The organism is Staphylococcus sp. GW821-FHT11H10 (assembly GCF_058807855.1).
In genome coordinates this window covers 1-56,189 of the sequence record NZ_JBXARC010000013.1, presented here as the reverse complement: position 1 = coordinate 56,189, position 56,189 = coordinate 1, and the positions used below count along the sequence as shown (strand labels likewise).

Annotated in this window: 53 protein-coding genes; 12 read left to right on the top strand and 41 right to left on the bottom strand. The window is 32.0% G+C overall.

Annotated elements, in window-relative coordinates:
* Nucleotides 1-81: 81 nt before the first annotated feature.
* The 5 genes from AC1RRU_RS08380 to AC1RRU_RS08360 form a co-directional block, all read right to left on the bottom strand.
* Nucleotides 82-570, bottom strand: a complete 489-nt coding sequence (locus tag AC1RRU_RS08380) for a cupin domain-containing protein (RefSeq protein WP_016930911.1) — start codon at nt 568-570, stop codon at nt 82-84.
* Nucleotides 570-1,286 carry a YebC/PmpR family DNA-binding transcriptional regulator gene (locus AC1RRU_RS08375; protein WP_011276485.1) on the bottom strand — a complete coding sequence of 239 codons (717 nt, stop codon included), beginning with the start codon at nt 1,284-1,286 and terminating at the stop codon, nt 570-572. The genes AC1RRU_RS08380 and AC1RRU_RS08375 overlap by 1 nt, the downstream gene beginning before the upstream one ends.
* A gap of 155 nt (nt 1,287-1,441) precedes the next feature.
* Nucleotides 1,442-1,801 carry a transcriptional regulator, SarA/Rot family gene (locus tag AC1RRU_RS08370; RefSeq protein WP_011276486.1) on the bottom strand — a complete coding sequence of 120 codons (360 nt, stop codon included), beginning with the start codon at nt 1,799-1,801 and terminating at the stop codon, nt 1,442-1,444.
* 148 nt (nt 1,802-1,949) lie between these two features.
* The gene (locus tag AC1RRU_RS08365; protein WP_493196561.1) at nt 1,950-4,097 is read right to left on the bottom strand and encodes a helix-turn-helix transcriptional regulator; all 2,148 of its coding nucleotides are present in this window, start codon (nt 4,095-4,097) and stop codon (nt 1,950-1,952) included.
* Nucleotides 4,098-4,418: 321 nt separating this feature from the next.
* Nucleotides 4,419-5,048, bottom strand: coding sequence for a Bax inhibitor-1/YccA family protein (locus AC1RRU_RS08360; RefSeq protein ID WP_370444505.1), 630 nt, complete (start codon nt 5,046-5,048; stop codon nt 4,419-4,421).
* Nucleotides 5,049-5,576: 528 nt separating this feature from the next.
* On the opposite strand from AC1RRU_RS08360, the gene AC1RRU_RS08355 reads away from it, so the two are divergent.
* The gene (locus tag AC1RRU_RS08355) at nt 5,577-6,395 is read left to right on the top strand and encodes a LysM peptidoglycan-binding domain-containing protein (RefSeq protein WP_037570563.1); all 819 of its coding nucleotides are present in this window, start codon (nt 5,577-5,579) and stop codon (nt 6,393-6,395) included.
* 325 nt (nt 6,396-6,720) lie between these two features.
* Here AC1RRU_RS08355 and AC1RRU_RS08350 read toward each other — a convergent pair whose 3' ends face one another.
* The 7 genes from AC1RRU_RS08350 to AC1RRU_RS08320 form a co-directional block, all read right to left on the bottom strand.
* Entirely contained in the window at nt 6,721-7,725 is a 1,005-nt protein-coding gene (locus AC1RRU_RS08350; protein ID WP_011276490.1) for an inorganic phosphate transporter, read from the bottom strand.
* A gap of 14 nt (nt 7,726-7,739) precedes the next feature.
* Nucleotides 7,740-8,357: a DUF47 domain-containing protein gene (locus AC1RRU_RS08345; protein WP_011276491.1), complete on the bottom strand. Its 618-nt coding sequence runs from the start codon at nt 8,355-8,357 to the stop codon at nt 7,740-7,742.
* A 275-nt stretch (nt 8,358-8,632) separates the two neighbouring features.
* Entirely contained in the window at nt 8,633-10,522 is a 1,890-nt protein-coding gene (locus AC1RRU_RS08340) for an ABC transporter permease (protein WP_011276492.1), read from the bottom strand.
* On the bottom strand, nt 10,512-11,273 hold the full coding sequence (locus tag AC1RRU_RS08335; protein WP_011276493.1) for an ABC transporter ATP-binding protein: 762 nt from the start codon (nt 11,271-11,273) through the stop codon (nt 10,512-10,514). Before AC1RRU_RS08335 ends, AC1RRU_RS08340 begins: the two co-directional genes overlap by 11 nt.
* A 137-nt stretch (nt 11,274-11,410) precedes the next feature.
* Nucleotides 11,411-12,445, bottom strand: a complete 1,035-nt coding sequence (locus AC1RRU_RS08330) for a HAMP domain-containing histidine kinase (protein WP_011276494.1) — start codon at nt 12,443-12,445, stop codon at nt 11,411-11,413.
* On the bottom strand, nt 12,438-13,112 hold the full coding sequence (gene graR, locus AC1RRU_RS08325) for a response regulator transcription factor GraR/ApsR (RefSeq protein ID WP_016930908.1): 675 nt from the start codon (nt 13,110-13,112) through the stop codon (nt 12,438-12,440). The genes AC1RRU_RS08330 and graR overlap by 8 nt, the downstream gene beginning before the upstream one ends.
* 14 nt (nt 13,113-13,126) lie before the next feature.
* Nucleotides 13,127-14,050 carry an NAD(P)H-binding protein gene (locus AC1RRU_RS08320; RefSeq protein ID WP_493196560.1) on the bottom strand — a complete coding sequence of 308 codons (924 nt, stop codon included), beginning with the start codon at nt 14,048-14,050 and terminating at the stop codon, nt 13,127-13,129.
* A 110-nt stretch (nt 14,051-14,160) separates the two neighbouring features.
* Between AC1RRU_RS08320 and AC1RRU_RS08315 the strand changes: the two genes are divergently transcribed.
* A complete protein-coding gene (locus AC1RRU_RS08315; RefSeq protein ID WP_011276497.1) occupies nt 14,161-14,667 on the top strand; it encodes a GNAT family N-acetyltransferase in 507 nt (168 codons plus the stop codon).
* A gap of 236 nt (nt 14,668-14,903) precedes the next feature.
* Here AC1RRU_RS08315 and AC1RRU_RS08310 read toward each other — a convergent pair whose 3' ends face one another.
* The 14 genes from AC1RRU_RS08310 to AC1RRU_RS08245 all read right to left on the bottom strand — a co-directional run bounded on the left by AC1RRU_RS08310 (nt 14,904) and on the right by AC1RRU_RS08245 (nt 31,849).
* Nucleotides 14,904-15,950 carry an alpha/beta hydrolase gene (locus AC1RRU_RS08310; RefSeq protein ID WP_011276498.1) on the bottom strand — a complete coding sequence of 349 codons (1,047 nt, stop codon included), beginning with the start codon at nt 15,948-15,950 and terminating at the stop codon, nt 14,904-14,906.
* Nucleotides 15,951-16,084: 134 nt separating this feature from the next.
* On the bottom strand, nt 16,085-17,152 hold the full coding sequence (locus AC1RRU_RS08305) for a YkvI family membrane protein (RefSeq protein ID WP_011276500.1): 1,068 nt from the start codon (nt 17,150-17,152) through the stop codon (nt 16,085-16,087).
* Between the two features lie 403 nt (nt 17,153-17,555).
* Nucleotides 17,556-18,056, bottom strand: coding sequence for a hypothetical protein (locus tag AC1RRU_RS08300; protein WP_011276501.1), 501 nt, complete (start codon nt 18,054-18,056; stop codon nt 17,556-17,558).
* A 144-nt stretch (nt 18,057-18,200) separates the two neighbouring features.
* Nucleotides 18,201-18,581, bottom strand: a complete 381-nt coding sequence (gene dhaM, locus AC1RRU_RS08295; RefSeq protein WP_016930907.1) for a dihydroxyacetone kinase phosphoryl donor subunit DhaM — start codon at nt 18,579-18,581, stop codon at nt 18,201-18,203.
* The gene (gene dhaL, locus AC1RRU_RS08290; protein ID WP_011276503.1) at nt 18,578-19,159 is read right to left on the bottom strand and encodes a dihydroxyacetone kinase subunit DhaL; all 582 of its coding nucleotides are present in this window, start codon (nt 19,157-19,159) and stop codon (nt 18,578-18,580) included. Before dhaL ends, dhaM begins: the two co-directional genes overlap by 4 nt.
* 33 nt (nt 19,160-19,192) lie before the next feature.
* The gene (gene dhaK, locus AC1RRU_RS08285; RefSeq protein ID WP_011276504.1) at nt 19,193-20,155 is read right to left on the bottom strand and encodes a dihydroxyacetone kinase subunit DhaK; all 963 of its coding nucleotides are present in this window, start codon (nt 20,153-20,155) and stop codon (nt 19,193-19,195) included.
* A 275-nt stretch (nt 20,156-20,430) separates the two neighbouring features.
* The gene (locus tag AC1RRU_RS08280; RefSeq protein WP_016930906.1) at nt 20,431-21,447 is read right to left on the bottom strand and encodes a FecCD family ABC transporter permease; all 1,017 of its coding nucleotides are present in this window, start codon (nt 21,445-21,447) and stop codon (nt 20,431-20,433) included.
* Entirely contained in the window at nt 21,444-22,448 is a 1,005-nt protein-coding gene (locus tag AC1RRU_RS08275; protein ID WP_016930905.1) for a FecCD family ABC transporter permease, read from the bottom strand. Before AC1RRU_RS08275 ends, AC1RRU_RS08280 begins: the two co-directional genes overlap by 4 nt.
* Before the next feature lie 34 nt (nt 22,449-22,482).
* Nucleotides 22,483-23,280 (bottom strand): ABC transporter ATP-binding protein, encoded by a 798-nt coding sequence (locus AC1RRU_RS08270; RefSeq protein WP_011276507.1) that lies wholly within the window; start codon nt 23,278-23,280, stop codon nt 22,483-22,485.
* A 207-nt stretch (nt 23,281-23,487) separates the two neighbouring features.
* A complete protein-coding gene (locus tag AC1RRU_RS08265) occupies nt 23,488-24,321 on the bottom strand; it encodes a YitT family protein (protein ID WP_016930904.1) in 834 nt (277 codons plus the stop codon).
* A gap of 490 nt (nt 24,322-24,811) precedes the next feature.
* Nucleotides 24,812-26,044: a NupC/NupG family nucleoside CNT transporter gene (locus AC1RRU_RS08260; RefSeq protein ID WP_016930903.1), complete on the bottom strand. Its 1,233-nt coding sequence runs from the start codon at nt 26,042-26,044 to the stop codon at nt 24,812-24,814.
* A gap of 220 nt (nt 26,045-26,264) precedes the next feature.
* Nucleotides 26,265-28,433: a bifunctional glycosyltransferase/CDP-glycerol:glycerophosphate glycerophosphotransferase gene (locus AC1RRU_RS08255; RefSeq protein ID WP_016930902.1), complete on the bottom strand. Its 2,169-nt coding sequence runs from the start codon at nt 28,431-28,433 to the stop codon at nt 26,265-26,267.
* Between the two features lie 20 nt (nt 28,434-28,453).
* Nucleotides 28,454-29,953, bottom strand: a complete 1,500-nt coding sequence (locus tag AC1RRU_RS08250) for a glycosyltransferase (RefSeq protein ID WP_016930901.1) — start codon at nt 29,951-29,953, stop codon at nt 28,454-28,456.
* Nucleotides 29,954-30,121: 168 nt separating this feature from the next.
* Nucleotides 30,122-31,849, bottom strand: a complete 1,728-nt coding sequence (locus AC1RRU_RS08245; protein ID WP_016930900.1) for an ABC transporter ATP-binding protein — start codon at nt 31,847-31,849, stop codon at nt 30,122-30,124.
* 140 nt (nt 31,850-31,989) lie between these two features.
* Between AC1RRU_RS08245 and pbp4 the strand changes: the two genes are divergently transcribed.
* Complete coding sequence (pbp4, locus tag AC1RRU_RS08240; RefSeq protein WP_016930899.1) at nt 31,990-33,282, top strand: penicillin-binding protein PBP4; 1,293 nt, start codon at nt 31,990-31,992, stop codon at nt 33,280-33,282.
* A 274-nt stretch (nt 33,283-33,556) separates the two neighbouring features.
* Here the strand turns inward: pbp4 and tagD are convergent, their stop codons facing one another.
* The 4 genes from tagD to AC1RRU_RS08220 all read right to left on the bottom strand — a co-directional run bounded on the left by tagD (nt 33,557) and on the right by AC1RRU_RS08220 (nt 37,127).
* Nucleotides 33,557-33,955, bottom strand: a complete 399-nt coding sequence (gene tagD, locus AC1RRU_RS08235; protein ID WP_016930898.1) for a glycerol-3-phosphate cytidylyltransferase — start codon at nt 33,953-33,955, stop codon at nt 33,557-33,559.
* Between the two features lie 99 nt (nt 33,956-34,054).
* Nucleotides 34,055-35,119 (bottom strand): glycosyltransferase family 2 protein, encoded by a 1,065-nt coding sequence (locus tag AC1RRU_RS08230; RefSeq protein ID WP_049426490.1) that lies wholly within the window; start codon nt 35,117-35,119, stop codon nt 34,055-34,057.
* Nucleotides 35,116-36,204 carry a teichoic acid glycerol-phosphate primase TarB gene (gene tarB, locus AC1RRU_RS08225; protein WP_049426489.1) on the bottom strand — a complete coding sequence of 363 codons (1,089 nt, stop codon included), beginning with the start codon at nt 36,202-36,204 and terminating at the stop codon, nt 35,116-35,118. Before tarB ends, AC1RRU_RS08230 begins: the two co-directional genes overlap by 4 nt.
* Nucleotides 36,205-36,314: 110 nt before the next feature.
* Nucleotides 36,315-37,127: an ABC transporter permease gene (locus AC1RRU_RS08220; RefSeq protein WP_049426488.1), complete on the bottom strand. Its 813-nt coding sequence runs from the start codon at nt 37,125-37,127 to the stop codon at nt 36,315-36,317.
* Between the two features lie 324 nt (nt 37,128-37,451).
* Between AC1RRU_RS08220 and tagH the strand changes: the two genes are divergently transcribed.
* Nucleotides 37,452-38,246, top strand: a complete 795-nt coding sequence (tagH, locus tag AC1RRU_RS08215; RefSeq protein ID WP_049426487.1) for a teichoic acids export ABC transporter ATP-binding subunit TagH — start codon at nt 37,452-37,454, stop codon at nt 38,244-38,246.
* A gap of 94 nt (nt 38,247-38,340) precedes the next feature.
* Here tagH and tarA read toward each other — a convergent pair whose 3' ends face one another.
* Entirely contained in the window at nt 38,341-39,105 is a 765-nt protein-coding gene (gene tarA / locus AC1RRU_RS08210; RefSeq protein ID WP_011276520.1) for an N-acetylglucosaminyldiphosphoundecaprenol N-acetyl-beta-D-mannosaminyltransferase TarA, read from the bottom strand.
* 220 nt (nt 39,106-39,325) lie between these two features.
* On the opposite strand from tarA, the gene AC1RRU_RS08205 reads away from it, so the two are divergent.
* Nucleotides 39,326-40,069 (top strand): M50 family metallopeptidase, encoded by a 744-nt coding sequence (locus AC1RRU_RS08205; RefSeq protein ID WP_048667962.1) that lies wholly within the window; start codon nt 39,326-39,328, stop codon nt 40,067-40,069.
* 70 nt (nt 40,070-40,139) lie between these two features.
* Here the strand turns inward: AC1RRU_RS08205 and AC1RRU_RS08200 are convergent, their stop codons facing one another.
* Both AC1RRU_RS08200 and AC1RRU_RS08195 read right to left on the bottom strand, forming a co-directional pair.
* Nucleotides 40,140-40,787 carry a metal-dependent transcriptional regulator gene (locus tag AC1RRU_RS08200; protein ID WP_011276522.1) on the bottom strand — a complete coding sequence of 216 codons (648 nt, stop codon included), beginning with the start codon at nt 40,785-40,787 and terminating at the stop codon, nt 40,140-40,142.
* A gap of 172 nt (nt 40,788-40,959) precedes the next feature.
* Complete coding sequence (locus AC1RRU_RS08195; RefSeq protein ID WP_011276523.1) at nt 40,960-43,002, bottom strand: cation:proton antiporter; 2,043 nt, start codon at nt 43,000-43,002, stop codon at nt 40,960-40,962.
* Between the two features lie 379 nt (nt 43,003-43,381).
* On the opposite strand from AC1RRU_RS08195, the gene AC1RRU_RS08190 reads away from it, so the two are divergent.
* Nucleotides 43,382-44,623 (top strand): ArgE/DapE family deacylase, encoded by a 1,242-nt coding sequence (locus tag AC1RRU_RS08190; RefSeq protein WP_011276525.1) that lies wholly within the window; start codon nt 43,382-43,384, stop codon nt 44,621-44,623.
* Between the two features lie 98 nt (nt 44,624-44,721).
* The gene (locus AC1RRU_RS08185; RefSeq protein WP_011276526.1) at nt 44,722-44,961 is read left to right on the top strand and encodes a DUF3923 family protein; all 240 of its coding nucleotides are present in this window, start codon (nt 44,722-44,724) and stop codon (nt 44,959-44,961) included.
* Nucleotides 44,962-45,820: 859 nt separating this feature from the next.
* Here AC1RRU_RS08185 and AC1RRU_RS08180 read toward each other — a convergent pair.
* Genes AC1RRU_RS08180 through AC1RRU_RS08145 form a run of 8 tightly spaced genes read right to left on the bottom strand, consistent with a single transcriptional unit; the run spans nt 45,821 to nt 52,325 of the window.
* The gene (locus AC1RRU_RS08180) at nt 45,821-46,336 is read right to left on the bottom strand and encodes a Na+/H+ antiporter subunit G (RefSeq protein WP_011276528.1); all 516 of its coding nucleotides are present in this window, start codon (nt 46,334-46,336) and stop codon (nt 45,821-45,823) included.
* The gene (gene mnhF2 / locus AC1RRU_RS08175; protein WP_011276529.1) at nt 46,311-46,613 is read right to left on the bottom strand and encodes a Na+/H+ antiporter Mnh2 subunit F; all 303 of its coding nucleotides are present in this window, start codon (nt 46,611-46,613) and stop codon (nt 46,311-46,313) included. The genes AC1RRU_RS08180 and mnhF2 overlap by 26 nt, the downstream gene beginning before the upstream one ends.
* The gene (gene mnhE2, locus AC1RRU_RS08170; RefSeq protein WP_011276530.1) at nt 46,610-47,092 is read right to left on the bottom strand and encodes a Na+/H+ antiporter Mnh2 subunit E; all 483 of its coding nucleotides are present in this window, start codon (nt 47,090-47,092) and stop codon (nt 46,610-46,612) included. Before mnhE2 ends, mnhF2 begins: the two co-directional genes overlap by 4 nt.
* Entirely contained in the window at nt 47,089-48,588 is a 1,500-nt protein-coding gene (gene mnhD2, locus AC1RRU_RS08165; protein WP_011276531.1) for a Na+/H+ antiporter Mnh2 subunit D, read from the bottom strand. Before mnhD2 ends, mnhE2 begins: the two co-directional genes overlap by 4 nt.
* Nucleotides 48,578-48,928: a Na+/H+ antiporter Mnh2 subunit C gene (mnhC2, locus tag AC1RRU_RS08160; RefSeq protein ID WP_011276532.1), complete on the bottom strand. Its 351-nt coding sequence runs from the start codon at nt 48,926-48,928 to the stop codon at nt 48,578-48,580. The genes mnhD2 and mnhC2 overlap by 11 nt, the downstream gene beginning before the upstream one ends.
* Nucleotides 48,925-49,350, bottom strand: a complete 426-nt coding sequence (mnhB2, locus tag AC1RRU_RS08155) for a Na+/H+ antiporter Mnh2 subunit B (RefSeq protein WP_011276533.1) — start codon at nt 49,348-49,350, stop codon at nt 48,925-48,927. Before mnhB2 ends, mnhC2 begins: the two co-directional genes overlap by 4 nt.
* The gene (locus AC1RRU_RS08150) at nt 49,337-51,739 is read right to left on the bottom strand and encodes a DUF4040 family protein (RefSeq protein WP_011276534.1); all 2,403 of its coding nucleotides are present in this window, start codon (nt 51,737-51,739) and stop codon (nt 49,337-49,339) included. The genes mnhB2 and AC1RRU_RS08150 overlap by 14 nt, the downstream gene beginning before the upstream one ends.
* Nucleotides 51,740-51,767: 28 nt before the next feature.
* Nucleotides 51,768-52,325, bottom strand: a complete 558-nt coding sequence (locus AC1RRU_RS08145; protein WP_011276535.1) for a tyrosine-type recombinase/integrase — start codon at nt 52,323-52,325, stop codon at nt 51,768-51,770.
* A gap of 142 nt (nt 52,326-52,467) precedes the next feature.
* Between AC1RRU_RS08145 and sroA the strand changes: the two genes are divergently transcribed.
* The 5 genes from sroA to sarA all read left to right on the top strand — a co-directional run bounded on the left by sroA (nt 52,468) and on the right by sarA (nt 55,932).
* A complete protein-coding gene (gene sroA / locus AC1RRU_RS08140) occupies nt 52,468-52,674 on the top strand; it encodes a sigS mRNA-stabilizing protein SroA (RefSeq protein WP_011276536.1) in 207 nt (68 codons plus the stop codon).
* A gap of 34 nt (nt 52,675-52,708) precedes the next feature.
* The gene (locus AC1RRU_RS08135) at nt 52,709-52,930 is read left to right on the top strand and encodes a DUF2922 domain-containing protein (protein ID WP_049426484.1); all 222 of its coding nucleotides are present in this window, start codon (nt 52,709-52,711) and stop codon (nt 52,928-52,930) included.
* 301 nt (nt 52,931-53,231) lie between these two features.
* Nucleotides 53,232-54,158, top strand: coding sequence for a DMT family transporter (locus tag AC1RRU_RS08130; RefSeq protein ID WP_011276538.1), 927 nt, complete (start codon nt 53,232-53,234; stop codon nt 54,156-54,158).
* Nucleotides 54,159-54,307: 149 nt separating this feature from the next.
* Complete coding sequence (locus tag AC1RRU_RS08125; protein ID WP_037538111.1) at nt 54,308-55,234, top strand: efflux RND transporter periplasmic adaptor subunit; 927 nt, start codon at nt 54,308-54,310, stop codon at nt 55,232-55,234.
* 323 nt (nt 55,235-55,557) lie between these two features.
* Nucleotides 55,558-55,932, top strand: a complete 375-nt coding sequence (sarA, locus tag AC1RRU_RS08120) for a global transcriptional regulator SarA (protein WP_011276540.1) — start codon at nt 55,558-55,560, stop codon at nt 55,930-55,932.
* Nucleotides 55,933-56,189 lie beyond the last annotated feature (257 nt).

The window sequence follows — 56,189 nt, the reverse complement described above, 5'->3', positions numbered from 1 at the left end:
ATAAAGAAGCCAGTAAATGAATTTGTTAAAACTCATTTACTGGCTATTTCTCTAGGGTTTATGTCCCAGACTCTTTTTAGTCTATTGGTCTATGTTTAATAAGGCATATTGTTTAATAATTGCCTCGTGTTGAGGATACATACTGTACAACTCATCTTGTGTGAATAATTCAAAATGATTAAAATCAAATGCTGGTTGGCACATACATCCAACCAAACTATAGCCTTTTCTGTCTGTTAAACTCGATGCAAAAATAGTACCTTTAGGCACTAAATACTGCAATACGTCTCCATTTTCAATTGAAGCGCCTAATTGTACTGATTGATAGTTCCCCTGAGGTGTAATCATATGAATGGTCAAAGATTCACCTGCATGATAATACCATACTTCATCCGCATCGATACGATGAAAATGAGAAATATCACCAGTATTTAACAAGAAGTATATACTACTGAATGGTGCACGTTGTGCCTCATTTGTTGTTTCTCGAATTGTTTCTTTATAATAGCCACCTTCTGGATGAGGTGTTAGATCAAGTTGTTTAATCCAATAATCTGCATTTTTCTTCATTATTTTAAATCCACATTATGGAAAACATTTTGAACATCTTCAAGGTCTTCGAGTGCATCAATTAATTTCTCAAATGTTGCTTGGTCATCCTCTGATAATTCAATATCAGTTTGAGGTAACATTTCAAACTCAGCAACTTTAAATTCTTCTACACCTGTTTGACGTAATGCATCTTGTACATGAGCAAATTGGTCTGGTTCGGCATAAACGATTGTAAGATCTCCATCTTCAATTACATCTCTAACATCAACATCTTGTTCCATTAATGCCTCTAAAATGTCATCAGCTGATTTACCTTCAATGCCGAAAGTAGCCGTGTGATCAAACATGTAAGCTACAGAACCTGATACACCCATATTTCCGCCATTTTTACCGAAAGCAGCTCTCACATCTGAAGCCGTACGGTTTACATTATTAGTTAATGCATCTACGATAAGCATTGAACCACTTGGTCCAAAGCCTTCGTAACGTAGGTGGTCATAATTTTCATCACCAGCACCTTTAGCTTTGTCAATTGCTCTATCAATAATATGATTAGGTACTGAATACGTCTTCGCTCTTTCAAGTACTAATCTTAATGCTTGGTTAGATTCAGGATCTGGTTCACCAGATTTGGCTGCTACATATATTTCTTTACCAAATTTCGCATATATTCTACTTGTATTTTTATCTTTTTGGGCCTTTTTCTCTTTAATATTATTCCATTTACGTCCCATAATGTCATCTCACTTTCATACTCAATAATCCTTATTATATAGCATTAATAAAGCATTGTCTAAAAAGGAAATAAACGCATTGTACGAAGTAAAAATAAGCATAAAAAAAATACTGACAGAATGTCTTTGTCAGTATTCTCGTTCAACATATTAAATTAAATATCTAAGAATTCTTCAACATCATTGAATAAAGCATCGAATTTTTTAACATTCTTCTCATCCATATAGATAAAAATTTTTCTCTCATCTTCAGTTGATCGAACCTTACTTAGTCTTTCTTTTTCTATAAGTCGTCGAATTGAGACTAATAATTTAGTTCTACTTAGCTCTAACTCACTAATTGCTATTTTTAGAAATTTTTGCATTAACATTTGATCTTTAGCAATATGTTCATGAGCAAGTTTGAGCAAAGCCAAATCATTTAATGTCAACTTATATTGTTTATCTATGTACTCTGACAATGCTTTATATTGTTTATAGAATTCTAGTAATTTATTTAATTTGTCATTATTCAATGATTTTTGCACCTCCAAATATAAGCAGACAACTTAATTACTATTATCCTTTATATTTTTAGGTATGTCCTATAACTTTGTTTAGAAATTTTTGTCGAATTTACTAACAATGTTAAATATAGTTGTGCACAACACAATTGAGTAGATTTTATTTTTTTAAAACTTTAACGATATACAACGCATTGTAATTAAGTTTAATTTGAAGGGGTGCATTATTAAAGTTATGTTCTATCATTTGAAATGTTGGATGGATTAAATAATCTAGTTTTCTTAAAAATCGTTTTGACCATTTATGTTTTTTTCTAATACTCTGAGAAATAAGATGATTAATATTACCGTTATAGTCATCGATGAGTTGAATTTGAACTAAATAGGTATCTTTTAATACATCATCTGCAAAATCAATAAATATATCTGTCTGATCATAATTGACTTGCAATGATTCACTTTCTAAAACACGCCAATCGTAAATTAGAACAGTATATTGGTCTTCATCGTCAATTAAGATGTAATTTTCATTAAATAATTTGGGTTTCATACTAATTTCAATGAGTTGCTCTAAAATCGCTCCTAATATCGACTTAAAACCGTTTTCATCGAATATGTGAAGTGCATTAAACAAATTACCACTATGCTTGAAGTTAAAGCCAATTCCGTTAAAATATGACGCTGTTCTCACAAATGTCTCAATTAATAAAGGTGCACTATTATTCAAATCATTATATTTACTATTTAAAAATTTGTGGTTTTCAAAATTTAAAAATATTATTTTCTGATCTTCTAGATCAAATTGCTTTAATATTTGTCTAATATTTTGATATCGTAATATATTTTTCACCAGTAAATGTTCATTCTGTTCAATTAAGTAAGGCATTTTTAGTTGTGCATTATCAATATATAAAAATTCAAAATTAATGCGTTTGATTTGTGATTCTAATGTTTTAAACAATACAGGGTCGTTTAGCAGCTTACTTATTTCTAACCCAAATGAAAATTGTTGCGTTTTATGCTGTATTTTTAAAATGATTCGATAAATGGATTTCAAATTTACTTCATCTAAATCAAATACAAGACCTAATTTATGATTACCACTCGTAGGAAGTTGATGTTCTCTGAAGTAGTTTGTTACATCCTCAAAATTAGACTCTAAAAAATCCGTTAACGTTAAATCTTCCAGTCTAAATACTACATTTAATTCATTAATAATGATGTATTCAAACAATCGTTGTCTTTCATACTTTGTCATTTGATCTTTAATATCACGCATATCTACATTTAGATAAAACTTCAATGTTGAGTGTTCGTAATACAAAGGTCGTGCAAAATCTTGAAAAAATAATAATCTTATTTCTTCTATAGTATTAATTTGAATCACTAAATAATACGGATTCACAGTAGAACCAATTATTGAATCTGCGTAGATTATATGTTCATCGTGTTGGTTATAATATTTTTGTTTAATCTTGATTAATTGATTAATGTAGTCAATATTTCCTTCGATTATATTTTCATAATCCATATCAATAGATTTTTCATATCTATCACAGTATCGGTACTCGTTGGGAGTCATGTCAACATAATTTTTAAACGTTTTAGAATAACTTGAAGCACTGCTAAATCCTACTTTTTCGCTTATTAAACTTATCGTGTATTCCGTTGTTAATAGCCATTCAAATGAATTTGCAATTTTTAAAGTATCTACATATGTCTTGAAACCCATATTTAGCAATTGATTAAACTGTGCCGAAAGATTAGATTTAGAAGTAAATAATTTCGATGCTATACCCGTTAGCGTTAATTTCTTAGTTATATTTTGATTAATATATTCTAATATTTCGCTTAATTCACCGTAAAAAGAGAAGTTATATTGATGATTTGCGATTGATTTCTCAATGGCCCCTTCTTTTCCGATAATATCAACAACAGAAGTAATATATGTAGTATCTTCAGAAACTGAGTCTGCGTTTAAATGGTTTAGGGCAAGTTGCAATAATGCGCGTTTAATGGAGTTAATGGACTTAACTAGATTAGTTGAGTATTTATAATTGAAGAAATCAAAATGGCGATCTCTAAACCAATCACTAGCGATATAAAGCATGATGGTTTTTTTATTTTTTAGAATTGAAAAAATATCTGTATTATTAATAACGTAAATGTCATTTTCGACGTTAACAGTTTTAGTAAAGTGCTGAAGTATAAGCTGACCTTCTATCGGAAACAACAGAATAATACCGTCTTGGCAACGTGTCATTTTGTATTCATTCTTAGTCAATATATGAATATTGGTATTAGACATTGATTAACCTCTTTCTAATTCATGATAGTCTTTCTAAATGTTGTACTAATTTCCTTTTGTCTCTTAGCACTATCATAGTGATTAAATGTAAATTTACTACAACATGATAAACAAATCAAAAATACAATTTTTTATAAATTAATTTCTTATTATTATTAATTTAAGTTATGAATTTGTTAAAAAAATGTCCCGTTATTGCCTCAAAATTCAATCATGTATATAGTAATACGATCAATCATACAATTACTAAACAAAATAAAATCATTGAATGCAACACGTAGACATCTCAAATGTATAGTTTCTCATTATATTCGTTCTTATTTAATTTTTAAAGCGATTTGCAAGTCTTAATACATCTTTTATAATATTCAATAAATTAATAAATAGATTAAAACCCATTTCCCGTGGTGAAAAATTCCCCCGCTTCATACGATTAAAATCATACAATGTATATAATAGGAAAAGTATTAAACCTACAACTGTAATAACAGTGTGATATATAGGATTATCAATGAACATGCCAATTAATCCAGCAATAATTAACGCAATTAATGTTACAAATAAATATTTACCAATACTAGAGGCATCATTAATAATAAAATAGCCTAAAATACCGAATACTATAAATGCACCAATTGCTAATAAGACATTTTTATAAAAAACCTCTGGTCCTAAATTCTGCATATAAGTGGTAAAAGTAGCATATGATAAAAGACCTACAATTATGGCGTAAATATGCGAAATAACCAAACCATACTTACGCGCACGTTGAATAAATAATGTTGCCAAAATAAGTACTAATAATGCTATAGATAAAGGACGTCTCCATTCCATAGGTAAGTATTGTCCGAAGTAACATCCAATTCCAAATATAATCCAATAATACATAAAAAATAGCCATACCTTGGCGTAATCACGCGTTCTATCTTTATCTCGATGTTTTGTCTTCATGTGATGTGTGTTGTTATACGACTGAAACATACAATGAATCTCTCCTTATCAGATATCACTTTTTCAACATGATTGTATCGCATTCTAACTACTTTTCAAAAAATAAATCATTAACAAATGATATGTTTTCTACAATTACATTTACATTAGTTATTAATACTAGACCGCAAAATATGCACTACAATTAAATTTAACACAACCTTAAAGCCTATTGTTGAGCCATTTTGAGCTTAAACCTTTCCACTCATATCATCTTTATTTTAATAGAAATATTACAAATCACTTAATTTTTTTATTAAAATAAACATTCAAATATTTGATGAAGACTATCATATCAATAGATTAGACGTTTTTACATAATCAGTGACAAATATTAACAATATTACAAGATAATAACAACGCCCAAATTGTGTCTCTTTTTTGATAGTATGAATACGTGATATATGTAAATGAATATATAAGATAAATTAATAGTTTAGGAATTTATTAATTATAAATAAAATCAATTTTCTCAAGGAGGACATTTAGTTGAAAAAGTTAGCAGTCGCAGCTTCTGTCGCAACCGGAGCAGTTGCAGTATTATCTAATCACAATGCTGAAGCATCAACTCAACATACTGTAAAATCCGGCGAGTCGCTTTGGAGCATCGCTAGTAAATATAATACATCTGTAGATAGTATTAAGAAGAGCAACAATCTTTCAAACAATATGATTTTCCCTGGTCAAGTTATTTCTATTGGGGGCAGCAGTAATAACTCTAACAATGCCAGTTCAAATGCAACAACTTCTTCATCAACATATACTGTAAAAGCTGGCGATTCTTTATATGCAATTGCTAGTAAAAATGGTGTAACTGTCAATGCATTAATGAAAGCCAATAATTTATCAGGTTACTTAATTACACCAAATCAAAAATTAAAAATACCTAATGGTTCAACTACAACACCTAGTAAAACAAATCCTAGTACAAACAATAATGTAGGCGGAAGTGGCGGTTATTCTAGTCCAACATTTAGTCACCAAAACCTATATACTGCTGGTCAATGTACATGGTACGTATTCGACCGACGTTCTCAAGCTGGTAAACCAATTAGTACTTATTGGTCAGATGCAAAATATTGGGCAGGTAATGCAGCAGCAGATGGTTATACAGTAGATCATAACGCAACTGTAGGTTCGATTATGCAAACAACTACTGGCTACTATGGACACGTAGCTTATGTTGAACGTGTTAATGCTGATGGTAGTATCTTAATTTCAGAAATGAATTATGCTAACGGACCATATAACACTAATACTAGAACAATTCCTGCATCTGTAGTTTCAAGCTACAACTTCATTCACTAAGAAATTAAATATAGAGTATAAGAGCAGCTAATTAAGTTAAATTGGATTGCTCTTTTTTCTGCATTAAAAATAATACTATTTAATAAATCATCCCACTGTTTTAACTTAAATTCAAAGAAGGTTTAAACTATTATGTCTCATTTCATATCTAACAAAGAAGGGAGTGGGACAGAATTCTTTTAAAATTCGTCGTCCCACCCCCGCAAGGATGACTAGAACTGAGAAAAGCTTGATTTAAGCGCCTTCTCAGTTCAGTCAGCTACTGCGAATTTGCTAAATAGCATTATTATATTATTTATGTCCCAGATTGTTCCTTAATATTTTATTATAAGAAAATGTTCATAACCCAGAATATCAATGCTGCTAAAAGCGCAGAAATTGGTAATGTAATAACCCATGTAATAATCATACGTTGTGCAGTGTTCCATTTAACACCTTTAGCTCTGTTAGAAGCACCTACACCAAGAATTGATGATGATACAACGTGTGTCGTAGATAATGGGAAGTGTAATGATGAAGCTACAAATATTGTTAATGCTGATGATAAGTCAGCAGCAGCACCATTTGCTGGGCGAATTTTCATAATGTTTCCGCCTACTGTTTTAATAATTTTCCATCCACCAATTGCAGTACCTAGACCCATTGCAGTTGCACAGGCAACTTTTACCCATAATGCCGGCTCAACGTTTGTAGGATCTTGAATATTAGCAACGATTAAAGCTAATGTAATGATACCCATTGATTTTTGTGCATCGTTCGTACCATGTGAGAATGATTGTAATGCTGCTGTAAATACTTGGAAGAATCGGAAATTACGATTCGCTCGAGTAAGGTTAGCATTTTTAAAGACAATTTTAACAATTGTGTACATAATGAATCCGACACAAAATGCAATAATTGGTGAAATGATTAAAACAATAATAATCTTAGTAAAACCTTGATAGTGAAGTACACCAAATCCTTGTGCTGCAATCGCTGCACCAGCGATTGAACCTATTAATGCGTGAGATGATGAACTTGGAATACCATAAAACCATGTTAATAAATTCCAAATGATTGCTGCTAAAATAGCGGCTAATACAACTACTAACCCATTATGTAACTTAAATGGATCAACAATGTCTTTTGTGATTGTACCGGCAACACCAGTAAATGTTAAAGCACCGATAAAGTTCATAATTGCCGCTAAAAATATTGCAGTTCTAGGCGTCAAGGCACGTGTCGATACTGCTGTAGCAATCGCGTTGGCTGTATCATGGAATCCATTGATAAAGTCAAAGATTAAAGAAAATATAACGATAGCTATAGTGATAATTAATACATATTCCATAAATTAAAACTCCCTTAGCTATTTTTCATAATAATCGTTTCGAAATTATTTGCTACAACTTGACATTTATCTGCGATTTCTTCCATGCTTTCATAAATATCTTTTATTTTAATTAGTGTGATTGGATCTGTTTCACTGTTGAAAATGTGTTTAATAGATTGACGTAAAATGCCATCACAATTTGTTTCAAACTCTTTAATATTAATAGAATGAATGCGCATGTGAGATAACTTCTTCTCAACTAATAAACCAACAGCTAATTTCATTTCCGCTACTGCTTTTTGAATATTTTCTACGAATTCTGCCATGTATTCATCTGTATATTCAATTGAATACATTTCAAACATTGCTGATGTTTCTTCCATTGCGTCAAGCACGTCATCGATTGCATTGCATAAAGATAAAATGTCTTCACGTTCAATCGGTGTGATAAATGTTTGATTTAAATCCGTAATCACTTGATGCATTAATTCGTCACCATGTGACTCATAAGTCTTGATATTGTCAGAATAAGCTTTTAAATCTAAGTGCGTATTGAAATCCATTTTCCCGAATTCAACTGCAGCACGGTCCAAATTAAATACCATTTCCTCTAATTGAACCATGAACTTATCCTTTTTCTTAGTAAACATTATAAAGCCTCCATTATAGCGATCGTTTCCAATCACATTTGTAAATTTTTATTATTGTAAGACAACTTTAGATAAAGAATACATTTACAATAAGAACATTTCAAAAGTCTATTTTCTGACTATTTGTAAATTTTATGTAAATATAATGTTTTACTGTTATTCACGTAATACTCCATTACTGAATTTGTCCCTATTTGAAAATATCACAAAATTTACATAACCACAATTACATTTACAAATTCTTTACAAATACGAAATATTAGATAAACATTGGCTTAAATTGAGTGATTGATAGTTCTTTTAGAGTGATTATAGGCGATAACTGCAAAAATACTATAAATGATTGTATAAATACCCATTACAACGAAAATAGGAACTTTATTATCAAAGCCTATAACCTTCATAAAGACCACTGCCGCAAAGTAAGAATGTAGTAAGGCAATAATTAGTGGTATACTAAAATTAAATGCCACTTTAAGTTTTAACCCTTTAGCCATGTCTTTTTGAATAAAACCTAATTTACGTAATACAGAATAACTTTCTAACTCATCTTCTGTTTCATCAATTTGTTTAATGTAAATAATACACCCTGTAGCGATTAAAAATGCAATTCCTAAAAATGATGTTACAAATAATAATATTCCAGTCAAACTTGATACTTCACTCACCACTTCACTACGCGTTTGAACATTACCATCAAGATCCTTTGTTATACTCTCAAGTTTTGGTATATCTCTGTTATGTTTTAAATCAAAAGCATATTGTGAAACGATGTATTTATTTTTCGCATGTGCTTTCAAATAGTTATAATCTGTATCATTTAAAACTAAAGTAGGACCTCCTAAGTCAATACTCTGTTTAAAATAAATTTTATCCATCACTTTATTCAATTTAATATTTACATGATGCTTTTTAGTTCCTATAGAAGCTGTACCATGCGGTGTATGTTTCGATAAATCATGAATTAACCCTTCAGGCATAATTAAATTAGCCTCACCCTTCTCTATAGAAACATTAGGGAAATATTTTTCACTCGTTACAGTAATCGCGTATGGTTGCACCTGATTTTTATCAAATAAATGATCTTTGTATAGTTGAGAATAAACAACTTGTTTAAAATCGTAATGGTAAGGAATATGATGTCGATTTAATTCAAAACCTAATTCATTAGCTACTTTCTCTTCTTTAAGTGTAACCTCATGAGGAGATTCTAATAGAATTTCATTTGTTAAAGAACCTCTACTAATCGCAGCGAAACACAGTACAGATACAGTTATTGCTGAAATGATTGCCATTACAGTTAATGAAAATGCATTTTTTCTAATTCGAAACATGAGTGATGATGTAAAAATAACATCATTTACAGAAACATTACCACCTTTAAGGTATCTAATCGTCTTTAAAATGAGAGAAATCGTACTTCGAAAGAAAAAGTAAGTTCCTAAAACAGTAAGAATTAGAATAACAAACGGTAGTATCACATCATCTACAATCTCGACAAAACGCGTCGATAAATAATAACCTGTTAATATCAATACAATACCTAAAACACCTAATATAACTTCACCTAATGTTAGTGTAATATGACTATCTTCTTTACTGTCTTGAGAGGCCATTAAACTTTTAATTGAAGATTTGCTTAAATAAATAGACGCTTGAATAATGATAAGTATATAAGCAATGACAAGTATAAAGAATGTTTGCGCAATCGCTTGAAAACTAAAAGTGATTGATACAGAAGTATGTATACCTAATAATTTTAAAACAATCATTAATAGTATTTTTGATCCTAAAATACCGATAATCATACCTAATAACGCGGTTATAATAAAAATAAATAATTGTTCAAGCATTAGCATATAAATAATACTCTTTTTACCTAAACCAATCGTTTGCAATAATCCGAATTCATAGCTACGTCGTTTAATAAACAACATATTCGTATACATAATAAATACAACAATAATGATAAATAAAAAATAACTTCCCACTTGTGTTCCTTGTTGTATCATTGACAACGATTGATGCACATTTAAATGATGCACATACTTAATTGTTATAAAACTAAAAAACAACACGATACTTAATACAAGTGAAAAGATGTAAATCGCGTAATGAATTATATTCTGTTGAAAGTTCTTCCATATAATTTGACTAAAACTCATACATCATGCCACCTAATATACTTTGCGCACGTAGGATCTCTTTGTGAAAGACATTTTTATCATCTTCACCTTGATAAATTTCAGTAAATACCTGCCCGTCTTTTAACATAATCACACGCTCTGAGAAGCTTGCTGCCAAAGGATCATGCGTTACCATTACTATCGTTGCGTTATAAAGTTCATTGATTTTTTGAAAACGTTGTAATAAATCGCGAGTATTTTTAGAATCAAGTGCCCCTGTTGGCTCATCCGCGAAAATAATCTTAGGATACGTAATAAATGCACGCGCTGCGGATGTTCTTTGTCGCTGTCCACCAGAAATGTCTGATGGATATTTATCACTAATTTCAAAAATATTTAAAGCCTGCGTAATACGTTGATAGCGTTCATTCATTTCTTTTTTATCTAACTTTTGAACTGATAAAGGTAACATGATGTTTTCTTTAACTGTTAACGTATGTAATAAATTATATTCTTGAAAAATAAAACCAATATCTTTTTTTCTAATTTCAGACAACGCTTTATTAGATAATTTCTCTAATTGTTGACCATCTAAAATAATAGAACCATGTGTTAAATAGTCAATTGAACTTAACACGTTTAATAACGTTGTCTTGCCTGATCCCGATGGCCCCATGATAGCTACAAACTCTCCCGCTTCAATTGACAGATCTATATCTTTTAAAACTTCTTGTTCAGTTTGTTTATTTCCATAAGTTTTGGCAATTTGCTTTGCCTGTAATATTGCCACGGTTTTGTTCACCTCGCCATTCATTTTATCTACATGTGCGTTTACTATAGAAATATCGCACTACTTTAATCAGTTTAATTATAAAAGTTATCGCTTTTGATGAAATGAAGATGGAGTAACAAATCTAAGTTTTAAGGTTACATTGTTGTCACTTGGGTCATACGGGCCATCAATTCATTCTGTTTTGGAAAAGTTAATACAAAAGTAGTCCCTTGTCCTACTGTAGATTCTACTCGAACATTAATACCTAATTGATCTTTTACACTGTTAACCAGATATAGCCCTATTCCTGAAGAAGTTGTTTCATTACGATTCACAGTCGAAGTGAAACCACGCTCAAATATACGTGGTAAATCTTTGTGACTGATACCTCTACCAAAATCTTTAATTTCCAATGTTACATGACCATCATTTGTATAAGAACGAATAATAATATCTTGTCCTTGAGAATATTTTAATGAGTTAGATAAAATTTGGCGAATCATCATGCGACACCATTTCACATCCGTGTATACATCTAAGTTTGTTTCTAAATCCAAATCATAGCCTATACCTTTGGCTTGGCTAATGTGACGTGTTAATTGGACCTCATCAATCACAAGACGCTTCAGTGATGTCTCTTCAAAATACATGTCTCTATTTTTAGACTCTAAACGCGTTAAATAAAGTTGCTTATCTAACAACTCATTAATACGTGCCCATTCATACAATAATGACTTTTTACGTTTCCCCTCTTCTTCTTGATCGATTAACAACTTCATCGCTGTCACAGGTGTTTTAATATCATGAACAAATTCTGTTAGAGATTGTTCTGTCGATTGTATGTGTAATTGTTGTTCAACAACACGTTCCTTTTGACTCGTTAATTTGCGATAAAGATAATTAACAACTTCCTTTTGAAACGGATCTTCTGCTAAATCTTTATGCTTAATTTCTTCAATTTCTTTATTATTATATAAATGTTGATATAGCTTTACTTCTTTTAAAAAAGTAAAAATTAAAAACATCGCTGTAAGACCGAGATTTAACGTTACTATAAATCCTATACTCTCGATGGAAATATCATAATCAATGTAAGCCATACCTAATAAAATCAGATGTAGAAACACAATCCAAAAAATCCAGTTACTTCGCGTTTTGAGGAATAACCAAAACCATTTCAAGTTACTCATGTGCCATGTAACCTTTACCTACTTTAGTTTCGATCTGTGTATCCATACCGATATCAGACAATTTTTTACGCAAACGGTTAACGTTAACAGTTAACGTATTATCACTTACAAACGCTTCATCATCCCATAGCGCAGTAATTAAGGTATCTCTAGTAACAATTTGATTTTGCTTTTGAATTAACATTTCTAAAATAATCATTTCAGTCTTCGATAAATAGATAACTGAATCACCTTTTTGAATACTATCTTTTGATAAATCCACAAGTGCATCTTGCCAATTCAATGTTCTCTTTTCTTCTGCTCCAAATTCATAAACACGTCGATAAATAGCTTGCAATTTAGCTATTAAGACGCTTGTATGGAATGGTTTTTGCATATAATCATCGGCTCCCAATTCCATGCTCATGACTTGGTCCATTGGATTATCACGTGATGATAAGAATAAGATGGGAACATTAGATACTTGCCTAATCTTTCTACACCAATAAAATCCATCGTATTTAGGTAATTGAACATCCATAATAACAATTTCAGGATTTGTTTCTTCATAAATATCCATTACTGCACTAAAATCATCTATACCTGTCACAAAGAAATCCCAATGTTCTAATTCTTTTTTCAGTTCTTGGAAGAGTGTTTGATCATCTTCTACTAATAATACTTGCATCACTTTATCACCTATTATTTTGTATATTTCATTTTTTCCCCTGATTGAACCCGTCCGTTAAAATGTTTAATTCGGCAATCAATTTCAAACCCTCGCATAATCAAACCTTGTAATGGTGCTTGAACGAAGTAGTAAATTGGCCATAGTAATTTCGGAATATAATCATATAAATGAACAATGACTAATCTTGTACCTTTAATTTGCCTAAATTCTAATTTACCTTGTTTCTTTTGATTAGATTTTATCATTGAACCTGAAATCAAGTGTAATGTTATAAGTCCCGAGTCGTCTTCAACTTTTTCCATAATTAATAATGGTTTAGACTTTTTTCGTGCATAAACAATGTATCTATCATTATCTTGATATGTGTGCATGAATGTACCACGTGTATCATTAAGCCATTTCATAAAGTAGTCTACTAGATAGGATAATGTCCATTTCCTAGGTAATATCATTCGCATCGCTGTTCTTATATCATCATATTTAGACATCTGTAATTCAGCATTTATATGTGGTCGTTTAATTTGTGTGTTTGTCTTTTCCACAGGAACGCCGTAATTCTCTAGCCTTTGTACTGTCTCAATATCAAATCGACTACCACTTATATATACTATTTTAGACACACCTTGTTGAGCTGCTGCTCTGGCAAAGTTATCTGCGGCAATCAAATTTAAACCTCGTGCCGTTGCTTGGGTTAATTTTGCTGAATTCTTATTAGGATCTAAATAAAAAACAGCAATATCCATACCTTCCATAGCTTTTACAACATCAGTATAATTATAAATATCTCTTTTCAACCAAATAATTCGATCATTATCTTCTTTTTTAGTATTTGGATACTTTGATAGGGCATATATGTTTGCATCTTTTTCAATAACACTACTTATATACTTACCAATATAACCACTACCACCTGCTAATAGTACATTCGGTTTCATATTTAAGATTACCCCTTTAGTTTAAAAGTTTTTTATTTTATGTATATCTATGATTTATTGCTATAATACCATGTAAGACACAATAGTTTATTAATTTGGGAGGAAGCCTTATGGCTCATATTATTCGTGAAATTAGTATAAAAGACGTTGAAGACTTTATTAAATTATTAAGCAAAATTTATGATGAATCTGAATATACATTATATAACCCGGGTGAATATACGCCCAGCATCTCAAGTGTTAGCGATCGTTTAGAACGCATTATCACTTCTCCAAGAAATACTGTTTATGTTGCAGAGCAAGATGATCAACTGGTTGGTTATGCATTCATTACGACTGAAGATTTTGAGCGTAAACGTCACGAAGCAGTTATCACAATTGGTGTTAGACAACTATATCAGAAACATGGCATAGGTATGGCATTAGTAAATGCGACTGAAGCTTGGTCAATCAACCATGACATTAGACGTATCGAAGCTTCCGTTGTCCCTGAAAACGCGCGCGCAGTTGAACTCTTTAAAGCTGCTGGATTTAATATTGAGGGCGAATTAAAGGATAAGCTTTACATTAATGGTCAATACTTCAATAAATATGTCATGGCCAAACTGCTTATTTAATATTCAAATTTACTATCATTATATTATACTCTAGTCTCAATAATATTAAACAACATTACTAAAATGTTAGATTAAATAATAATACACCTGTTGTATTTAAATAGCACTATCATAAAATATTGGAAATTAAAAAAGGCTTACTTCCTTAATGATTTAACATATAGGAAATAAGCCTTTTATTCTTAGCTATAGTGTTGTAACTAATAAAGTTTGATAATTGTATCATTTCATCGTGGTTAGTAAGGTGATAATGAGAAACTTTTATCCGAACTCGTAGAACCATCAAATGGAGATTGCTGATTTTGTTCTACACCAGATGATGATGTATTTCTACTTAAGAATGCGAGTACACGTTTCATATTCTCTTTAGATTCTGGCTTCTCTAAATGAAATTGATATTGATGATGTAAATGATGTGAACCATCATAGAATAATGTACTAACAGGAATGCCCTCTTCCTTCAACTTACGGTAAAATTCAATATTTTGACTGTAGAAAGGATCAGCATCACCTACTGATAGATACGTTGAAGGATAATCTTTAGTCACTTGATTAATTGTTGACATTTGAGAAATATTTTTAAATTCTGATTCCCATTTTGTTGCACCAGTATAACTATGCATAAACATTTGAATTCTTGGGAATTCCGTTTCTCTAACTGTCTTCATATCATAAAAACCACCGAAAAAGATAGCGCCTTTTATTTGTGATGGTGTAAAACGCTGTTCAAATCCCATTTCACTTCGTAGTGAACTATTTGTTTGCATAGCAACATATTGACTTGTAAGTTGTGCACCGGCAGAGTCACCGCCTATAACAACTTGATCTAAATCAATTGGGAAGCGGTCTTTATTATGCTTAATAAACTGAATTGCATCATCAAATTGAATGAGTGGTGTAGGATATTTATAATTAGGTGCTAAAGCATAGTTAACATTGACTACTACATAGCCTTGTTCCACAATTTGCGATAGCAATGGATTTTTATATTGTTTATCACCTGCAACATAACCCCCTCCATGCATCCAGAAGATAACTGGCAATTTAGTATCCTTGTCTACATCGTCAGGCATCATAATATCAAGTTGGCTTCCAGGAAGATGATTATTATAGGTAATATTTTGAAATAATTTGACGTTAGGATTATTAATTTGAACTTTTTCACGTTGTTGTTTTTTCTTCTCACTCTCTTGTTGATGGTGGTATAGCCCCCAAGCAACTACAACACTCACAATCACAATAATGACACCTGTGATAATCGTCCATTTTTTCTGAGTATTCATTCCCTACGTTCCTTTCAATTGATTATAGAAAGTTTGCTTATTCATTTAATAGAAAAAGCAACCCGCATAATCATACGAATTGCTTTTAAGATTAAAACATTCACTTTCAATTGTAAAGTATTGCTATTTTAAATCTATGCTATATGATCTTTGTTATCACTCTTACGTACATAGTATTTAATTAATACTGCAACTACGATAAACAGACCAACAACACCCATAATGTTATATAAGAAATTAATTAAGTCTGCAAAACCTACAAAGCTTAAAATAAATGCAGCAATCATCATAATAATGATAAAGATGTGATATTTTTTACTATATGGTTCTGTAAAACGTGCTGCGAATGAATAGCATAGTCCTAAGATTGTATTGTACATAACTGTTAACATGATGACAGTTAGAACAAGACCAATCCATGGATGAATAGCATTAGCTAATGTTAATGTTGGAATTTCAACATCTTTAATTTTAGGATATTCAGATTGTAGTGCAAAGTTAATTAAAGCCAGTAAGATAGTGTAAATCACACCGCCAAACGTTGCACCTCCACCTGAAATTTTACGTTTAGAAGCGTCGCCTCCAATTGCAACGACTGTACTAAAGCCCACTGCAAAAGCTAGACCACCGTACATTAATCCTCTAACTATACCCCAAAATACACTTGTTTTATCAACAGTACTGTTAACTTCATTTAAAGGAACGCTACCTGCGAATAAGTAGTAAACGGCAATAAGTATTACCATAATTATTAAGAATGGTGTGACGATACCAAGTGCGCTCACGATTTTGTTAAAGTCTAATAATAATGTTAAATAAATGACAATAGTCATAATTAAGGCACCTAACCACGTAGGTATGCCAAAACTCTCTTGGAATGTTGAACCAGACCCTGCAATCATAGTGACTGCTATACCAAATAAGAAGAATACTAATATATAATCGAAGATTTTACTAAACTTTTCTCCGAATAAATATTTTAATGTAGACTCATGATTCGTAGCTTCAAATGCTGTACCTATTTTAGCAACTTGTCTACCTATAAAACCAAGAATCAAACCTGAAATAAGTACACCAATATAAGACCATAAACCATATGGTGTAAAGAATTGCATAACTTCTTGTCCAGTTGAGAATCCGGCACCTACTACAATGCCGACATAGGCGAAACCAATTTTTACAGCTTCTTTATTTAATCCCATGCGAAAATATAACCTCCTTAAATTTGACACATTGTGCATTATAACGCACTTCAAATAATATGCAACAGTGCATAAAGGTTACGAACCGGCGTTTATCGGCTATAAACACTATGCTATATACGCTTGTTAAGGATTTAAAATTCTTTAAAAATTATTATAATTATCTTATTTTTCATAAATAAGTAACTAGTAAATCATATTTAATTCTATATATGACATATATCACATCTAAATTTTTAAACAAATAATAGTAATAAACATTATAGTAAAATTTAATCGGAACTTTTTGAATGATATAAAACAAAAAAACCAGTAAATGTATCTATTAAACACATTTACTGGTAATATATCTAAACGCTAGAAAGTAATTAGTTAATCAATGAGACAATCATTTACATGCTTATTAATTAGAATTTCCATATTGTTGTAGTTCGTTAATATCAACGACAACATTATCCATGCGCTTAGCTGTTTCTTTAAGTGCATTTCTTGCAACATGATTACTCGGATCTAATTTCAAAATTTGTTTAGCAACTTTGAAAGCTTCCGAATCTGTAATAACAGGTTCGGGAATGGCATGTAATAACAACATTTGTAATAGACTCTTAATTTCTTTACCATTCGTCAATTGAATGGACGCTTGCGCATGGTAATAAGCAGAATCTAATGCCCCTTCTATCTCACTTAGAGGATAGACAAGTAATAGAAATGCTAAATCATGCAATTCAGACGTTTCTTCAAATTTAATCATATCTAAAATACAAGTATAAAACATCATGCTTTCATTTTCATGTGCACATGAAATGTAGGCTTCTTCAAAATCTAGAAAGTCTGCTTTGGCCATTAGTTGTCTAACTTGTTCAAATTCTCCACTTAAAACGTATTCCTTGATGCTGTTTTGCATGACCTTGCCCACCTACTCTTTCGCTTTACTATAATAATCTATTTTATCACAATCATTTGTCATTTTCATTTTATAAATTACTTATTTATAAAATTTATTTTGCGCATTTATTTGATTATTATATTTACGCACATTATTTAAACATTAATCAAATGTATTTTCTTTAAAAGAAGTTTGAGCGACTTCTTTTACCGCTTCATCAGTTGTTCCGCCAACTGAGAGTTTCACTGCAGCAGTAAAACTACCTTCAACTATTGGTGCATCTATCTTCTTAATATGATGTGATCCTTCATACATCTCAATTGCTAAATCTAAATTCATTTCAGAAGAACCTAGATCATAAAAACACAATGCGTCATCATCTAAGTTATTGATAATATTTTGAATATCATCAAATGATGTACCTATGCCTCCATCGACACCGCCGTGAGCTACAACGTTAACATCTTGCGCCATCTGATTGAGCAAAGCTTTAGTACCATTCGCAATGTCTTCACTATGGCTAATAATTATAATTGTTGTCATTCAATGTCATCTCCAATCAGTGCACTTAATACGTAAACCATACTTTGGGCACCAGGGTCGATATAACCTATTGAATCCTTTTTAAAGTATGCTGCACGTCCTTTTGTAGCTTCTATCTCTTTCGTATCAGTAGCAAATTGTTGTAGTATCTCTGACGTAATTGTTTCATCATTTTCTAAAGCTTCACGCGCTCGATCTACAACATCAAACATCGTCTTCTCATCTCGTTGTACTTTACCTCTCTGCGCAATCGCATTAGCAAATTCAGTAACAACAGCTTTTAAATTTTCTTTGTCCATTTCATCATTAACAACATTAGCCATTTTAACAAAGCTAAATCCATATAATGGACCAGATGCACCACCAATATTTGACATTAATGCCATACCAGTAGATTTAAATAGCGATGACATACTACTATCATCTATCTTGTCTTTCAAACTTTTAAATCCACGCAACATATTGACACCATGATCGCCATCACCGATTGCTCTATCTAAATCCGTTAATAATGTTTCTTTCTCTGAAAACACTGCCTCTAAATTTAATAATCGTTGTTTCATATCTTTAACATCCATTTTTAATCACCTCAGTTGAATGTAGTTTTCTTTTTAAAAGTAGCGAGACGTAGTAGGTGCTTGTAAAGCTTTGAGTAGTTCTTCATTATTAGGAAGTAGTGTGATTGAAAAACCTTGCATATCTAATGAAGTCATATAATCACCAACAAACCATTGCGCCACATCTCTATTTTGCTTTTCTAAATAAAGTGAGCAATATTTAGTCACAATATTTAATTCTGATAGTGGTGTACCACCCATTCCATTAACTATAACTATTAAAGATTGCTCTTGATTTTCTTTAAGTAATCGACTTAATAACCGTTCAACGATACTATCGATTTCTTCATAGTGTATTCGTTCAATTCCTTTTTCGCCATGAATACCTATCCCAATTTCTATATCCTCATCATTAATATCAAATCCATATTGGCCTGTTGTCGGAACCATTGGTGGTGTCAGTGCCATACCAATACTTTTAATTTGTGAAACTAATGCTTCAGCTTTTTCTTTAATTTCCTGTAGAGCTAAACCTTGTTCAGCTAGGTAGCCTACATATTTATGAACGCATACTGTGCCTGCAACACCACGTCTTTGCGTTTCTTCAGACACTGATATGTCATCTTTAACGACAACCATCTCTACTTGAATATCTTCCATTTCTGCCATTTCTTGCGCCATTTCAAAGTTCATTACATCGCCAGCATAATTTTTAACAATTAACAACACACCATCACCAGTATCGACAGCCTTAATTGCTTCTAACACTTTATCAGGAGTTGGTGAAGTAAATACTTCTCCGCAAACTGCCGCATCAAGCATCCCTTGCGCAACATAACCTGCATGAGCCGGTTCATGTCCACTACCGCCACCTGAAACAATCGCTACGCCTTTAGATTTCTTTTTACGTCGCACGACAACAGTTTCTGCAATGATTTCGATATCATTATTTGCTATTTTTAAGCCGTCTAACATATCTTTTAAAAAGTTTTCCTTTTGTTTTATTAGCTTTTTCATATGCAACTTCCTCCTTTGGCCTATCAATTTAATTATAAATCAAGCACAATGTATGCGCTATCATTTACATATAAATCGACTTTAATAAAAAAGTGGAAATGGAACAGAATTTATCCTTATTCAAACACAGAGAATTTCAGCGTAAAATTCACTACTAAGGTCTGTCCACTCCCACGAAGATTACTATAATCGTAAAAAGTTTAATATTTAACTAATTAGAAATTATGTCTTGCATATATTTTATACTTCAGTATTACTATTTAATTCATCAATTTTTAAATACTCTTAGATTTATACATTAAATAAATGAAATAAGGTGCGCCTATAATAGCAACTACAATACCAGCAGGTACCCCTGTCGGTTCAAGGATGACTTTACCAATAGTATCTGATAAAACGAGTAAGAAAGCACCTACGATAATTGAAATTGGTAAAAAGAGTTGATGACGTGGCCCAATAATTGATTTTGCAATATGTGGCCCCATTAAACCAATAAATGCAATAGCACCTGCAACAGCCACGGCAATTGATGATAAAACAACAGCAATAAAGAATAGAACTACACGTTCTTTTTCAATCTTAACACCGAGACCTTTAGCAATGTGTTCATGTGTATTAATTAAATTCAATACATTAGATTTATATAATAGAAATGGAATTATAATGATTAGCCATGGAATAGTTGCAATGACAAATGTCCAGTCATCGCCCCAAATATTACCAGCAAACCAAGTAGCTATAAATTCTGACTGATCTTCATTAAATTTAGACATAAGCGTAATAGAACCACCATATAAGGCTGTCTGCATGCCTACACCAATTAGCACCATACTTGAAGGTGTAATGCCATCTTTCTTATTCACACTAAATAAAAAGATAACAATTGCAGTAGCTACACCACCAATGACACTAATCACTGGTAACACATACACAAAATTATCAGGGTTAATTTGTCCTATTGAAATAAATAATGCTATTGCGAAACCACCGCCAGCATTAATACCTAAAATACCTGGCTCCGCAATTGGATTCTTAGTGACACTTTGAATAATAGCGCCACTTAAACTTAACGCAGCACCTGCTAAAATAGTAATTAACATTCTTGGGAAACGAAATTCCATTAAGATTAATTGATCATAATATTCACCTTGACCTATGAGCGTCTTAAAAAAATGATCAACCGGAATTTTATATTCTCCTGAAGACACACTCCATGTACATGCGGCTAATAATAATATTGAAAAAATTACTAAAGTAACGATTTGTTTTCGTCTTAATTTAGGATGAATCATATTGTGCGTCCTCCTCTTTTAACTAAGTATAAGAAGTAAGGCACGCCGATAAATGAAATAATCGCTCCCACTGGCGCTTCACCTAACATTCGTGCTACAGTATCAGCTAAAATCATAAGTAAACCGCCTGTTAAAGCTGTTAATGGTAATACCTTTGAATAGTCTGTACCTACTAAGAATCTGACAATGTGAGGTACCATCAAGCCAACAAAGGCAATTTGTCCTACCATTGAAACGGCTACCCCCGCTAATATCATAGTTAAGAATAAACTTACTCCACGAATCAACGTGATATTTTGACCCAAGCCTTTAGCAAGTGTCTCTCCTAAATTTAAAATCGTTAATTGTTTACTCATTGCTATGATGATAATAATAGCAATGATAATAACAGGTCCGCTCCACATAAGTTGTTTCCAAGTCGTACCTGAAACACCGCCAGCAGTCCAGAAAGTAAGTGTTTGATTCAACTTAAATGTTAAAGCAATACCTTGACTCAAAGCTGTTAAAAGTGCACTTACAGCAGCACCTGCTAAAATGATTCTCATAGGATTGAAGCCATCACGTCTAGAGCGACCTATCGTTAAGACAATAAAGCCACCCAACATCGCACCTAAAAACCCTGCACACATGAGCATTAAGAATGGTGCTGCCGGATAAAAAGCAAATGTTAACGCCAATGCAAATGAAGCCCCAGAGTTTAAACCAATTAAACTTGGATCTGCAAGTCCGTTTTTAGTTACGCCTTGAATAACAGCACCAGCAACTGATAATGCCATTCCAACTAATACCGCACCTAAATCACGCGGTATACGTATCTCACTAATAATATTATGTTGTTGATTTTTAGGATTATAATGAAAAATAGCATCCATAATAGTTGAAAAACTAATTTTCGCTTCACCTATCAAGATAGATACAAGCAATGCGCTTATTAACAACACAAAGACTAAAATAATATAGCCAATAAAACCTATGTTTACTTTTTTATCTTTCTCCATCATGATAAAAATTCCTTTTTCTTAGTTTATCTATATATTATGAATAATTACGTTCGAATAAGTCATATGTCACTAACAGTGGTTTACCTGTACGAGGGTCCGTACTAAGTACGACATCGATATTAAACACTTTTTCTAGAATATCTTTAGTCAACACGTCTTCAGTAGCGCCACAAGCAATGATTTCACCTTTCTTCATTGCGATAAGATGATCAGAAAAACGAATAGCCTGGTTAATGTCGTGTAAGACCATAATAATGGTACAACCTTGTTCTTTATTTAATTGTTGAACTAATTCTAAAATTTCTAATTGATGTGAGATATCTAAATATGTTGTGGGTTCATCTAGGAAAATAATGTCTGTTTTTTGAGCCAATGCCATTGCAATCCAAACTCGTTGACGCTGACCACCACTTAAATCATTAATAGAACGATGTCTAAATTCAGATGTGCCAGTAACATTTAAAGCCCAATCAATCTCTTTTTTATCTTCAGCAGATAGACGGCCGAACCCTTTTTGATGTGGAAAACGACCATAAGATACTAATTCTCCTACTGTAAGACCATCTGCTACTTCTGGTGTTTGTGGTAATATAGCAATTTTTTTAGCAATTTCTTTAGTTGATTGCGTATGAATATTTTGACCATCTAATTGAATTTCACCATTTTTGATTGTTAATAAGCGTGACAATGCTTTTAATAATGTAGATTTCCCACAACCATTAGGCCCAATGATAGACGTAACCTTGCCATCAGGTATTTCTACATCTAAATTGTTAATAATCGAATGATCCCCATATCCAATTTCCACTTGTTGCGCTTTTAAACGATTCATGCTTTCCCTACTTTCATAATAAATAACTTTATATACGATTGAGTTTGTCAATTGATAATAATTATCATAGTCAATAGATGTATTATAACATCTTTGTAAATAACTGACTATTTGTAATCGACAAAGCAAAGGTTAGGTATTTCATTAATTGATGTCGTCATAACACTTTCACCAATATATTGAAACACCTAACCTTATTCATTCTCATTATTCATCCACTAAAAAGCCATTGCCATATACATCTCTCACATCATGCACAACTAAAAAGGCTTGATTATCAATCTTACGTATAATTTTCTTAGCTCGAGACACTTGTGTTTTTGCAACAACAACATATAATACGTCTTTTTCTTCACGACTATAATAGCCTCGACCATCTAATATAGTAAGGCCTCGACCAACTTGTTCATCTATTGCTTTAGCTACTTGGTCAGGCTTACTTGAAATAATCGTCATTGCTTTTTTAGTATTTAAACCTTCTATAACATATTCCATAACCTTCGTACCTATATACAATGAGATAACTGTTACTAAGGCCATTTGCAATGGTAATACTGTTAATGATATGAGTACTACAATCAAATCAAAAAACAATAACGCATATGCAGTACTTACATCTAAATATTTATTAGCAATTTGTGCTAGTATCGTTGTCCCTGCAGTTGTACCACCAGCTAAAACAATAATACCAATGCCTAACCCAACACAAGAGCCACCAAATATAGCGTTAATGATGACATTTCCAGTTTCGACGTGCCAAGACTCAGTTAAACTTAAAAACACTGAGATAAGTACAGTTGCCACAATAGTTAATAACATACTTTTCTTACTTAAAAATTTATACCCTACAATGATCAGTAGCGCATTTGCTACAAAGTTCGTGATGGCTGGAGAAATGTGAAACGCATAATATAATACGATGGCTATACCTGTTACGCCACCTTCTCCTAAATTACCTGAGATAATGAATGCATTAACCCCAGCTGAAAATATGAAAGAGCCTAGTATAACTAAAAGTAAATCTTTAATATTTTTATTCACATACACCAACCCCTTTTAATGTAATATCATTAAAAAGGTTATCACAATCACTAGTGAAGCTACAATATGCATTTCATAAATAGTCTATATCTATATCATTTTCAAGGTATATTTCTATTTCACCATGAATAAGTGAACTAATTTAAAAACAAATATAAATTTTCTGAATTTTTTGTTTACTTCGCCAATTACATTTGCTATAATGTGTATAACTTCTTAATAAGAGAAGTTATCTCCTTTGTGTTGTTTATAGTAACAAAACAAATTTTGCTCGAAGTACTGTGACAGTACCTAGTCCTTACCGTTACAAGTACATTAATATTCATTTCCCATAAAAACCAAGTATATAGGGTGTCTCCTCACCCTACATACTTGGTTTTTATCATGTTAATTAAAATCTACTGAAATTATTAAAAAAATCGTGGAACGAAATTCAAATTGAATACTGCTCCACGATTCTTTTTAATTGATAAACATGTTATGTATCTTCTTACCAAGCAAATAATCCGACAAACGCTGCAGTAAGTAATGATACTAATATACCTGCTAATAACATCATAGGTACGTATTTAGATACAAAATCTGATGTTTTTTGATCGACAATCCCTTTTAATGTTCCGACAATCATTCCGATTGTAGAGAAGTTAGCAAATGAAACTAAGAATGTTGAAATAACAGCTCTTCTGTGAGGGCTATATGAATCAACGACTTTACTAATTTCACCCATAACTACAAATTCATTAGTAACAATCTTCTTAGCCATTTGTTGAGCAACAATCCATGCTTCTCCCCATGGCAAACCAAGTAAAAGTGCAAATGGATACATGAATAAACCTAAAATTTGATTTAAACCGAAACTACCTTTTACGCCTATCCATCCACCAACTAGACCTGTAATTAAGTTTATAAAGCGATCAATTAAGTCTGCTAAAGCAACAAAACTAATTACAAATGCAATAATGATTAATACTAATTTACCTGCATTAAGTACAGAATCACCTAAAAATGAGAAGAAAGGTTGACGTTTTACCGTTTCATTATTTTTGATGCTATAAATGATGTCTTCTTGTTCTTCAACACTAACCGGATTCAAAATTGAAGAAACAATTATCGCGTTGATAATATTTAGTGGTATCGCAGTTAATACGAGATCACCCGGTATCATTTGAACGTATGCACCAACAATAGCTCCAGAGATTGAACTCATTGACATCATAGCCACTGTTAATACACGCATTTCATTCATACGTTTCAATTGTTCGTTTGATACAGCTAATGCTTCAGTATTACCTAAGAACATCATTTCGATGCCAAAGAATGATTCAAATTTAGGTTGACGCGTAATTTTCGCTAGCACCCAACCAATACCACCTATAATTTTAGGTAGAATATTGAAATACATTAATACGTCAAATAATGGTACTACAAGTAGAATTGGGAAGAGTGCGCTAATCGCCATATCCATCTGTTTACCACTAGTGAAACTGCTGAATGCAAATCCTGTTCCAGTATGTGCTGATTGAATTACCCATGCGATTGCTGAAGCTAATCCTTCTACAATAGTTCTCCCAATTTGGAAATAGACGAAGAACCATGCTAAAAACAAGTTTAATACAACAAGAATTAAAATAGATTTCCATTGGATGTTTTTGCGATCTCTTGAAAATAAAACTGCAATTCCCAAAAACGCAAGTAACCCAATGATGTTAACCAATAAAAACATAAGGCACCTACCTGATTAATTTTTTATGACATTAATGTCATAGCATGTCTATACAACAGAACCGTACTTTATTCACTAATTTACCCCAAAAGTTCCGTTAATAATATATTTTTAATTATACCATGAGGTAATGTTCGAGAAAATAAAGATTTTTTAAATAGTACAATAGAAAGCACTAGAGTTAAATTTACTGCTCTAGTGCTTTCTACTTTCATTTCAATTATGAATTTTTCTCAATATCATTATAAATATAATCACCAATATATTGAGATGCTTTTCCATTTTCTATAGAACAAAAATCATTATAAAATGCTTCTATCTTATCTTGATATTTCACTTTATGTTGATCAATTTGTTTTAACTCTTCAGCTAATTTAAACTCGTCTGTAATGATTTCACCTGGTAGGTCGTTCATGTAATCCATGTAGAAACCACGAAGTCCTTTATCATATTTTTCTATATCGTATGCAAAGAAAAATTGTGGACGCTTCAAGATACCAAAGTCAAACATAACAGAAGAATAATCAGTAATTAATGCATCAGAAATTAAGTATAACTCCGAAATGTCGTTATAATTTGATACATCAATTGCAAAGTCATCATATCCATGTAAATCTAAAGCATTAGCAATTAGATAATGCATTCTTAATAAGATGACATACTCATCTCCTATTTCTTTTTGAAGATTAGCTAAATTAATTTTCAAATCAAATAAGTATTGTCCCTTTTTCACAAACTCATCGTCTCTCCAAGTTGGAGCATACATGATAACTTTCTTATCTGCAGGTAAATTCAAGTCACGCTTAATTTGTTCAATATATTCAGTGTCATTTTGACGGTTAACTAATACATCATTTCTCGGATAACCAATCTCCCAAATACGGTCTTCATCCATCCAAAATGCAGATTTAAAAATATCAGAAGAGTATCTATTTGGTGATACTAAGCGATCCCAACGTGATGCTTCAGCATAGAAGTTCTTCTTATAGTTTGCAGTTGTCGTGCCAGGCATTCTAACCACTTTCATATCATTAGCTAAACGTTTTAATGGTGTTCCATGCCAAGTTTGGATATACATTTGATTCTCTTTTTTATTTAAATATAAAGGTAATCTAGCATTTGTAACCCAATATTTCGCTTTAGCATAGGCATCATAATAAGCTTGAGATCCCTTTTTGACTTTAGTAGCATTACCTGGAATATTGTTATTTTCTGGTTTTGAAAAGACCCAAATATAATTTAAATGAGGATAATGTTTTTGCATGTATTCATAAATATATTTAGGACTATCGCTATAATTTTTACCACCAAACGCTTCAAATACAATTGTGTTCGGGTCAACTAAGTCTTCATTATCACTCAGTTGATATTTTGAGCGTTCTTTCATCTTGCTATTTAACACAATATTTTTAACTAAACGTGTTTTATTACGTAAGTCATTAACATATTTGGCATTTTCAACATCATCCATTGATAAAAATAATATTTCTAAATTATATAATACTTTCCCATCTTTTAGGATGTTCCATTTTAAAGCTTTAACAATTTTAATAAGCGCATCTTCAAGTGACACATATCGAGATTTTATATCTCTAAGTGCAGGATCAAATCCACTTTTAATTTCATTTTTCATTCGTTGAATGAGGAAATTTTTAATTCGCTTATCATTCGTTCTTTGCATAGCATCAAAGAAACTATTAACATGATCTTCAAATTTATTTGTAAAATCTTGATCACTTAATGTATTACCATAAAATGGATCGTATACCTCACCACGATAATAGAATGGGAAGTTGGTAATTCTAACAAAACGCTCCGCATATTTTAAATACTCAAGCACAAATGACGTATCTGCATAAATATCTAATGATTCATTAAATTGAATCTGATGCGCTTTAATAATGGCATTTTTAAATAAAATATTACATGCTGATTCTTTTCTCAAAATTGCATTTGGACTTTTTTGATGAGAAGCATATTGCAAACGTACTTTATCTTTATCTACATACTGTGGTCGTTGACTTCTAAATTTATGAATTGGTGCAATCAGTGTATCTAAACCATTCACATGTTGAAGATAGTAATCAACAGCATATGAGGCCAATTGATCATCGGCATCTAGGAATAGTACGTATTGACCATGTGCTTGTTCCAAAGCTACATTTCGTGCATGTGCGTGTCCAGTATTCTCTTGCAATTGAATGAAGTGAACGTCTTTATCATATGATTTTAATGCTTCTTGTAAGATTTCTGTTGAGCGATCAGTTGAACCATCATCGACAACAATAATGTCAAAATCTTGATTTCTCTGGCTTTTTAAACTGTGAATACACTCACTAATATAATCTTCATTATTAAAATACGTAATAATAATCGATAATTTATTCAATATATTTCTCTCCAATTTTTCTATTTATTCTCCGCATGTGTAACGTCATCGATGAGTGATTGATAATTGTTTGATGCTTGTTCTACACTAAATTTTTCACTTAATTTTACATCTTTGAAATGAATATTTCTAGCCATTTCCATTGCATCCGCAAACCCTTCGATGTCATCTTTTTTCACAAGTATACCATTTTCATGATTAGTAATTAACTCACTCGGTCCATAACGAACGTTATATGAGATAACAGGGCAACCATAGTTAATACTTTCCATAATCGATAACCCAAAGTCTTCATACCGACTTGTCAATAATGAAGCTATCACTTTTGAAAAGACTTCTTTAGGATGATTAGTGTGTCCTTTGAATATTACTTTATCTTCAAGTTGAAGTGTTTTAACCAATTGCTTCAATGTGTTTAAATTACCCTCTTTATCTTTTCCATATACAAGCAACTTAGATGAATAACCTTTTTTCAAATAAATATCAAACGCTTTAATAATATGATCAATTTGTTTTTCTTGAGCCAATCTACCAATAAAGCAAAATTGATCTTCAACCTCATCTCGACGATTCGATTGCGCTATGCTGACAAAATGAGGTATGACATCTATTTTATTATCATCTATGCCAAACTGTGATTGAATATCATGTTTTTGGTATTCTGTTAAAACTATATATTTATCGATTATTTCTTGTTTATCAAGTGCTAATTTATATGAATGACGAACTTTATTACCTTGTATATGATTGCTATGAAACATTAATATGCGCTTAATGTCATTTTCGCAATCAATCAATGGTCTGTCGAGTAAACGTGCATCATTAAATACAACACTTCCATTAGGTAAAACATGATTATAATAATAAGTAAATAAAGCTTTTTCATTATTAAAGGTGCGCGTCTCACCACGCTTTGTTAAATGTTCAATATCAATCAATTTGTTCTCTTCATCATTCGTAAAATGTTTCTTTAAATACACGTCACCCTTTTTATCATAATATTCTTCCTTTGTTTTGATTGCCGTTACATCATCAAAATAATCAATCTTATGTAATCTGCCATTTAACGTGAATGCCTTACGTTTAGATACCTTTTGTGAATTAGGATTGATTGTATCTTCAAACTTCATAATCTGTTTGTTCGCATAGTATTTGCGAAATGATACATGAACATTATCTTTATAATATTTAACGTTATCCCCTTCTTGAATGGCCTCTAATCCACGTATCTTAACTTTAGTTTGAATTGGTAACTTTCTAAATAATTTGGGTTCAACAGGTTCCTCTAGTAGATTATAATTCGCAAGCCAATCGTATAAATTGTCTAATTTTGTATTCTCAGTTATTAATTCTTTATTTCTAAAAATTCGATATACATTTTTATAATTAGCGTTATAGTTAGTCGTTAGAATTGTAGAAATTTCTCCCAATTGAGTTTCTAAAAACTTTACTCTATGTAACAAAGATTTTGTCCTTCCACCATGTGTAGGAGGTAAAGTGGAAGTTATTGTATATAACATAATTATGCTCCAATCTTAAGTTTTAAAGTGTGAGACTGTATACTCACATACGTCATTTAATTATTGATGATTATTTCACAATTAACTACATAAGACAAAACATATATTTCATTTTTCTTTTTAAAAAAGTAGTTGGAACAAACTTAAGTTCCAACTACCTAATATTCATTACTCGGTTAAATTTTGAGTAGTAACAAACTGATGGTATTTTTCGTGATTTTGCATTAATTCAGCATGTGTACCTTCACCCGTTACCTTACCTTGATCTAGGAAAATGATTTTACCTGCTTTTTTTATAGTTGAGAGACGATGTGCAATAACAATAGTTGTTCTTCCTTCCATAAGAATTTCTAATGCCTCTTGGATTTTTTGTTCGCTCTCACTATCTAAATTTGCGGTAGCTTCATCTAATAATAAAATATCAGGATTTTTCACAAAACTGCGTGCAATATCGATACGTTGTCTTTGACCTCCAGATAACTTCAGACCACGTTCACCTACTAACGTGTCATAGCCATCATCAAACTGCATAATAAAGTCGTGACAATTCGCTAACTTAGCATACTTAACCAATTCCTCATCCGACACTTCACGGTTTATACCATATAAAATATTGTCACGTATTGTACCGCTCATCATAGAATTCGATTGCATGACATAACCAATCTTATTACGCCAATTTGTGATAGGTACATCATAAATACTTTGGGTGCCATACTTAATATCTCCAGATTCAATGTCATACATACGTTCAATCAGGTTGAATATTGTACTTTTACCTGAACCTGATGGCCCAACAAATGCACTGACCTCGCCTTGAGGAATACGGAAAGATACATTGCTAAGAATAGTTTTGATATCATATTTGAAATCAACATTTTCAAATGACAATTCGCCATCGTTGATTGAAATATGATCTATAGGTTGTAAATCTTCCATTGGTTCAATAGGTTCTTGCATAATTTCAAAGATCCTACTACTTGCACCCACTGCCTTTTTATAGTCTGTAACTAATGTTGAAAGATTCATTAATGGCATTGATAATTGCATCACATAAAAAATCATTGCAATGAGTGCACCCGCTGTAATAGCACCAGTTGCTATTCTTATCGCACCGAAACCTAAGATAACTGCAATCATTAGTAACATAATTACACTTGAAATAGGTTGAATCACTGCAGTAATTTTAGCTTGACGCAGACCCAAATTATAAATTTCACGTAAGTTACTATGCGCATTGTTTAACTCTTGTTTCTCTGTATTCGATACTTTAACTAATCGCATTTCAGTTAACACACGTCCTAATAACCCACTAAAGTTCGCAATTTCAGTTTGTGTATTCATTGATATCTTTTGCATTTTACGTCCTAGTGGAATCATGATCGCCATAAATATCGGAATAGCAATAAATGTTAATAATGTCATTTGCCAATCCATAATAAATAGCATGACGATTGACCCAATGAGCGTTATAACTGCTGGTAGTAATTGTGGCAATTTCTGTGAAATAAATTCATTAATAACCTTTGTATCGTCTGTCAAACGACTCATTAGCTGTCCGCTTTCATTCTTATCAAAAAATGGCATCTTTAATTTAATGATATGTCCCCATAATATGGATCGAATATCATAAATCATTTTTTCACCAATTTTACTTAGTAAATAAATACCTATACCACTTAATAGTGCATTGGCAATAAATATACCTGCAAATAATAGAACGATATTCCAATTAATACTACTTGTAGAGAATTTATCAACCAGCCGTCCGGTAAATAGCGGAATTAACAGACCACTAATACTCCCTAGCGAAGAAATTATGATAGCCGCGATAATTAGTCCATATGGCCACGACAAACGTTTAAATAAGAAAAATAATGGATTTTGTCCTTTCATAAATTAGCCCTCTTTTAATATTCATTTTAAAAATTTAATTATCTCATTTTCCAAGTATAAAGCTTTAGCAAAAAAATTCATATAAACATACTTATATGATAAAATATTTTAGTTGAAATTTTGAAAAAGGAAAGATAAGAATGAAACGACGCTTTACAATGATATTGGTTGCATTGTTAACCATTGCTATTATAGCACCTAAAACATATGCTTCCGAATATGAGCCAACACCTACCGAAATTGCTAGACAATATGGTTACCCAAATGTAACAGATGCCTATCAACCTGAGGGTAGTATTAATGTTAGTCAAACCGGGCAAATTTTATATGACTATCAATCTAACCAAAAATGGTACCCTGCTTCAATGACGAAGTTAATGACCATGTATTTAACACTCGAAGCCATCAATAAAGGGGAACTTTCTTTAAATGACAAAGTACATATTACGGATCAGCATTATCGTATGTCAACATTACCGGAATTAAGTAATACGAAATTATATCCTGGTGAAACTTATACCATTAGTGAGTTACTTCAAATTACAGTCTCTAACTCTAGTAATGCTGCTGCTTTAATTTTAGCTGATGAAGTTTCTGGAAATGTCAATGATTTTACAGATTTAATGAATAAGAAAGCCAAAGCGCTAGGTATGTCAAATACGCATTTCGTTAACCCAACAGGTGCCGAAAATTCACAATTAAAAGATTTTGCACCATCAAAATATAAAGATCAAGACAATTCCACTTCTACTGCAAAGGACTTCGCAATCCTAGATCATCATGTCATTAAAGAAACACCGAAAATACTACACTTCACTAAGCAACTTGCTCCAACACAACACGGTGTTACATACTATACATTTAACCATTCATTAGAAGGTGCCGATATGAGTTTGCCCGGTACTGACGGATTAAAAACAGGTTCAAGTGATGTTGCAGATTATAACCATACGATAACAACTAAACGTAAGCAATTCCGTATCAACCAAGTTATTATGGGCGCTGGAGATTACGTTAATTTAGGCGGTGAAAAACAGCGTAACATGATGGGTAATGCAATGATGAACCGTTCTTTTGATCAATATCGTTATAAAAACGTGCTTTCTAAAGGTACGCATAAAATAAACGGTAAAACATACTATGTCAAAGAAAATTTATACGATGTAGTGCCTAAAGACATGAATCAAAAAGATTACAAATTCATTATTAAAGATGGTAAGGTTCATCTTGATTATGATCGTCAATTTCTTACAAAGGACGATGGACCACCTAAAGTTGACGTAACGAAACCTTTATTACACAAAGCAAATACTATTGCTCAAACGACTTGGAAAGAACATCCAATTGTCACTTTTATAGCATTAGCGTTATTAGCAATTGCATGTATACTTATTGTACGTTCAATTATTCATTTATTATTTAAACGCAAATAGCATCAATTAAACGCATTTAGTTTGAGACAATGTCTCAGACTCAAGTGATACTCAAATCGATAACATAGCGCTGTTATACGACGCCTAGTGGAAATAAACTATATCTACTTTAAAATGACGCACAGAACAGAAATTAAAATACATTCATTGTCCGCTTCTAGCATGTTTTAAGCGCGATTTCAAATCAGATAGCTACTTCCAAATGATAAAGGAGGTTGAGACATTTTATCTTGTCTCAACCTCCTTTTAATAGGATTAAATCTCATATTCTTAATTATTTAGCATCTTTGCCATATAATTCTTGTTTAATTTTAGTTGTTGAAATACCTTCCGTACGTTTTAAGTATACAACTTCACATTTGTCTTTTAAGAAGTCAAATTCGCCTTCCCAGTCATGTCCCATTACAAAGACATCTACTTCAAAACGATCTACGTCAGTTTCTTTTTGTCCCCAATCATTCTCAGGAATGACTAAGTCAACATAACGAATTGATTCCAACATCATTTTGCGTTGCTCATAATCATAATATGATTTTTTATTCTTAATTTGATTGAATTCATCTGAAGATAAAGCGACAATTAAATAATCGCCCATTTCACGCGCTCTTCTTAATAATTCAATATGACCATAATGTAATAAGTCATAAGTGCCGTAAGTAATAACTCTTCTCATATAACGCTATCTCCTTAACATAATTTTTAACATTTTTTCATAACTTTAATTTAGCATAAATAAAATTTACATACCATTAATTATATAAGACATATTACACTATAGCTTTAAAAGGCGTTTGAGAGACTGTTTACTATTAAATGCAAATTTCTTAGGCATGACCTGTGCTTTGAATCGGAAATATCCAGGTCGTCCAATACCGACATCAATAAGTGTTTGACGCCACTTCTCATAAGTATCGCGCGTCCAATGCGTTGCACCTTGCTCAACTGCTTGAATGATTCTAAACAACGCATCGCCTGAGTAGTTCGTATGTTGCATATCTTTAATGTAATGCGTGACCTTATCAATAAATTCAGGTGTAACTTTACTACATTTTAATAAATAAGCTTGAATAAGATAACTAACAATTAAATCATCCATTCGATAACTATAGTATGCTTTCTCATTTGTTAAAAGTAGCATTTCCATGACGCGCTGACGTACTCGTCGAGCATCTTCAATATAAGATATAAATGTATCAGCTCGTTTATCTGTGATTGAACCTTCTTGCTCATTATATCCATATATTATCAGCGGTAATAATTGTATATCACGTGCAGTTAAATAAGCACGTGTAATAAAGGTATGTTCTTCACAGAACACAACATCTTCATCAAAGCGCAACGCACTAAATTTAGAATTGAATAGTTTTCCACCTGGCCCAATAGATTGCAAGATTTCAGGTGCTTGTGCTAATGATACTAATGCTTCACGATTCATTTCTTCATGTGTAGGTACAATTTTCCAGTCTCCATGAACGCCTCTTCCAATTTGCCCTATAACGATATCGACTTCTTGATTACGCTCATAATAATCAATCATTTTATCAAGTCTTCCCGGTAGAAACTGATCGTCTGCGTCTAAAAACATAAATGCTTCCACGTCATCAGACATTGCAGCTAATCCAAAGTTTCTACTTGCAGCTGCACCTTGATTATCTTGATTGTAAATCATGATATTTTTAACTTCTTTTTGCAATTGCGTAAGTTCATGCCTTGAATGATCTGTAGAGCCGTCATTCACACAAATAATCTCAACTTCATGCGTTGTATCAATCGATTTGATTGCCCTACGTATTGTATTTTCTGCATTATATACAGGAATTATGATAGCTATTTTCATTTTTCCACCATCTTTTCAATAAATTCTGTAACACGTTGAACGCTTGCTTCACTATTATATTTATGCCAATGTTTAAATAATGGTTCAAACAGCGCGACATCATTTTTAATTTTTACAATCAATTCTTCCTCAGTCGTTGCTTTATATCGTTGAGGAATGGCTTTATAAAATTGGTTTAAGCCACGAATTTTATCATATTTTTCTTCGTCATACACATAAAACAATGTCGGTTTATCTAGCAAACTTGCCTCAATAGGTAATGAACTATAATCGCTAATAATGATATCCGCCATAATCATCAATTCCTGAGTTGTCGCTACAGATTGACGTTGCGAAATTGATGGATGTAGTTGATTAATCAATGTGTACTCAGGCAAAGCTTGCTCAAATCGTTCAACATCTATGTGTCTATTATTTTCTGAACCTTCACGATACGTTGGAACATAGACAACTAACGTTTTATGAATATTATAAAGTTTTTTCAAACGTTCTTGCTCGGCCTTAAGATTGAATTTTAAATAGTGGGTTAAACGAGGTAAACCAAGTGGCAACATTTGTGATTCAGTAGCACCAAATGAGGCCTTAAAACATTCCCCCATCTCTTTTCCACCAACAAGATAATAATCTGTTGCATGATATACACGCTGGTATTGCTTAACCATTGTGTTGTTAGTTAAATCAACTTGATGATCGGTTAAACCGAAATTTTTTAGGGCACCTGATGCATGCCACGTTTGAATAATCGTTTGTGAGTGTTTCTTAGAATAACCACCTAGCATTAAATAATACGTATCAATGACAATGACTTTTGAACGACTCAACGCTCTGATATGTTTGACGATATGTTTATTTCCTGCAGGTATAAAAGTAATATGGTTAAGATGTTCTAGCCTATATTGTTCTTCAACCTTCGCAATCACAGTGATATTGTAACCCTTACTATCTAAGTCATTAATAATTGGCATGACATCTTCAGGGAACGTCATTAGAACAGTGATACGTTGTTTGTCTACGGATTTTCCTTTAAAAATGAAGTTCAATAATGCAATCATCAACATATATACTTTTTTTATAATTAGTCGCATACGTTTACCTCTCATATTTTCAATATAAAAATTATAAATCAAAACTACCCGATGTACTGAATATACAAAATCCTTGATAAACGCTTCTACATTTATCAAGGACTTTAAAATTATAAGAAATCTGCGAAATGATCACGATATCTACGATGTAAAATTGAACCTAATACGAAGAATATTAAAATAACGATAACGTTATATAGTAATAATTTCCAATGTTCAATAAAGTACCATTCGTGGAATAATATTGCAGCACGATATGATTCTGCCAAGAAATAGACTGGATTAAATTTAATGATTTCACCAATTGTTCCACCAATACCTGAATCTTTAGGCACCCATAGTATTGGAGACATATAGAATAGAATTCTTAGCAAGGCCTGCATAATCATTTGCGTATCACGTACAATAATGCCAAGCGTCGATGTGAATAATGCAACTGACGCCGTAAAGAAGAATGTAAGTGGTACGTAAATCAATAATTGTACAATATGAATCGAAGGGTAAATACCATTAACGATACAAATGCCAATGATAATTAACAATAATCCTATATGACCATAAAATCGGCTGGTTACCGTATACGTCGGTATAATAGAGAGCGGGAAGTTCATCTTTGCTACTTGATTAAATTTCATCGCTACCGATTTCGTTCCTTCTAAAATACCTTGATTGACGAAGAACCACATACTAATCCCTACTAGCAACCAATAAATAAAAGGTATACCGTGAACAGGCTGGTTACTTCTGATTCCCATACCAAATACGAACCAATAAACCATGATTTGTAATGCTGGATTCAGTAATTCCCATGCTACGCCAAGATAGTTATTCGTATTCGTTATTTTAATTTGAAATTGTGCAAGTCTTTGCACTAAGTAAAAATTCTTGATGTGTTCTTTAAAAACAGATCCTACTGCCGACATTGAAATTAACCACGCTTTCAATTAAATATATACAATGTATTAACGTATTTATTAATGATTCGGATAACTACATTATATATAACATTTTCTCAAAAGTTTAATATAATTATTACGTACGCATCATATTATTATATATTGTAAAGTAGATTACTATAAAATAAGATCATAACTATGGACTTCATTTTATAAAAAAAGTAAAATCTACTTATTGTTTACAAAAAGTTATACAAAATCTCTTATACACTTTACACTAGGTTAATAAATTTAACAACTATTGTATGATGTATTATAATCTATATAAGTATTGATAAGGAAGGAATTATCATGAGCGTATCTGTAAATATCAAAAATGTGACAAAAGAATATCGCATTTATCGCAATAATAAAGAACGCATTAAAGATGCCTTAATCCCTAAAAATAAAAATAATACATTTTTCGCTTTAGATGATGTCTCTATCACAGCACACGAAGGTGATGTCATCGGTTTAGTCGGCATCAACGGCTCAGGTAAATCTACATTAAGTAATATGATTGGTGGCTCAATCTCACCTACTTCAGGCAATATTGAACGCAACGGTGAAGTGAGTGTCATCGCAATCAATGCAGGCCTTAACGGTCGTTTGACTGGTGTGGAAAATATCGAATTTAAAATGTTATGTATGGGGTTCAAAAGAAAAGAAATTAAACAACTTATGCCTCAAGTAATAGAATTTAGTGAATTAGGCGAATTTATTCATCAACCTGTTAAAAATTATTCAAGTGGTATGCGTGCTAAATTAGGATTCTCAATTAACGTTACAATCAACCCTGATATTTTAGTTATTGATGAAGCATTATCCGTTGGGGACCAAACTTTCACACAAAAATGCTTAGACAAAATTTATGAATTCAAAGAAGCCAACAAAACGATATTCTTCGTTAGTCATAACATCCGTCAAGTTCGAGAGTTCTGTACTAAAATTGCTTGGATTGAAGGCGGAAAGCTCAAAGAGTACGGAGAATTAGAAGAGGTACTTCCTAAATATGAGCAATTCTTAAAGGACTTCAAGAAAAAATCAAAAGCTGATCAAAAAGCATTTCGCAAAGGTTTAGATGAAAAACGCTTTATTGTTAAATAGCGATAATCAAGATAAAAATTTAAAGGCGGATTCAGTCCTCTCGACTTGAATCCGCCTTCTCCATATTTAAAATAATTAGTATCAGAATAGATACTTATTTTTTCTTTTTCATTTTTCGTTGTACTTTAAAAACTTTAAACATAAACTTAGGAATGCTACGCATACGTCCAATACGTTTCCAATCGATTAATAAACGATATACCCATTCAATATTTAATTTAATAAATAGTTTAGGTGCGCGTTTTTTTGTGCCACTATATATTTCAAATGAGCCGCCCACACCCATCATTACAGTTCTTTTAAAGGTGTGTCGATGTTTTTGAATCCACTCTTCTTGTTTAGGGAAACCCATCCCTACAAATATATAATCAGGATCAAAACGTTTTATGCGCTTGATTACCGTCTCATCATTTAAATCTATATAACCATGATGGTAATCGAATTGCGCCTGAGGGTATTTGTGTTGTAAATTTTTATGTGCTAGTGTGACTACTTCATTTTTGGCACCAAGTAAATATACTTTTTGATAATTTGTATGGGCAATCTTTAAACAATGTTCCATTAATTCAATGCCAGGCACACGTCGTTTTAACGGTGTTCCCAAACGATTTGATGCTTTAATAACACCTGTGCCATCCGGGACAACAAAATCCGCACTATTAATTAACTGTTTATAAGTACTATGCTCTGACGCATAATCAACGATTTCTGGATTAGCTGTCACGATAAACAAATTATCCTCAGTCTCTTGTGTGAAAAATGTTTTGACATGTTCAATCATATCTAACATGGTTACATTATTAAATTGAACACCTAAAATATCCACTTTAGTCGCTGTTGTCTCTTTTTGATCATGCATTTAAGTAATCTCCTTACTGTCTAAACAATTTTCATATGCATATATTATATGAAAATAGAATCATAATAAATAACTATGTAGTTGTCTAAATATATTTTCAAATGATTTATCTTCTTTTTTTAAAGTTCTCTCATTAAAAGATACATCTAAAGTCTAAACGCTAAATCATCAAATTTACTTTATAATAAATACTATAATCTTACACTCGACGAGGTCAACTATGGTCTATTTAGAAAACTTTTTTACTACAACTATTAATTTAAATATATATTTAATCTGTATTATAGCAATTATCTATATTATGATTCATCAAAATAGACATCGTCAATTCAATCAATATTTAGATGTTTATTTAAACTATATTCCTGTACTTACACATGAATTCGGTCATGTATTATTCAATAAAATCAGTGGTGGACGCGCAAAAGATTTAGTCATCGTCACACGGCCTTCGGAACGACTTCAAACGATGCAACAAGGCTATGCTATTACCCAATCCAAGGGGCTCATTGGACAATTCATTACAACTCTAGGTGGCTATATTATGCCTCCATTAATGCTTTTAATTGGTCTAAGTGCTGCGTATTATGGTCACACTAGTTTGTTCTTAAGCGCTTATATCATCATTTTCATTTATTTTTTAATACTTACATCACGCAAACTATCACCTATCCTTGTACTAATTTTATTTATTGCACTTCTATACTTCTTAGTACAACATGATAATCAATTATTATTTTATTATCTAGTCACATTTATTTATCACCTTATACTAGGTGTCTTATTAGGTGAGGTTTTACAATCAAGTTGGACGATATTCAAACTGACTTTTCAGCGACCAATTCCAAGTTGGGATGGACGCACATTGACAGAACTTACACGCATACCAACTTTCTTATTCAGTACATTATGGATAGCGATTAACATATTTACGATATACTTAATGCTTATCTTTACAATTTAATAAATTCATTCAAAAAATCTCCAATAAAAAGGTATTATTGAACCCTTTATTGGAGATTTTATTATCTGATTTAAACATGCTCTGCAAAAATATTCATTGCATTATCATAACTTAGTATCGTTACAATATCATTTCGTTTCAAAATCATTACTTTATTTGTTTCATCTTTAGTTACGATCTCAACATCATTTCCAATTGAAATATTTTTGCTAGAAAGGTATACCAGAAGTTCGGTCTTATCACGTACTCGCTTAATCGTCACTTTATCACCAGGTTCAAATTCTAATAAAGATACCGTGAATTTCTCTTCAAAATGCTGATTTCTAGGGATAATACCACCGTGTGGACATGTTTCAGGATAATCAAGTATCTTATCCAAGCGTTCTACAAATAAATCTGAAATGCGATGTTCCAAAATTTCCGCTTCTTGATGGACTTCTTCCCAATTATATTGTAAAACTTCTATTAAAAATAACTCCAACAGGCGGTGACGCTTAATGATATCCAACGTATGTTTCAAGCCCTCATCTGAGAGTTTCACACCTTTATAGTGTTTCGTTTCAACATAACCAGCCTTTTCCAAGCGTCCAACCATTTCACTAACTGAAGGAGGTTTTATATTTAAGTACTGAGATAACTTTTTATTTGAGACAAAGGATGTATCTCCTTCATTGGCTAATATTGCTTTTAGATAATCCTCTTTTTCTTCAGTTAACATCATTTCACCTCACCCATACATTCACTTTATTGTATCATGAATTGATAACGAATGTTATTCACCTTATTTAAACAAACCGTACCTTAATAAAAAAAGAGAGGATAGGATAGAATTCCATTTGAATTCATTATCCATACCTCACTCTATTATATCTTCATTCATATTTATTATGTTAATCAGTTAAGCTATCAACGATAACCATTTCATCATAGTTTATCGCTTCTCTTAATTTCAATGCCGTACTTTCAGTAATCTCACCATCGTCAGTTAAACTAGATAAAACACGGCGTTGTTCTCTTAAAGCATTTAATTTTATCTTCGTAATTGAATCTTCGGCTCGCGTATTAAAGAAATTAGATGGCGATAAGTTATCTATTCTCATAAGATAACCGTCACAAATCATACCAACTTCTAATTTGTTATCTTCATTCGCTTCATCTACAAGACGACTCACAACATTATAATGAACAATCTTATTGATTTTAGAAAGTTCCATTAAGTTATCAGTAACACTTAATGATGATGCCGCATTGGTACGTGTACGTATACGACGTTTTAATAGTACAGCTCTCGCACCAACAATCATACGACGTATCAATGACGCTTGACGATACACTTGTGTACGTTCTGCATAACGCATGTAGTTTTCTAATACACTCGCAGTTATTTCACCATCATCGGCAAGTCGTTCTAGTGTTTTCGTTTCAACCTTAAATGCTAAACTCTGTAATCTTTCGAGTTCTTTTGAGTTCTCATCATCCTTTTCAACAGATTTCAAGAACGTTAATTTATCGTGATATTCTTTAATGACATTACCATAACGATAACTTGTTTCAAATGATGAATGATGATTCAAGTAATCTATGACATGTTCAAGAATATATATTCTAGCTTCTTTAAAATTCATACTTCCAATCTTAGCCTTAGGTGCACTAGATGTTACAAACGGCAATACAACTTGTGCAATCACAAGACTTATAATAACCATACCTGATGAAATAAATAGTAAATCATTACGATATGTAAACGCATGATGATCTGCTAAAAAGTATGGTAATGTTAATGCGATTGCTAACGAAATAGTTCCGTGCACGCCACATAGTGTCATGATAAGCGCATACATGCTTCGTTTAGGTGGTTTCTCTTTCTTCTTGTCCTCCCCTTCTTCATTCATTAATTTTTGGAAAGGACTGACAGATAAATAGAATAGAGGATAGAGCACATACACCCATATAAATCTAAATAAGTATACCGCTAACGCAACGAGTGCTGTTATCACAACTAAGAACAATAAATTGTGTGGTTCAGTTTTTACAATATTTCCAATTACTTCTGGAACTAAAAATCCTAATATTGAAAAAACAAAACCATTCAATGCATATCCTAGAATGTTCCAAGTGTGATTGTAACTCATTTGAAGTCGAGTACGTGTTTGAGCGATACGATCACGTTCAAAGCCATGAACTAAACCTGCTACAACGGCAGCAATAATACCTGACGCATGAAACATTTCAGCAACAAGATACGTAACAAATGGCGTTAATAGTTGTAAAAAAGTAAACATATTAATATTTTCTATGCCACGTCTTGTAAGTGTTAAACGGAATCTAACAAGCGCGATACCAATAAGTAAACCAATAATCGCACCACCGATTGACGCGATTAGAAATTGTTGCACCGCTTCAAATAGTGAGAATGAACCAGTAATTAAAACACCTACCGCTATTTTGAATGAGATGATACCTGCTGCATCATTAAGTAACGATTCACCTTCAAGAATAGTCATAGCACCTTTAGGTAAAACCTTACCTTTTGTAATAGCTTGCACTGCCACAGCATCAGTTGGACATAATATTGCGGCTACGGCAAAAGCTGCACCAATAGGAAGTGTCGGCCAAATCCAATGAATAAATAGACCTACACCAATAACAGTTGTAATAACAAGTCCTAGGGCCATTAACATCACTGGTTTAATATAACGACGTAAATGAGCTCTCGAAACGTTAACACCTTCCACAAAAAGTAACGGTGCAATCGTTGCTACCATAAAGAGTTCCGAATCGAAGTTAAATTCTACAGGTACTGGCGTTAAAAAGAGGAGCATTCCTAAAGCAATTTGAATGAATGCCAGAGGCACTTTGGGTAAAAAAGTATGAACAAAGGAGCTTACAATAACTACGGCTAGAAATATGAGAATCGTTTCAAATATTTCCAAACTTCCACCCCATTTTATACTTCATATTTAATTGGAGAAATAAGACTTGCCTAATATAAAAATAAGTTTGATGTCTATTTATATCCTGATAAAATACATCTTAAACTCACAATCGGTTAATTATAATTTTACCATTAAAGTTACAATGAATTAACTAACTTGCATTCATTTCTAAACCATTTTAATTAAATTGAAGCCGTTGTAACCTATTTCCAAACCATACATACATTTCATTCCCTATTACAATAAAATTCAGTAATGGTTTGAAATAGCGGTCCTTCCTCTTCTTTTATAAACGGAAGATTAATTTAGTTGACGTATTTTTAATCTTTACTAAAATTTTAACCGTATAAAAATTTCTATTTTAAGGAGTTAAATCATGAATACATTTTCAGAAAAGGAAAAACTCAAATTATTGTCAGATATCGTAGAAATTAATTCGGTGAATGATAATGAAATTGAAGTTGCAACTTATTTGAAGGACTTATTTGAAGCGCATCATATTAACGCAGAAATTGATGTTATTGAAGGTAAACGTGCTAACTTAATTGCTACTATCGGCAGTGGTAGTCCAGTTGTAGCAATTTCAGGTCACATGGATGTTGTATCGGAAGGTGATCAAAACGATTGGGACTATCCACCATTTCAAATGACTGAAAAAGATAATCGATTATACGGTCGTGGTACCTCAGACATGAAATCTGGACTTATGGCTTTAGCTATTGCGATGATTGAGCTGAAAGAAAACGATGCACTACCTCATGGCACGATAAAATTCATGGCAACTGCCGGCGAAGAAAAGGAACAACTTGGTTCCGCACAATTGTATAAGAAAGGTTATATGAATAATGTTGATGCTTTGATAATTGCCGAACCATCTGAAACGAATATTGTTTATGCTCATAAAGGATCAATGGATTATAAAATCACTTCTAAAGGAAAAGCCGCACACAGCTCTGTACCTGTCGTAGGATTTAATGCAATTAAACCATTAATTCAATTCATACAAGATATCGATACAGAATATGACCGTATTTCGAAAGAATTAAATAGCGAAAAGCTAGATTTCTCACATCTTATCAAACGCATTCAATCACAGTTACAACAAGAAAACAATCTAGATGAAGAAGAAGTTGAACGTGTGATTTCTGGACTTGTCATTAGTAATACCATTTTACATGGTGGGAACCAAGTCAATTCAGTTCCTGATACTGCAACTGCTGAATTTAATATTAGAACGATTCCAGAATTTGATAACGAAAAAGTTAAATCACTATTCAAAACGTATTTAGAAGAAGTTAATAAGCAAGGCGGACAGTTAGAAGAAGATTTATACTTAGATTTAGATCCAGTATTAACAACTGGAGATAATCCATTAATTAAGATTGGGCAACGCGTAGCTAAACAAATATTTGGAGAGGATATTGTCGCATCACCAACCGTTGGTGTAACAGATGCTTCCAATTTATTGCGCGATAAAGATGAACACTTTTCTTTCCTAATGTTTGGACCAGGAACAGCACCTCATCAAATAAATGAATATGTCGAAAAAGAGAAATATCTTCGTTTTATCGATTACTATAAGGAATTGCTTATAACTTATTTAAATGAATATAAGTAACTAGCGGTCATCTTAAACTAATATTTATACTGAGAAAACTTTATGTTTAAACGTGTATGTTATCCTTTAGTTGAGTCTTACATTCATAGGAGGATATCATGAAAATTTCATGGATTTTTTGGTGGATAATAAGTGTGTTTGAAGTTTTAAGTTTTTTTGGATTTGCATTTTTACTTTGGCAACGATCTGTAGATGCAGCAGGTGTCATACAAACTACCGAAGTCAAATGGATTAATATTGCTGTATTGGGATTAGCATATCTAATTCCATTCTTGATACAAATCGTATGGCTAATTATTAATCTCATTTATTCAAAACGCAAACAAGTAACAATTTAGATTGTTTATTAAGTTAACGCAAATTAAGTAGATTTGAGGGAGTAGGACAATGAATCTAAACATTCTGTCCAACTCCCTCCTCTTTTTATTTAATCAACCTTGTTCTGAACCCTCTTCTTTTTACATTTTCCTTTTTATATTTTAAATTGTTTCACTAATTTTTTCTTATGAATTTACTTATATCATTAGAAATAGGGTATGATTCAACAAATAATATAAAAATACAACTGTCTACTTTTAATATACTTATTATCTTAAATAAGGGGTGTAAAGAATGTATGTTCCTAAATATTATGAAATGAAGGATTTCAAATAAATTAAGTACTTTATGCATCAAAGATTAGCAAAAGAAATAGATACGAATTAGAATAAAATCCATGTCATATTATATAGAGGTCATTTATTATGAATAAATTTAAATTAGTTCTTCTTATATGCTCTTTTTTACTAATGATTGCAACTTTGTTCTTTTGGACATTATTTCTGCCACCATTGTCTGAACTTGAAGGCGAGAATGCATTGGCACAAATGGTTGTGTTTGTCCCGTCTATAATTGCGTACCCAGTTTTATTTCCGATTATATGGCTTTTAGAAATCTTTTATCTTTTTACAACGAAACACTGGTCTTATATGGACTTGCTATTTTTATTACTTAGTTTAGTAACGCCAATCTTATTATTGGTTGTTCATTTTATAATCGCTACATCACCTATACCTTTCCTACTTCTTTACATTTATTTAAGTATATTGACCATGTTAATGACACTGGTCTCTTATATAAATTTAAAAAAATGAGATTGAGCATTTCAAAGTAGTAGTTTTAACTATTACTCATTCATGTTCAATCTCATTGATTTAATCAATCTTTAGTTTCTCTTCTAGCTTCCGATAAACTTTCGATATTTTCTTCTTGCTGTTTTTCTTTCTGTCGCTGCTTTTGAACATCGTAATAAATTTTTTCACGACGCTCTTCTCGAATTCGAGCTCGATTTTTAAGTTCTTCTGTAGAATTGTATTCTTTAGAACTTAATAAAATGGAAGATCGACTTGGTGCATCATCCTTACGATACATGTATGCACCTGTACGATAGGCTGCTCTGGCAACTAAATGCATACCAACTGGCGATGTTAAATTAATAAAAACAATTGATAGTAATAACCTAACACTAAAGAAGCTTTGTTCATTCGTAAAGTAAATTAACACACCCACTAATGTTAGTAAGACAGATAGCGTAGAACTCTTAGTAGATGCATGGCTTCGTAAAAAGACATCTTGAAATTTTACAATTCCAATTGCACTAATGACAGCAATGATACTACCAAGAAATATAAGGAGCGCGGCAATCAACTCAATGATTTCGTTTATTTGTGCCATTGAATACTCGACCTCCCCCTATAAATCTAGAAATAGATACAGAACTTACAAATGAAATAATTGCAACAAGCATTATGGAATCAAGGAATGAAACAGTATTATAAATAACACTAACTATACCTATAATGCACATGATGACAGCACTGGAAGCATCGAACGCCACAACCCTATCAGCTGTAGTAGGTCCTTTGATTAAACGGAATAATCCAATTATGAACGCTATGCCAAATAATACTAATGCACTTGTAATAAAAAAATTCGTGAGCGTTTCAATCATTGTGACACCTCCGTAATCAAGTTTTCATATTGTTTTATGCTTTTAAGCAGACTTTCTTTTTCTTTTTCTGAAACATCTATACTGTGTATAAAGAATTTATTGGTAGTCTTCGAAATACGAATAACTGTTGAACCAGGCGTAATAATGATTAGAATAGTTAAAAACGTAATTGCCCAATCATTTTTTAAATTCGTTTCATATGTTAATAACCCTGGATTCATATGTCTCGTTTTAAATAAAATGTAATTAATAATACTAATACTAGAAGTAATTAATTGATATAAATACACGCCTAAGAACTTAATAGCAATCCATATCTTCTTAGGATAAAAAGCTTGCCCAAAGAAACGATGTAATATATAAATTACTATTAAACCAATGATGAAGCCAGATACGAAGGTAGAGAATTGAAATGAGTCTTCATCTTGAAACAGTACCCATAAAAATGCGATTAATATGTTCAATACAACTTGTCTCATTTATTCCCCTCCTTCAAATGTGAATTGACAATGCTATGGAAATAATTATCATCCATATTCAATTTTGTTGCATTTTCAGTAGCATTCATCACAACTGGCGCTGCAATACCCATTGCAAGTACGACTGCAACTAATATACCCAGAATCGTTTTACGGTGCTTAGGTAGCGGATTGAAATCAACCTGTTCACCATCATTGTCTCCAAAGTACATAATAAATAAAATTCTAAACAGACTATACATTGCTAATAGACTTGTGATAATCATTAATGCTAAGCCAATGAAGTTACCATTTTCAATCGCACCTTGGAAGATGAGTACTTTTCCTGGGAAACCACTAAATGGCGGTACGCCTCCAATCGCAAATATCATAACAACAAATGCAACACCAAAAAATGGTTCTTTCTTAGCTAATCCACATAAATATTTATATTCGCGGTAACCAGACATATAAACTAAACTACCTATAATAAAGAACAACATTGTCTTCACAATAATGTCATTCGCTAGATAGAAGATAGCACCATGTACACCTGCAAAGGTATTGGAACCTAAACCTAAAATGACAAAACCTATCGATAATATAACTTGATATGAAGCCACTTTCTTAATATCACGATATGCAATAACACCGAAAGCGCCTATCAGCATTGTGATACATGACATAAATACTAACAATGGATGTGTCACACCCGTATGTTGATCAAATAGAAGTGTAAAGAAGCGAATGAGTGCATATGCACCTACCTTCGTCATTAACGCTGCAAATAAAGCGGCAAGTTCAGTGTTGAGCACTGCATAAGCTTTAGGCAACCACATAAATAGTACTAAGGCTGCTTTCGAACCAAAGGCCACTATAAATACAATTGAAATAATAATAATAGCTTTATTATCATGGATTTGATCTAAGCGTAAAGCAACTTGTGAGAAGTTTAATGTTCCAACCGTCTTGTATAATAAACCAATACCTAGCAAGAATAACCATGATCCTACGATATTCAATACAACATAAATAATGGCTGCTCTTAATTGTTCGACAGATTGTCCTAACGTTACTAATACAAATGAAGCTAGTAACATGATTTCAAACATTACATACAGGTTAAATAAATCAGATGTTAAGAAAGAGCCAATAACGCCTGTTGTTAAGAATAAGATGAAAGTAGGCAAGTAGTATCGATTAACACGATCTTCCCCACGACCAAATCCGTATGACATAATGAGTGTCACAACAAATGACGCTACTGTAACCATAACTAAACTCAGTGAATCACCTAAGAATTGGATACCATAAGGTGCTGCCCAACCACCAAAATCAAGCGTGATGGGTTTATGTTGCAAGACGTATATCAATAAACATAATGAAATAACTGTATTAACAGACATTGTTCCAATGTACAAAATTTTTGAAAGCCTGTTCTTCTCTTTAGTAAAAACAAGGACTAATGCACATAACAATGGTAATAGGATTGGAAGGACTAATAAATTACTGTTCATTTTCATCCTCCTCTCCTCTTAATACATCAATATTTGCTTCTTTAGTAACACGGTATGTTCGATAAACTAATACTAGTAAGAAGGCAGTCATTGCAAATCCGATAACGATCGCAGTTAAAACAATAGCCTGCAATAATGGATCCACATAATTAGTATTAGAGCCGTGAATTAAAGGTTCAGTCATCTTATTACTATAATGACCCATACTCATAATAATTAGATTTCCCGCATGCGTATAAATCGAAATACCTATAACAATTCGAATTAAGTTGAGTGATAGTATCATGTACGTCCCTATAAATACTAAAAATCCTATCACAAGTAATAATATTAAATTCATGATTTACCACCACTCAAGGCCAACATAATTGTTACGATGACGCCGACAACCGTTAACAGTATCCCTAATTCAAACAATGTAATTGTCGTTACATGTAATTCACCTAATAATGGAAAATGGATGTATGCTTCACTTTGGTATAGGAACGATTTACCAAAGAAAACCGGAACGATTGCAGTAAGTGCTGAGATTATGGCACCAACAATCATTAACTTTTTAAAATCAATAGGTAAACTTTCTAATACTTCATGTACATCAAAAGCTAGGAACATTAGGATAAAGGCCGAACTAAAGATAAGACCACCTATAAAACCGCCACCAGGATTATTATGTCCCGCAAAGAAAACATAAAAGCCGAATGTTAATAAAATAAATACGACGATTTTAGTAACGGTTCTTAACACAACATCATTTTCTTTCATCTTGGCCCCTCCTATCTTTGTAATGTAATAATGTATAAATACCTAAACCGGCAATAATTAAGACGATACCTTCAAACATTGTATCTAAGGCTCTGAAATCTCCTAAAATAGCATTTACAATATTTTTACCACCAGTCAATTCATAGGCATTCGTATAATATTTAGAAATTGACTCTAGACCATCACCTTGTTGCGCAATAAATATGAGCGTTACTACGGCTCCAGCCATAATAAATGATACGATAATTTTGATTGTTTCTTTTTTCATGTTCGCTGTTGTACGAGCGATATTTGGCAATCTAGAGAAACTTACAATAAAGAGAATGGTCGTAATTGTTTCTACTACTAATTGAGTTAACGCTAAATCTGGTGCTCTCATTAATAAGAAGAATAATGCAACACTGTAACCAATAATGCCATTTAAAATGACCATTGTTAAACGTTGTCGAATAAACACTAACGCTATACCGACAACACTAATCATAATGCCTAAAATAACTTCCAATGGACCAAATTCTGAAACTTCTATTTGATGTAACTTTGGCAAACCTACTTGGAATATGCCATATGCAATTAATATAGAGAAAATAAGAACCGTTATAATATTGTAATGGTTTAATCTGTTATTCATTAAACCTCGAATCATTTGACCTGAATAACGTTCAAATCCTCGATACACATTGCGATAAGAATTTGTAATAGAAGCGTATTTAATGACTTGATGCGTAATAGCTTTCCAGTTTACTTTTAACGCTAAAATGAGACCAACTATAATAACAATCACACTGAAAATGAGTGGCAAATTAACACCATGCCATTGAGAAACATGCGGTGCTATTGCATCTACGCTACTACCCAAATTGGTAACATTTCGTAGTGCTGGCAATACTAAATGCTCAGTGAAAAAGTTGGGAATAAAGAAAATGATTGGTATCATAACCATTAAAATTATTGCAGGTAAACTGAACAACCAAGGTTCATGAATATGTTTCTTCGGCACTTTCTTTTCGTCAAATTCTCCCCAATAAGTTTCTTTAAGCATGTAAACTGCATACACAAAAGTAAAGATACTTGCTATAACACCAATAGCTACAACAATAATCGTTAACGTTAAACCAAATTGTTGAAGTTCGATTGCGCTAACTAGAGAATCGAAGAACATCTCTTTACTTAAGAAACCATTTAACAACGGCACACCTGCCATTGATAACGCAGCAAGTGTCATAACTAAATTCATTTTAGGGAAGAATTTACGCATTCCACTTAATCGGCGAATATCTCTCGTACCAGCTTCATGATCAATGATTCCGACACCCATAAATAAAGCACATTTAAATATGGCGTGATTCATTAAATGGAATAAACCGGCGAATAAAATTAATGTATACGTCTCTGCCATTGGACCTGATGAATGTTGCGCAATACCTCCACCTAGACCAACCATCGACATTATCATTCCTAATTGGCTAATTGTTGAATACGCTAAGATACCTTTTAAATCATATTGTCTTAAGGCCGTTACAGAGCCAAATATCATTGTAATCAAACCTACAAAAGTAACAATATAAATATAACTATCACTTAAACCTAAGATAGGCGTGAATTTAAATAGTAAAAAGATACCAGCTTTAACCATAGTAGCTGAGTGTAAATAGGCACTTACAGGGGTTGGTGCAGCCATGGCTTTAGGTAGCCAAATATGGAATGGAAATTGAGCTGATTTCGTAAATGCACCTATTAACAACATTATCATCATTGGTATAAATAGAGCATGTTCACTAATGCTATGACTTTGAGTAAGTAATTCTGAAATCGTATTTGTACCAGTAATGATATACAACATAATGAATCCTGTTAATAAGGCTAAACCACCTAAAACAGTGATAATAAATGACTGAATGGCGCCTAATTGACTTTCGGCATTGCTATACCAGTATGAAATTAATAAGAATGACGATACACTTGTTAATTCCCAGAAAACATACATTAAGATAGTGTTATTTGAGACTACAATACCTAACATACTAAACATGAATAACAATAAATATAAGAAGAAACGCGGTAAGTTATCTCTATTAACAGATAAATATTGAGTAGCATAGAAGAATACTGCCACCCCTATAATGGAGATAATTAATCCAAACATTAATCCTAGACCATCTAATCGAAAATCCAGATTAACATCAATAGCGGGCATCCATGGAATTTTAAATTCTACAAATTTTCCATGTAGAACATTAGGAATTTGGGCTAAGAAATATCCCGAAGCTAAAATAGGTGCTAACAAAGCAATATATCCAGCGAACCGTCTCAATGACTTAATAAACAGCGTCATTAAGACGATTAGCATAATAACTATTAGTCCACCTAATAAATATACTAAGCTCATCAAAAGCCTCCTTTTCAGTAAAAATCAATTATAAATTTAAAGCGATAATTGTATGAAGTTCATCATCGGCAGACAACCCGATAAATTTCACCGTTTCTTGAGTTGTCTGATGACCTAAATATTTTTGTATGATTGCAATAGAAATACCCGATTGATAAGCATGATAAGCAAATGTTTTTCGTAAAGTGGTCAATCCAATATGACACAAACCTAACTCTTCAGCGGCATGATGAATGATTCGGTAAGCTTGTTGTCTAGATAACTCTTTATGTGTTCTTATCGATTGGAATAATAAATGATCATCCATAAGCTTATTATATTCAATAAATCTTCTAACCTCTTCACGTAAATCGTTTGGTAACAAGATTTTGATTGCAGGCGCACATGACTCAATCCAAGATGATTTTATTTCATCTTGATCAATCATTTTGACGTCTTTCACTTTTAGATTTAATAAATCTGTTAAACGTATACCCGTATGTATAGCTAATTTAAATAAAAGATAATCTCTATCAGATTTCTTTTTTAATACATCATACATCTTTTTTATATCATCTTTATTTCTGATCGGTTCAACTTGATTCATCTATCCACCTCATAAAAGTTTCTTATTTAATGATAAACCATATTTTAGTAACATTAAATGTTTTTGCTCAAATTTCTTTAAATAAATGTGTCCCTTTTTTGAATGGATTTCGATATATAGAGTGAAAGGAGGTGACAAACATATGAATGAAATTTCACAATTATCTGTTGTTTGTACGCATATCACTCACGACGCAAGTGGTAAAGCGAAAGAAACAAAACGTCGTTTTACTAACTTAAACACTAAAGCCACAGATTCAGAAATCAGATCATTCGTCAATATCATTGCACATCTGATTAATGAAACATTCGATAAAGTTGAGGTGGTTAAAACACAAGTTTTAGCCTAATTTAACTTAAAAATTAAGAAAGGAGGTATTCTACATGTCAAAGACTTTAGAACTTGCTTTTAAAACAAATTTAAATAAAACTGCTAAATTGCAATTCCCACAAGTTAACGTTGCTGTATCTGAGGCTGATGCTAAAGTTGCTATGGATAATATTATTAAACTTAATATTCTACAACCTACAGCTGGCACACCTATTAAAGCCACTTCTGCTAAATTAATAGACGTTACGAGTACTACTCTATTTGAAACTAAATAACACATTCTGATGTTTCAATGAGTGTGAGACAAAAAAATGTTTCATGACTACTGCGTATATTCGTAATAGATGACTAAACTGACAAGACGCTTAAATCAAGCTTTTCTCACTTCTAGTCAACCTTGCGAAGCTAGGATGAAGAATTCTGTCCTAGCTTCTTTTTTTATAATTAATACTTCAATAATTTATATTCTGAGCCCACCATTAGTAAAACGCGTTGATATTCGTATTTTGAAATCGGAAACTAAAATGCGTATAATAATGTTGCTTTAGTTATGAAAGAAAATATAGGGGGTCTATCGTGGCATTTTTATTTATACTCGGTATTGTGGCTGGTATGATGGTCCCAATCCAAACCTCAATCAATTCTCGCCTTGGACGATATACTGAATCATCTTTTTATGCATCTACCATTTCATTTTTCGTAGGTACACTATTTTTATTTATTTTAAATATGATTTTTAATCCTAAATTATTTGATGGTTCATTTTATAGTGGACATACAATTGACTATCATTGGTGGGTTGGTGGTCTACTAGGTGTTTGTTTCTTAACAGGAAACTTATTATTACTGCCTCGTTTAGGCGCAGCGTTAACTGTTGTCATGACAGTAGCTGGTCAAATCATCATGGGGGTCTTCATAGATACTTTCGGACTACTTGGCGCAAGCAATCATTCGTTTACTTTCCTAAAAGCAGTAGGTATCATAATCCTATTCTTCGGTATCTTATTAATGAACTATATACCTAAAAATAAACTCCAAGAAAAAACAAATCATATGTTTTATGTTTGGCTTATCATCGGCTTTATATTTGGGTTTGCGCCACCATTACAAACAACAATTAACAGTGGTCTAGCTCAGCAAATGCATAATTCGCTATTTGCCGCACTCGTATCTTTCACTGTTGGTACATTAGCATTATTTATTTTAACGTTAATATTTAACAGAAGTCTTAAAATTAAAATCACACACCCTGATATCGGTAAAATCAAGCCAATACATTTTATTGGTGGTGTTCTAGGCGTTGTATTTGTCACATCAAATATAATTCTGATGCCGTTTTTAGGTGCAGCACTGACAACTATTGTCGCAATGTTAGGTCAAATGTTAATGGGTGTTATCATTGATCATTTCGGTTTAGGCGTTCGCAAGAATCCAATAACACTTCGCAAGTTTAGTGGGCTAATTGCCATAGCTATAGGAATTATTTTGTTACGCCTCTTCTAATTTTTACAACAATATATTGTTATCTTTATTTAAAATGTCTTCTTTTCTTAGTAATTGAGAAGACATTTTTTTATTTATACGATATTACACATATTCGTTATATCGCCATTGTATAATAGTTGTATAAAAATTTTATAGAGGTGATCTTATTGAAGACATTTTTTACCCCGTTAAGAATTTTAATTGCCACGCTTATCCTCCTCGTCATATCCTTTGTATGTTATATTTATGCAAAAATACCAACAGAACCTGACACATCTAAAATAGAAACCATTACTGCAAAACCTCAATACTCTCTCTCATTCATTGGAGAACAACAACCTCAAGAAAGTTTCACTTTATATTTCAATCCATCTTTAGGAAATGTTTCTTCCTTACTTGTCAAAAATGATGAAATCATCCATTCTGATACACCTTTATTAGAGTATTACAATCCGCCCCTTGAAAAGCTTATTGTAGCTAAAAAGAAGGCCCTATCCTCACTTATCAACCATTCGCCGAAACAATCAATTAGTCAACAGTTAACGCTAAACAGCCAAATATTAGAACTCCAAAGTCGACTTCAAACACGCATTAATTCCCCTATTTCTGGAAAAGTAACTATCCTAGAAGCACATCCTTCTAAATTAAATACAAAAATAATGCAAATTAATAGCGAAAAACATATTATTCGTGCTAATATAACTGAATCTCAATTGGAACATATTAAAGCGAATCAAGATGTAAACGTTACAAGAAATCACTCCAAATTATTTACTGGTAAAATTCTTTCTATCATTCAAATCCCTTATAAAGTAGAAAAAGGTGAATCAATTTATCAAGTAGATATTTCGACTCAAGATCAATACCCTCTTGGACGCCACTTTGATATCGATGTTGGAACTTCTAAAATAGAACTACCTATAAGTTCAATTTATGATAATTATTATGTTTTAATTACACAAAATAACAAAATTATTAAAAGAAGAATAGAATATACTAAAAGTCAAAAAAATGGGTATATTATGGTATCCAATGGATTAAATATTGGAGATAAAGTGATTGTTAATCCTTCATCATCACTACTTCAAAAATAGCAGTGATGTTTTGCAATTGTATATTCATATTAAAATTTATTATATAGAGCGAAATAATAATTGTTCTTAATTAATTGATTTTTATAAATTGCTTTGAAATTCAAACAAAGAATTTAATAATCAAAACATTGTTTTATTAAGTACTTTTTTGTTTACTTCTTAATTTCATTTAGTTATAATTAAATAAATAATATAGCATTAAATTAATTTAATAAAATTCTTTTAATCTAAATTATTTAAGTAATTTTAACTATTATAAGACGTTATATATAATTTAACGGGCAAAATAGAAAAAGCGCACAATTAGTTGGGGAGGTTTCAAAATGGCAATTTCAAAAATCAATGATTGTTTCGAATTATTAGCAATGATCACATACGCAGATAAATTAAAAAACATCATTAAAAAAGAATTTTCAATTAGCTTTGAAGAATTCGCAGTTTTAACATATATTAGTCAAAGTAAAGAAGATGAATATTATTTAAAAGATATTATTAATCACTTAAACTATAAACAACCACAAGTAGTTAAAGCAGTGAAAAATTTATCTCAAGAAGATTATTTTGATAAAAAACGTAATGAACACGATGAAAGAACTGTATTAATTCTCGTAAATAGTACACAACGTAAAAAAATCGATTCATTATTAAATAAAGTAAATACTCGTATCGAAGAAGCTAACAAAGAAACTGAATTATAATTTCTTTGTGGCTTTTCTAATTCTATTCGTTTTCGATATGAATTTATAACTCTGAGATATTAATTTTAAATAACAAAGCCAGTAAATGAAATTCGTAAATTTCACTTACTGGCTTTTTTGTATATCATATGACGTATTACAAATGTATTTTAAATTAAAATGTTTTTATCTAATATATTAGGCTCTACGTCAAATCGGACTGATGAGTCCAAATATTGAGATTAAGCAACCTTAGGTTGTTTAATCTCTTTTTTTGT

Coding starts and splice junctions, on each gene's coding strand:
- mnhF2 (WP_011276529.1), bottom strand. CDS start 46,613: ATGATTGAAACGCTCACGAATTTTTTTATTACAAGTGCATTAGTATTA.
- AC1RRU_RS08260 (WP_016930903.1), bottom strand. CDS start 26,044: ATGTTTTTATTGGTTAACATCATTGGGTTACTTGCGTTTTTGGGAATT.
- AC1RRU_RS08190 (WP_011276525.1), top strand. CDS start 43,382: ATGAATACATTTTCAGAAAAGGAAAAACTCAAATTATTGTCAGATATC.
- AC1RRU_RS08280 (WP_016930906.1), bottom strand. CDS start 21,447: ATGATTCATCCTAAATTAAGACGAAAACAAATCGTTACTTTAGTAATT.
- AC1RRU_RS08205 (WP_048667962.1), top strand. CDS start 39,326: ATGGTCTATTTAGAAAACTTTTTTACTACAACTATTAATTTAAATATA.
- AC1RRU_RS08275 (WP_016930905.1), bottom strand. CDS start 22,448: ATGATGGAGAAAGATAAAAAAGTAAACATAGGTTTTATTGGCTATATT.
- AC1RRU_RS08185 (WP_011276526.1), top strand. CDS start 44,722: ATGAAAATTTCATGGATTTTTTGGTGGATAATAAGTGTGTTTGAAGTT.
- AC1RRU_RS08145 (WP_011276535.1), bottom strand. CDS start 52,325: ATGAATCAAGTTGAACCGATCAGAAATAAAGATGATATAAAAAAGATG.
- sarA (WP_011276540.1), top strand. CDS start 55,558: ATGGCAATTTCAAAAATCAATGATTGTTTCGAATTATTAGCAATGATC.
- AC1RRU_RS08150 (WP_011276534.1), bottom strand. CDS start 51,739: ATGAGCTTAGTATATTTATTAGGTGGACTAATAGTTATTATGCTAATC.
- tarA (WP_011276520.1), bottom strand. CDS start 39,105: ATGCATGATCAAAAAGAGACAACAGCGACTAAAGTGGATATTTTAGGT.
- dhaM (WP_016930907.1), bottom strand. CDS start 18,581: ATGACAACAATTATAATTATTAGCCATAGTGAAGACATTGCGAATGGT.
- AC1RRU_RS08250 (WP_016930901.1), bottom strand. CDS start 29,953: ATGTTATATACAATAACTTCCACTTTACCTCCTACACATGGTGGAAGG.
- mnhC2 (WP_011276532.1), bottom strand. CDS start 48,928: ATGAATTTAATATTATTACTTGTGATAGGATTTTTAGTATTTATAGGG.
- AC1RRU_RS08300 (WP_011276501.1), bottom strand. CDS start 18,056: ATGCAAAACAGCATCAAGGAATACGTTTTAAGTGGAGAATTTGAACAA.
- tarB (WP_049426489.1), bottom strand. CDS start 36,204: ATGCGACTAATTATAAAAAAAGTATATATGTTGATGATTGCATTATTG.
- AC1RRU_RS08345 (WP_011276491.1), bottom strand. CDS start 8,357: ATGTTTACTAAGAAAAAGGATAAGTTCATGGTTCAATTAGAGGAAATG.
- AC1RRU_RS08230 (WP_049426490.1), bottom strand. CDS start 35,119: ATGAAAATAGCTATCATAATTCCTGTATATAATGCAGAAAATACAATA.
- dhaK (WP_011276504.1), bottom strand. CDS start 20,155: ATGAAAAAGCTAATAAAACAAAAGGAAAACTTTTTAAAAGATATGTTA.
- AC1RRU_RS08270 (WP_011276507.1), bottom strand. CDS start 23,280: ATGAATCGTTTAAAAGCGCAACAAGTGGAAATTGGATATGGGGATCAT.
- AC1RRU_RS08320 (WP_493196560.1), bottom strand. CDS start 14,050: ATGAAACCGAATGTACTATTAGCAGGTGGTAGTGGTTATATTGGTAAG.
- pbp4 (WP_016930899.1), top strand. CDS start 31,990: ATGAAACGACGCTTTACAATGATATTGGTTGCATTGTTAACCATTGCT.
- mnhE2 (WP_011276530.1), bottom strand. CDS start 47,092: ATGAGACAAGTTGTATTGAACATATTAATCGCATTTTTATGGGTACTG.
- mnhD2 (WP_011276531.1), bottom strand. CDS start 48,588: ATGAACAGTAATTTATTAGTCCTTCCAATCCTATTACCATTGTTATGT.
- AC1RRU_RS08220 (WP_049426488.1), bottom strand. CDS start 37,127: ATGTCGGCAGTAGGATCTGTTTTTAAAGAACACATCAAGAATTTTTAC.
- AC1RRU_RS08360 (WP_370444505.1), bottom strand. CDS start 5,048: ATGAAGACAAAACATCGAGATAAAGATAGAACGCGTGATTACGCCAAG.
- tagD (WP_016930898.1), bottom strand. CDS start 33,955: ATGAGAAGAGTTATTACTTACGGCACTTATGACTTATTACATTATGGT.
- AC1RRU_RS08380 (WP_016930911.1), bottom strand. CDS start 570: ATGAAGAAAAATGCAGATTATTGGATTAAACAACTTGATCTAACACCT.
- AC1RRU_RS08375 (WP_011276485.1), bottom strand. CDS start 1,286: ATGGGACGTAAATGGAATAATATTAAAGAGAAAAAGGCCCAAAAAGAT.
- AC1RRU_RS08330 (WP_011276494.1), bottom strand. CDS start 12,445: ATGAGTAACTTGAAATGGTTTTGGTTATTCCTCAAAACGCGAAGTAAC.
- dhaL (WP_011276503.1), bottom strand. CDS start 19,159: ATGGATGTTAAAGATATGAAACAACGATTATTAAATTTAGAGGCAGTG.
- AC1RRU_RS08315 (WP_011276497.1), top strand. CDS start 14,161: ATGGCTCATATTATTCGTGAAATTAGTATAAAAGACGTTGAAGACTTT.
- AC1RRU_RS08200 (WP_011276522.1), bottom strand. CDS start 40,787: ATGTTAACTGAAGAAAAAGAGGATTATCTAAAAGCAATATTAGCCAAT.
- AC1RRU_RS08135 (WP_049426484.1), top strand. CDS start 52,709: ATGTCAAAGACTTTAGAACTTGCTTTTAAAACAAATTTAAATAAAACT.
- AC1RRU_RS08365 (WP_493196561.1), bottom strand. CDS start 4,097: ATGTCTAATACCAATATTCATATATTGACTAAGAATGAATACAAAATG.
- AC1RRU_RS08310 (WP_011276498.1), bottom strand. CDS start 15,950: ATGAATACTCAGAAAAAATGGACGATTATCACAGGTGTCATTATTGTG.
- graR (WP_016930908.1), bottom strand. CDS start 13,112: ATGCAAGTATTATTAGTAGAAGATGATCAAACACTCTTCCAAGAACTG.
- AC1RRU_RS08350 (WP_011276490.1), bottom strand. CDS start 7,725: ATGGAATATGTATTAATTATCACTATAGCTATCGTTATATTTTCTTTA.
- sroA (WP_011276536.1), top strand. CDS start 52,468: ATGAATGAAATTTCACAATTATCTGTTGTTTGTACGCATATCACTCAC.
- AC1RRU_RS08305 (WP_011276500.1), bottom strand. CDS start 17,152: ATGGGATTAAATAAAGAAGCTGTAAAAATTGGTTTCGCCTATGTCGGC.
- AC1RRU_RS08245 (WP_016930900.1), bottom strand. CDS start 31,849: ATGAAAGGACAAAATCCATTATTTTTCTTATTTAAACGTTTGTCGTGG.
- AC1RRU_RS08340 (WP_011276492.1), bottom strand. CDS start 10,522: ATGAGTTTTAGTCAAATTATATGGAAGAACTTTCAACAGAATATAATT.
- tagH (WP_049426487.1), top strand. CDS start 37,452: ATGAGCGTATCTGTAAATATCAAAAATGTGACAAAAGAATATCGCATT.
- mnhB2 (WP_011276533.1), bottom strand. CDS start 49,350: ATGAAAGAAAATGATGTTGTGTTAAGAACCGTTACTAAAATCGTCGTA.
- AC1RRU_RS08180 (WP_011276528.1), bottom strand. CDS start 46,336: ATGGCACAAATAAACGAAATCATTGAGTTGATTGCCGCGCTCCTTATA.